The following is a 57,671-nucleotide window of genomic DNA, read 5'->3' as shown; positions in this document are numbered from 1 at the left end:
CGCCGCTGGTTGTACCTGTAAGAGTGCTCATGCCTGAATACGGCATGATGCCATCTTCAAGCGCTGGCAGGAACACGGCTTTGAATTCCAGTCCTTTTGATGCGTGCATGGACATTATCTGCACTTTTTCGCTTTTCTGACGCACAAGATCGAGTTCTGTCTGTAGGTTGATCCAGTTGAGCAATCCTGCCCAGCCTTTGTGCTCCTTGTAGTTGTGTACAAGCTGTTTAAAGGCTGTAGATTTCCAGAACAGGCGATCGAATGGAAGAATGTCCTCCATGTACACAGCAATGCCTTGAGGCCCTTTTGCGAGCACTTTGTCGGGGCATGTTATCTGCTCTTCGCCTTCTTTGCTGGAAATACCGACAAAACGACCTGCTGCCGCGAGAATGAGCTCGACACGAGGGTCTACCCAGAATGCTTCCTGTTCGGGCACGGAGCAAGGGATGCCAAGCCTGTTGAGTGTCTGGCTGATTACAGGAATGAGCGCTTTGAATCGCACGAGAACAGCTATGTCTCCTGGAGACAGCTCGCCACCAAGAAGCCGCTCTTGCTTGTTATCTTGCAGAGAATGACTTGTTTGCCCGAGAAGCCCTCGGACTTGTTCTGCGATCCATGAAGCCTCTGCCTCAGAAGTCGGCGCTTCAAACATGCGCACCTCTGCTTCTACTGCTTTTTTAGCTTCAATAGCTTGTGCCTCACGAGCTGGCTCCATGAGTGCGCTTGCGTAGTCTACAATCTGCTGCGAAGAACGATAGTTTTCGGAAAGTTGAATAGTATTCAGCGACGGAAGCTCTTGAGCTAAAAATTCTTTAACACCACCGTGCGCCCCTCTGAATCCATAAATAGATTGATCAGGATCACCGATGCCGAAAAAGCCCTGCCCATTCTGGTCATCCTGCGACACAAGCTCCCGTACGACTGCTAATTGCAGCGGGGATAAATCTTGAATTTCGTCAACAAGCACATGTGTCCATGGGCGCACAAATACGTTGTTACGTAAGGATTCAAGCCAGAACTCTAGGAGGTCTGTATAGTCTGAAAGATTCCAAGAATTTTTCAGCCCGCAATAGTTTGCATACGCAGTTTGCTGTTCAGCTGGGCATGGATCCATACGTTCACGGCAAAGTGAGATAACTTCCCACGCTTTTTTGCACTGCTGCTTGCTTGCTTCTGCATTGGCTTCTGCAAAGACCCGCTTGGAACTTTCTTCGGAAAGCAGGGTCGGGGCGTCTGAATATGAGTTTTGCCAATACTCAAACGCTAGACCATGCAGAGTATCCGCGCGCGGTATGGATAATTTGTTCTGAACGGAATCAGCAAGGCGCGTTGTAAGCTCTTGCGCGGCACGACGAGTAAAAGTCAGCGCAAGCACTTGGCGCGCTTTGACTCCGGAACCGAGTAAATGCTCTATGCGACCGATAAGGGTACGAGTCTTCCCCGTTCCCGGTCCCGCCATAACGAGTACAGGATCAGGTGCTGAAAAAATCGCCTTTTCCTGTGCATCATTGTACTTGATGCGCGCCGGCTCATCCTGACGTTGTTGAACGGCTGCTTCAAAAATCGGGGTAATAGAAGCTTTTTCTTCCGGTGTAAGCCCGCTCACTTTTTCCGGTACATCAATAAGCGATTTACCATGCTTAAACTCGTTACGTTCCTTTTGAGAGAACACACGAACCACGCCGTATTCGCCATCAAACCCCGGCTGACGCAAAACTTCACCTTTACGCATTCTTCCGACAGCTTCAGCAAGAATAGGGTGCACCTTCTTAATGTCCTCTTCAGGAACATCACGAAGAATATTCATTTCTGAACCAAGCTTCTGGATCGCTTCAGCGTACAAGGTCATAACTTTTTTTGTCTTAGGCCCCACGCCCAGCACTTCACCCATCATTTCCGGTAACGGAATTAACGAACTGAAATCGCCAGCTTTAGACGGCTGTTTCGGCGTGTCTCTGTCTGCAAGAGAAAGAATTCTGTGCAAAACCCCCACGGTTAGCGGCTTGCCGCATACAGGGCAAATTCCGTCACGGGTCAGTGTTTCGCGTGGTTCCATGACAACGTTGCATTTGCGATGACCGTCTAAATGGTATTTCCCCTCTTCCGGAAAAAATTCCATGGTGCCAAGAAACTTGTGACCAAGCCCTTCGCCACGCAAACTGCGATACATACCTTCAAAAGAGATATCGCCTGCAAAAAGGTTACATTCGCGGGCGAGCTTGTCGCCGGAATGAGCATCAGAGTTCGACACAAGAGCAAACCGATCAAGGGCGCTCCACAACCAGTTCATTTCAGGGTCAGAAGAAAGACCTGTTTCGAGTGCAAAAATTTCTGAGGCGTAATCGCCGTAACACTCTTCTATTGTGTCGAAGCCGGATTTTGAGCCGAAAAGGGAGAACCACGGCGTCCAGATATGAGCAGGGATAAGGAAGGCTAGCGGATGGGTTTCGAGCACGAGGTCGAGAATATCGCGTGAATCCATACCAAGGATAGGGCGGCCATCGGAAGTAATATTGCCGATTTCACCAAGACGTTTGCTAAATTTTCGAGCAGCTTCAAACGTAGGCATGTACACAAGGTTATGCACCTTACGAACCTTGCCGCCACGCTTGTAGATTGAACTGATTTCTCCCTGCAATGTGAACAGAGCACGACCGTTCATAGAAGTGTCTTCAAAACGAGGAATCTCTTTGCCAAGGTCTGTCGTATCTTTCAGCCGAAATAATCCACTCTGGCTGTCTTCAACAAGTTGATCTTCTAACTCGTCCAGCCATTCAGGATGTGTGCAATCGCCAGTTCCAAGGACATCTAGCCCCTTCACTTCCGCCCATGCTGCCAAATGGCGCGGCGTAAGCTTTTTACTGGTTGCGCGAGAGAATCGGGAATGAATATGCAAATCGGCGCGAAACTGTTTCATGGAGCAACTATCCTAGCTTTAAGCCGTTGACTGCGAACCGCAGACAGGAAAATAAACCCTTCCGTTCCATACCTGTACCAGAGGAATACTCCCTAGACAATTGCGCAAGCTACTCGTTTTTCAATGACTCTACGTCTTCATTTTATGCTTGTATTTAGATGCCGAAATATTTGCCTCCGGCGGCCTAAGAACCTTTCTGTAGAAAGGTTCTTAGGAATCTCCAAAGACTTTTACTTGCGAGGTTAGCCCGTTTTTTACTCAACCTCGCGGCTTATATACTACTACCTTTCAACTAATAAAAAAGGGCTGTCCTTCGTATGAAGGACAGCCCTTTTACTATTTAAGTCAGTGGAATAAAGCCGCGTGAAAAATATATCTACGGGCGTTCTTCGCATAATAAAAAGTTTGAAAGGCCTTTGACCGTTAACGAGTCTTCGAGTTTTACGGACGAAGAGAGTGTAACGGGTCTGGGGGAAAACTTTTCAAAGTTTTCAGCCCAGCCGCCGGAGGCAAAAGCCTTAAACAAAAAGCGTCGAAGACCAGCCAGAGGCTCGTCGAAGACAAAAGCCTTAGACTACAGCTTTCCTAAGAAATCTTTAAGACGAGGATGCTTAGGATTGGAGAAGAACTCGTCTGGAGCTTCTTCTTCCTGAATCACACCATCGGCGATAAAGATTACGCGATCAGCAACTTCGCGAGCGAAGCCCATTTCGTGGGTTACTACCACCATGGTCATGCCTTCGTCGGCGAGTTTTTTCATTACGTCGAGAACTTCACCTACGAGCTCTGGGTCAAGTGCGGAGGTTGGTTCATCAAAGAGAATAACTTTCGGGCTCATAGCCAGAGAGCGTGCGATTGCAACGCGCTGTTTCTGACCACCGGAAAGCTGATCTGGGTAGGATGTTGCTTTATCCGGAAGACCTACTTTATCGAGCAGGCTCAGTGCAATTTTATCCGCTTCTGCTTTGTCCATTTTACGAACTTTAATAAGTCCGATGGTAATGTTCTGCAGAACAGACAGGTGTGGGAACAGGTTAAACTGCTGGAACACCATACCTGCTTCGGAGCGCACGTAGTTGATATCAGTTTCTTTTGCATAGAGGTCAAAGCCGTCTACAACAATAGAACCTGAGGTAATTTCTTCGAGACGGTTGATACAGCGCAAAACTGTTGATTTACCGGAACCGGAAGGTCCGAGAATTACAACAACTTCGCCCTGTTTCACGCTAAGGTCTACGCCTTTAATAACTTCTATATCACCGTAACTTTTATATAAGTTACGGATTTCAATCATGCTTGATGTATCACTCATAGAATGCTCCTAGCGGCTACTGCGTGCCATCAATTTTTTTTCATACCAGCGTAGGGCTTTCGCAATGGAAAGGGTCATACACAGGTAAACGATCGCTACAGTCAGGTATACTTCAAACGAACGGAAGTTAACCGCAACAATCTCCTGACCGGAACGGGTAAGCTCTGCTACACCGATAACTGTGAGGAGTGAGGTATCTTTAAGCGAAATGATGAACTGGTTGCCCAGTGGTGGAATCATGCGGCGGAATGCCTGAGGCCAAATGATAGAGAGCATGGTCTGGTTATGGGTAAGCCCGATAGAGCGACCTGCTTCAAACTGCCCTGCATCAATAGACTGCACTGCGCCACGTACGATTTCAGCGATATATGCACCGGAGTTAACAGCAATGGTGATAACACCTGCTGTAATAGGATTAATACGAACTCCGGAAATGAGCGGTACACCAAAATACAGGAACAGAGCCTGTACAATCATCGGGGTACCACGAATAATTTCTATATAAATGCTCGAGAGGGAGCGATTGAATCTGTTCTGAGAAAGACGACCTAAGCCTGCAACTGTGCCGATGAGAAAACCGAACACAAGGCCAAGGAGAGTGATGTAAATAGTCAGTTCAACCCCTTCTGTAAGAAGCGGAAGAGTTTCTAACATCACTGATGGTTTAAACTGAAATGCCATAGAGAGTATCTGCCTTTAGGTACTTTTGCCAAAAAAACTCGGCGAATAAAATATACATAGGGATGGCACAACACCATCCCTATGTCTTAGGTACTATGAAAAAAGTGGGGAGCTGCTATTTAGCAGGTGCGTAGCCGAACCATTTCATGAACAGTTCGTTGTAGGTGCCGTCTGCTTTCATTTCTTTAAGCGCTTTGTTAACGCCGGAAACGAGCTTGGAATCTTTAGGGAATGCAATGCCGTAAGCCTGCCCCTGATAGATAGGACCAACAACTTTAACCATGCCCTGTCCTGCTTTAGCTTCAAAATCTTTAACAACTGGCATATCGAAGATAACTGCGTCGGCACCGCCGGTCATCAGTTCCATGAACATGTTGTCGTTGTTAGGGAAGAGTTTGATGTTCTTCTTAGGTACGTACTGCTGAGCAAGGTCAACAGAAGAAGTAGCAAGCTTAGTAGCAACAATCTTGTCTTTAAGATCGTTGATAGTCTTGATGTCGTTGTTATCGGAACGAACAAGAATAACGAGACCGGAATCGTAGTAGCCGTCAGAGAAGTCAACAACTTCTGCACGGGAAGGCTTAATGGTGATGCCTGCAACAGCAGCATCGATAGAACCAGCCTGAAGGCCAGGAATAATACCGTTAAAATCCATTGGCTGGAATTCGTAATCAAGGTTCATACGCTTTGCAACTTCTTTCCACATGTCGATATCAAAACCAACAAATTCGCCGTTCTGTTTGAACTCAAAAGGCTTAAAGTTGGTATCATGTGCAACAACCAATTTCTCAGCAAATGCTGCAGAAGATAAAGAAATAACAAGCAAAGCTGTCAATATAGCGATAAGACGTTTCATAAATGAACCCTCCGAAAAATGATTACGATAACTACTGAGTAAAATTCCTACTATTTCGTTTTTTCATTAAACCGTAGTTTAACGAAAATGTGTTCTCAAACCGAGAGAGTATTAGCAGATGGAATAAAAAAAATCAAACGAGCTACTTTTTTTTGCGTTTTTGTCAATTGTAAATTTAATTTTACAATCGGCAACATTTCGATTCAATAAATCCAAGGTACTAACTCGATCATTGTAAACACATGTATCTGTCTTTTTTTAACAAAAATGTTAGCTAAATGATAGGGATAAAAAAATCCGACCCCTTAATAAAGGGTCGGATGTCAAAAACTGTACATGGTTAGCCGTAAATTTACAGTACATCCTCAGGTGAAACGGAGAACATCTCGAAAGCTTCGCCCACAGCAGGACAAGTTATTTTGCCTTTGTATGTGTTCAATCCCAGCGCGAGTGCGCGGTCTGCACGCAAAGCATCAAGACCTTTGTTTGCAAGTTGGATGGCATATGGCAATGTCTGGTTGCTCAGAGCAAAGGTAGAAGTACGAGGCACAGCACCCGGCATGTTTGTAACACCATAGTGAACAACGCCGTGAAGATTAAATACAGGATCGTCATGAGTGGTTGGCTTAATAGTTTCACAGCAACCGCCCTGATCGATAGCAACGTCTACGATGACTGCGCCTTCCTGCATGGTTTCAACCATCTCTTCAGTTACCAGACTTGGAGCTTTTGCACCCGGAATGAGAACAGCACCGACGACAAGGTCAGCTTTTGCAACCCATTCACGAATATTTGGTTCAGTAGATGTAATGGTGCGAATGCGGTTACCGAACACATCATCAAGGTACTGTAGACGCTGGTGGCTGACATCAAGAATGGTTACATCGGCACCAAAGCCGATAGCCATTTTGGCAGCGTTAGTACCAACAATACCACCGCCTACAACAGTAACGCAGCCCGGTGCGACACCAGGGGTTCCGCCAAGTAAGACACCACGTCCGCCATTTGCTTTTTTAAGAAAGTTTGCACCTTCCTGTGTTGCCATACGTCCGGCAACTTCGGACATAGGCATCAAGAGGGGCAGGCAGCCATTTGCAAGCTGCACAGTTTCATATGCTACAGCGGTTGTGCCACCCTCAAGAAGGGCAGTCGTCAAATCACGTTCAGCTGCAAGGTGGAGATATGTGAAAAGAAGCAAACCGTCGCGAAGATACTGGTACTCAGAGGCTACAGGCTCTTTCACCTTAATAACCATTTCTGCGCCCCAAGCCTCTTCTGCGGTAACCATGGTTGCACCGGCAGCAATAAATTCATCATCAAATAATCCGCTTCCGCGACCTGCGTCTGTTTCCACAAGCACGGTATGACCTTGACGAACAAGTGTTGCTGCGCCGCCCGGAGTAAGAGCTACTCGATTTTCCAGAGTTTTAATCTCTTTAGGTACACCAATAATCATGACTTTCTCCTTGCAACATCCAGAGGCTTTGATCTTGTTACGCAGCGACGTATTACGATGCTACCCCTGACTGTAAACATTGAAACTGTGGTATAAATTCACGTTTGTAACGTGCGTCATTTGGGTTACCAATCCCTGTACAACTGCCACAGGTTTGCGACAAGAGAAAAACAACTTTTATTCATAAAACACCTTAAATTTACTGAACTTTGCGAAAACACGGACATGTATTGCAAAAACGCAACATGAATATTCTTTTCATGTTATTTTATGATGTTATTCGATTACACAAACAACTCAGAGTTTCGATGATTTCGAGCTTCATAAAAATCCACAGAAGTGCATAAACGATCAACCATGTTGCAACGTTGCGACAGTTGAGCATATTAGAAAAAATATTTAGATTTCTTGATCAAATTGGCAGTTTTTTCTTTAAAAATGCATGATAACACTATCTAACACCTTAATTGCATACTGTTTTTTACTATCCGAAACAAATGACGTATATAAACAAGGCATAGGGCGCACACCAAAGCAATATTGTAACAGACCATAAGAACCTGTTATGTAATACACAGTGCGGATGCTCCGACATTTACGGGAAATTGCCCCATTATTTATCCTGAGGGAATACCATGACCTTTTTGACCATTCTGATTCTTTTTTTCATCATCGGCACTTGGGGACTTGAAACGTGGGTGAGCAAGCTTAACCTACAGTCTCTGGAGCAGCCCATTCCTGCTGTATTTGAACATGCAGTGAACACACAGAAATATGAAAAATCTCAAGCGTACACTCGCCGAAACGAGAAACTTTCGTTTGTCTCCGGTTTTGTTAACGTCGTCTCCGTAGTGCTTTGCATGATGCTAGGCATTTTCAATATCTTTAATGAATGGGCAACAACCCTTGCTACTGGACAAATTGTACAAGGATTAGCATTTCTGGGCATTGTCTCTGTCGCTTCCATGGTTCTTTCGCTTCCGTTTTCCATCTACAAAACATTTGTGATTGAAGAAGAATACGGATTCAACCGCACCACGCCAAAGCTGTTCATCGCAGACCGTTTCAAAGGAATTCTGCTGGCCGTTGTTCTAGGTGCACCACTTGCTGCGGGTATTATCTGGTTTTTCCAGACATTTTCCACATTCGGCTGGCTCATCGCTTGGGGATTCTCTACCGCATTCATGTTTGCGGTGCAGTACGTTGCGCCAATCTGGATTATGCCGCTGTTCAATAAATTTACTCCGTTGGAAGACGGAGATTTACGACAGGCAATTGAAGATTTTGCACACAAAAACGGATTCAATATTTCCGGCATCTATATAATAGATGGTTCCAAACGTTCCAACAAAGCAAACGCCTTCTTCACAGGGTTCGGCAAACAGAAACGTATTGCTCTGTTCGATACGCTCGTAAAATCCATGAGCACGGATGAAATCGTCGGTGTTCTTGCCCACGAGATCGGCCATTGCAAGCTGAACCACATTAAACGCATGTTCCTCACCAGTATTGTGACAACAGGAATTACATTCTTCTGCCTGTCTTTGGTGCTTGGGTACGAACCTTTGTATACTGCATTTCACGTTGAAAACATGACGATTGCGGTCGGAATGGTACTTTTCAACTTCCTCTACACACCGCTTTCTCTTCTTATGACTATTTTTGCTTCGCATCAGTCCCGTAAATATGAATTTGAAGCTGATGCGTTTGCAGCCAGAACAACCGGTAATCCTTCTGCTCTGTCAGGTGCGCTCATTAAACTTTCTGTTAACAGCCTTTCAAACCTGACACCGCATCCTGCATACGTATTCCTGCACTATTCGCACCCGCCTGTTGTTGCACGAATTGACGCACTGGAAAAAGTGGCAGCATAATTTTCTACCAAGACATAAAAAACACGAAAGAGCACTCTGGTCATACAGATTCTTCAGTAACACCACTGATAGCTTTCACTCTTTCATATAACGCTCACAAAATAGCGGCACGGTTTAATGAACCGTGCCGCTATTTTTTACTTTTACACAATTTCTACACAACTCATTTTCTGAAAACGATGTACCATTTCCAATAACTAATGAGTTTCATAGTCTTTTTCTGTACTCTTTTTCTATTTTTTTTTTATGCATTACTAATCACCGCAACAAACAAAGCATGCATTCATTTTTCATCAGCGAACCTTCACGCAACTTCATCAATACTTTTCCTAGTAACAACGCTAGATATACGCCAGCACGTACTACAAACGCTTTCTGCGTAATCATCTAAAAATAAAAACTTATTTTTTACTTTTTTTGTAATTTTGCATTGACCTTCCCCTTAGGGGCATAGGTTAGGTTTACGTAAATTTGATTAAATTCGTAATCACAAGTCCCCGAAATCAAGTCTACTTACTGACGCCCCGTACTAAGTTGCGCGCATGAAGCCAATTGTCTGCTCCTGCACGCTTCAGAGTCAGTAAACAAGCACTGATATGTTGGCAGTTAAATCAATCACGTTTACGACTGTAACTTGTAATGGAGAAATGTATGAATTTGTTTCGATGTAGTAAAAAGGTAGCATGTACTTTTGTAGTGCTTGCAACCGCCCTGCTTATGGCTTCCAGCGTTTTCGCAGCTGCTCCTAAATATGTCTTCTATTTCATCGGAGATGGCATGGGCCCTGCGCAGCGCCAGTCTGCTCAGTATTTCTACAAGATTGAGACTCAGAACCCAGCTGCTAAACTGGTTATGAACTCTTTCCCTGTTTCTGCTCTGATTACTACCCACTCTGACAACACCATGATTACAGACTCCGCAGCTGGCGGCACCGCTTTAGCTACCGGTTTTAAAACTACCAACGGTGCTGTTTCTAAACTCCCTGACGGTACTAGCGTTAAAACCATTGCAGAAGCAGCACGTGACGCTGGTTACGCAGTTGGTATTGCAACTACTACCCGCATTACCCACGCTACTCCTGCAGCTTTCTCTGCTCACAATATGAGCCGCGGTAATGAAAACGAAATTGCTATCGACCAACTCGGTACCAACTTCGATTACCTTGCAGGTGGCGGCTTCCGTCATTTTGTTGCTAAAGGTAATGCTGAAGGCCTGAAATCTAAACGCAAAGACAAACGCGACCTCGTCGCTGAGTTCAAAGCTAAAGGCTACACTACTTTTATCGGCGACAATGCACGTGATACCTTCCGTGCATACCAGCCGAAGAAAGGCGACAAAGTCCTCGCACCTCTCGCATACAGCGCTCTGGGCATGGAAATCGATCGTCGTAACAGCTCTGATAAAGTAAACGCAATGCCTGCGCTTGCTGAGTTGACTGAAAAAGGTATCGAAGTTCTGGAAGCACAGGACAAACCATTCTTCATGATGGTTGAAGGCGGCCGTATTGACTACGCTGCTCACTGTAACGATGCTTCCGGTACCATCTACGACACTCTTGCTCTCGATGCTGCTATCGCCAAAGCTTTTGCTTTCTACAAAAAACACCCTGAAGAAACTCTGATCGTTGTTGCTGCTGACCACGAAACCGGTGGTATGGCTATGGGTATCAGCCTTGACTCTAAAGGCTACTTCCTCAAGCTGAACGAACTCATGAAAGTAAAAGTTTCCATCGAAGACACCCTTGCATACATCTATCCTGCAATGGTCAAAGAATTCCCGCAGGCTGCTAGCCGCCATCAGGAATACCTCAAATATGTTGCCGAAAACTTCGGCTTAACTGATCTGAACGGACGCGAACTCAAAAAACTTGAGTCTGCAATGGATATCGAAGACCGCAACCAGAAGCTCAGCTCAGCAGAGCAGACAACTTACGGCTATGCATACACCCCAACTATGATCGCAGTTGCGCACCTCGTTTCCGAACGCGCACGCATCAGCTGGACATCATACGTTCATACATCCAGCGTAATCGCGTTGTCTGCAATTGGCGTTCAGGCAGAAAACTTCGGTGGTTTCAAAGATAACACCGACATCCCTCGTACCATTGCTAACGCAATCGGCGTGAAGCTTTCTTCCTTCAAACTTGAATCTTCCAAAGCATTGCTTGGTTACACTTCCGGCCCTAACGAAAAGTACTCTAAAATCCCTTACGGTCACACTGAGAACGTAGCGGGTAAAAACTAAGCTGAAAAAAACACGTTGAAAACAAGTCTGTGAAGTGCGCCTATAGCCGTTAGAGCGCATCGTACAACACCGATTTGTCGTCAATCTATGGAGAGCAGGTTCGCCTGCTCTCCACTTTATATGCTGGAGAGATGTCATGTCGAAGCTCAAACTAGCGGTAGAAACAATACTCATCTTGGGGATTGCCTTTCTTTTGTTTTTCACCGGTCATAACTGGATGAAAGCAAAGACATCCGACAATGTGCATGAACTCTCCGGAACAGTTATTTCGGTAGATAACAGCGAAGTAATGCAAGCTGGAGCCGGTGCAGTAGGGATTCAGACAGCGCTCGTGGTGTTGGGAGAAGGAACATGGAAGGGGGAGCAGGTTTCAGCAATCAACCACCTTAACGGTCAGCTGGATATGGATGAAATATATTCCGCTGGAGACAAAATTTTACTCGCCATCCAAATAGACAACCAGCAAGTCACCTACGCCAAAGCAATCAACATGTACCGCCAGAACTGGGAGCTTGCTCTCTTTGCGCTATTTGCTGTTGCCCTTGTTCTCTATTCACAGTTTATCGGTCTCAAGGCGCTATTTTCTTTTGTGGCGTCACTTGGACTACTCTGGTGCTACTACATCCCGAACCTTCTTAACGGTGCAGATCCGCTTCCGCTAAGTTTAAGCGTTCTAGTTCTGCTCTCAATGGTCATCATCCTTACAGTTGCAGGGGTAACCCGCCACGGCGTTGCAGCCTTTCTCGGCACTGTGAGCGGACTTGGTGTAACACTCGGGCTGACACTCTTTTTCGGTGAAAAACTTCATCTGGGCGGCATGACCGCGCCATTCGCCCAAACATTACTCATGCAGGGCAACTTCGGTCTTAATCTACAGCATATTTTCTATTCAGCCGTCCTACTCGGCGCATCCGGCGCAGCCATGGATATTGCCATGGACGTCAGTGTTTCCATGAATGAAATTAAGATCAAACGTCCAGACATTGAAATGCGCGACCTCATCCAGTCCGGTTTCAACGTCGGGCGTATGGTCATCGGAACCATGGCAACAACTCTGCTACTTGCCTACTCAGGTGGCTACCTAACCATGCTCATGGTGTTTGTTTCGCAAGGAACAAGCTTTACCCGCATAGTAAACATGAAGCTGGTCGCAGCAGAAATTTTTAGAATCCTCATAGGAAGCATCGGGCTGCTCATGGTCGCACCAGTAACAGCGCTTATCGCTGGCATACTGCTCAGCGTATTTGTTGAAGAGAAACAACTTAATAAAGCTGAATTGTCGTCTCCGACGGGCAGGCGGGCTCCGCCCCCTGCACCCCCGCAAGGGGATATCTCCCCTTAACCCCTGTTAAGGGTGGGCTTTGTAAGAGTTTTTATCGAAAGAAAAATTTTTTAGAATAGTAAAAAAGAAGAGAACCCTAATAGGGGTCAAGGGGACGCGTCCCCTTGTGGGGGTGTAGGGGGTGAACCCCGCCTACTCGCCGAAGGCAAAAAAAACCACTGCTCGGAATACATAAATAAAAAAAGGCCGGAACTACGTTCCAGCCTTTTTTGTTTGTAAATCAAAATGACAGATAATCAATCATTCGTAAAAAAATTGAAATATATCATTTTAACGATTAAGCAATGAATTCGGATCATCAACAACGGTTTTTCCGATAGGTGCAAGGCAAATTACTGCAAGCTTGAGATGCTGGAAGCCGAACGGAATGCCAATTATGGTAATAAAGTTGAGCAGTGCGAAAAACAGATGCCCAAGTGCAAGCCAGAGGCCGCCGAAAATGAACCAGATAATGTTACCAACTAGTCCAAGACAGCCAGTTCCAATGTCGTGCTCACCGGTAACATCTACTCTGTTCACAACGTCTTTTCCGAATGGCCACAAGGTAAACATCCCGATCACAAAACAGGAACGCGCCCAGGGAATGCCGATAATGGAAATAATCATGATTAGTCCGGCAATAAACCATCCCAAAGCCATTCCTATTCCTCCAAGAAACAACCAGAGGACGTTCATAATAATTTTTAGCATTGTATTTCTCTGTTTTTTATTGATTCCGCTCCATAACAGAGCGACTTGTTTCACAAATTTGTCACTGTCTAATAGTAAAAACTGGAACTTTTTATATTAAATACGAATTAAGATAAAAAGCAAGTTTGTCCAGTTTACTCTATTTTTGGCCTTTGTATTCCAACAATACAAAAAAAAGTGCAGTATGGCGCCACTATTCTGTACATGAATTTAACTTTGTTTTTTGCTGCATATTATTGCAGCGCTAAGGAGTCCGACAATGGATATTCTCGACCTTATTAAAAGCAGAGATCCTAATGAGCGTGAATTTCATCAAGCGGTGACTGAAGTTGTAGATTCTATCAAGCCTGTCCTTGATCGTAACCCACATTACCGCAGCGCGAATATTCTTGAACGTATTGTTGAACCTGAACGCGTTATTATGTTCCGTGTTCCTTGGGTTGACGATGATAGTAACGTTCGGGTTAACCGCGGGTTCCGTATTGAAATGAACAGTGCCATCGGCCCGTACAAGGGCGGTTTACGTTTTCACCCTTCCGTAAACCTCGGTATTCTCAAGTTTCTCGCTTTTGAACAAGTTTTTAAAAACGCACTCACCAGCCTTCCTATGGGCGGCGGTAAAGGTGGTTCCGACTTTGACCCTAAAGGCAAAAGTAACATGGAAATCATGCGTTTTTGCCAGAGCTTTATGACAGAGCTCTCCCGTCATATCGGCCCTAACACTGACGTACCAGCAGGTGATATCGGCGTAGGCGCTCGTGAAATCGGCTTCATGTTTGGCCAGTACAAACGTATCCGTAACGAATTTACCGGCGTATTAACCGGTAAAGGGCTAGACTGGGGCGGAAGCCTTGTTCGTCCGGAAGCAACAGGCTACGGCGCAGTTTACTTTGCTGCTGAAATGCTTGCTGTTGATGGTCGTACCCTTAAAGACACACGCAGCCTTGTTTCCGGTTCCGGTAACGTTGCACAGTACTCAATGGAAAAACTCATTGAACTTGGCAGCATTCCAGTAACTTTCTCTGATTCCTCAGGCTACATTTACGATGAAAAAGGCGTGGATAAAGAAAAACTCGCATTCATCAAAGAACTCAAAAACGTACGTTTCGGCCGCGTAAGCGAATACGCTGAAGAGTACCCTGAAGCAGTGTACGTACCTGTTGATCCTACAGCAGACTTCAACCCGCTTTGGGACCACAAAGCAGATTGCGCATTCCCTTGTGCTACGCAGAATGAAATTAACGCAACCGATGCTGCTAATCTGGTAGCCAACGGCGTTAATGTTGTTTCTGAAGGTGCAAACATGCCGACCATGCCTGAAGGTATTGAGCTCTTTATTGCAGAAAAAATTATGTACGGCCCGGGTAAAGCAGCAAACGCCGGTGGCGTATCTGTTTCCGGTCTTGAAATGTCACAGAACTCCATGCGTCTTAGCTGGAGCCGTGAAGAAGTGGATGATCGTCTCCGCATGATCATGAAAAACATCCACAAACGTTGTCTGGATACCGCTGAATACTACGGCACCCCTCGTAACTACGTGAACGGTGCAAACATTGCCGGCTTTACCAAAGTTGCAGACGCCATGATTGATCAGGGTGTTGTGTAGCATCATTACAGACAATTCCGTGCCATGTGCGCGTGATATATAGATCCATAAAGGGCATACATGATTTCATGTGTGCCCTTTTTTTGTATAAATCGAAGGCTGTTACACTTTTCAGCCCCTGAGCAGGTTCATTCTTCAACCAAGCGATACGCCCTTTCACTGCGGTCATTCATTGCTCTAAGAGCTTGCAGGTGCTACAGATTAAAGGACGATACCTCTTTTTCGATGCAGCAGCGCAATATAACACGGCACTACTCTTTATTCATGTAGCGTCCAAATAGATACCGTGCTGACACTGCGGAGGTTCATTCTTCTCACAGAAAATCCCAAATCACCCACAAACGAGCGGGGCACTATGGCACTTTCTGATTTCTGTCACAGAATTACGGCTGAAAATAAATTTACTGTATATCACGATCTCATGCGCGTGAAAGTTAAGCACATCCTTCTCGTTTCTTCTCCGTACGATGCATGGGTTATGGAAGAAGACTGCAATCTTTCTGAACGCCTTGCGACCGAATACCGTGGCTTGAACTTAAGCTCGCCACCGCGTCTTACGTGGATTTCCGCGCCGGAAGAAATTCCAGCAACTCTGGAAGCGCGTCCGGTAGACATGGTCATACTTATGTCCGGACTTGCAGAGCCGGAACTTATCAATTTGAAACAACGTATCGATACTTTTGTTCCAGACCTGCCGGTTGTTGTACTCACGCACAGAGAAATTAAAGAGAGCGCACGCCTCAAGCGTAAAAATCTGGATCACTGCTTTTTCTGGACAGGTGATGCAGAGCTTTTAATGGCTATCGTCAAACTGACAGAGGACAAACTGAACCTCGAAGCGGACACGCAGGAAGCGGGCATCCGTAATATTATTCTTGTAGAAGATTCCCCAAGCTACATTTCATCCTTTCTTCCTATTCTTTACCGGGCATTGGTTCAGCAAGCACAATCCGTCATTCAGGAAGGGCTTAATCAGGAACACAGGCTGCTGGTCATGCGTGCACGACCAAAAATTCTTGTTGCTGAAACGTTTGAAGAAGCAATGGAGTACTTCCACAAATACGAACAATACGTGCTTGGTGTCATCTCTGACGTCCGTTATCCACGAAATGGAATGGTTGACCCGTCAGCAGGTGTTACGCTGCTGTCTCAGATTAAACAGGAGCGCAAAGATATTCCGCTTCTGCTCTCCAGCAGTGAATCAGTTAATAGATGGTTCGCACAGGAAATCCCCTGCGAATTTATAGATAAAAATTCACCTCTTTTGCTGGCAGAACTACACAGATTTGTCAGTGAGCATCTTGGCTTCGGCGATTTCATATTCCGCAGCAATAATGGAATGGAAATAGATCGTGCCCACACGATGTACCAACTCAAACTAAAGCTGGAACAAGTTCCGGATGATGTTTTTCTTACACACTGCTTGAACAACGATTTTTCCCGTTGGTTTTTTGCCCGTACAGAAACAGAGCTGGCCTGTGTCATGCGTCCTCTTACAGCGGCGGACTTCGGAAACAGCGTTGAAACAATGCGAACATTCGTTATCGATCAAATTCGCCTAAGACTCCACCAACGCCAGCGGGGCATTGTTGTAAGCTTTAAAGAAAACGACTTTGATCCAAAGACAGATTTCTTAAAAATTGGCGAAGGCTCCATCGGCGGCAAGGCGCGCAGTCTTGCCTTTATGTTCCGCCTTATTGAACAAAGCAGTTGGTTGAACAAAAAATACCCGAACATCGATATTGTTCCCCCCAAAGTATTAAGCATTGCCACTGAAGGATTTGATAGCTTTCTGCGCCTGAATGATCTTGGTTACTTGGCAGATGAAGATTTTAAAGACGAGGAAGTTGTAGAAATCTGTCTCAAGGCAAAACTTCCCGACTGGTTGCAAGGAAAGCTCAGAATTTTCTTAGAGAAAGTGGAAACACCACTTGCTGTACGATCTTCAAGTTTACTCGAAGATGCTCAGTATCAGGCGTATGCAGGCTTATACTCCACGGTTATGCTCACCAATACGCATCCAGACATTGAGGTACGTTACGCAGAGCTTTCAACAGCCGTGAAGAAAGTCTACGCATCGACGTTTTTTCAGTCTCCGAAGTCTTTTTCACGAAGAGTAAAGCTCCGTACTGATGAAGAAAAAATGGGTGTTATTATTCAGGAAGTTATCGGTAGGCGCTTTGACGACTATTTCTATCCGGCAATTTCCGGCGTAGCTCAGTCTAAAAACTTCTATCCGTTTGGCAGGATGAAAACAGACGACGGAATCGCGTCTATTGCTATGGGGCTTGGTAAAACCGTCATGGACGGCGGGCAGGTGTTCCGATTCTGCCCTAAATGTCCTCATGTTCAACCGCAAGCTGCCAATATGCAGGAGCTGCTTAAGAACTCACAAAGCACATTCTACAGCCTTTACATGGGAGATCCTGCCCTTGCGCCTAAGGCAAAAGAGCAAGAGGGCGCTCTAGTGCAACGCAGAATCTACAACGCAGAACCTAACGGGCCAATTTCATATCTTTCAAGCAGCTACCTGCCGCAAGAAGGAATTATTCGGGATACAGCTTCTATTCCAGGCAGTTCCAAAGTTCTGCTCTTTGCACAGGTGCTGAATCACGGACTCTTCCCGCTACCGGAAATGCTGAAGGATCTGCTTGAAATGGCTGAAGAGGCAATGGGCGGCCCCGTTGAGCTTGAATTCTGTGTGAATATGGACATGGACGGCTCCAATGCTGAGTTTGCCTTGCTTCAACTACGCCCAATGAGCTCACTGTCTGGGCTCTCCACAGTGAATATAACCAAACAAGAACTCGCTGCTTCCTTCTGTTATTCAAAACATGCGCTGGGTAATGCGGAAAGTAACGATGTATATGACATACTCTTTATTCATCCAGATGATTTTGATGTGGCAAAAACTATGGAGATTAAACAGGAACTTCTAGAATGCAATAAGCAAATGCTTCGCGATGAACGCAAATACATCCTTATCGGCCCCGGCCGTTGGGGAACATCCGACCGCTGGCTGGGTGTTCCGGTCACGTGGAACGATATTTCCGGCGTATCCGCCATTGTGGAAACTTTTACGGAGAACCTACGGGTTGAGCCGTCTCAGGGCTCGCATTTCTTCCATTGCATCACAACACTGGGCATTAACTACGTTATGGTAACCAACTCCAATGAGGAATTTATCCATTGGGAATGGCTGGCGAACATGCCGGTACACCACAAAGGGCAATTTATAACGCACATACGGTTTGAGTCTCCAATCACTATTAAAGTGGACGGTAGAACGGCAGAATGCGCAATGCTGAGACCAGCATCACAGGCACCCGATGTCCCGATCATATAGCAGTACTCTTCTTTCTAACTGTATTTGTTACTCTTTTACCGCAATGTTGCAAAAAAGAGACATTGTCGACTTTTAACCATTTTTCTCACCCCACTTTAGCCCTTGATATTAAAGGACTTCCTTCCAGTGTTTTATTTTTGCAACATCAAGTAAAAACTAAGCACTTGCTAGTGATGCTTTTTTGCAACCTATATGAGTGTGCACTATTATAACCCACCCTCGGCAAAGCCTTGGTATTGTGCCTTTTATAAAAAATAAGCTCTTTTTGATAAAGTTGGCATCACAGTTGCTATATAAAAAGTAGCTTATCAAAAAGCACATGTGGTATCCTCTAACACTGTGAAATTGTGAGTAACTGCCAACGCTCATTTCACATCCGGTACCAGTTTACCTAAACTTCCTTTTTCTATCTGGCTGCCCGCTGCGATTGCGCTTGAACGGCGGGAATAATGTCAGATAGCCTGAATGTTCCACGAATATTTCCTTGCAGAGGCTCTGTAATCATCATGATTACAGAGCCTCTCTTGGTTTTGCAGGTCATATCATCCAAACCTGTTCAATTTGACGATCAACGTTCTTTTTGAAACAGTGCCACACCCATGACAGACTTTTTCACTCCAGAGCTGGGATATCCTGCTCTATTCCTTCTCAGCTTCCTTGCTGCAACAGTACTTCCTCTCGGTTCCGAGTGGTTGCTTGTCGCCATGATTGCCGGTGCTTTTGATCCAACATCATCTGTACTTGTTGCGACTGCCGGAAATACACTCGGCGCATGTACCACCTATGCAATCGGCATCTGGGGCGGCGCGTATCTTATCCATCGAATTTTACGCATGGATGAAGCTTCACAAGCAAAAGCACATCACTACTACTCTAAATGGGGACAGTGGTCGCTGCTTCTTTCATGGCTGCCTGTCATTGGAGATCCTCTCTGCCTTGTCGGCGGCATCGCCCGTGTTCGCTTTTCCTTCTTTCTCCTGCTTGTCCTCATGGGAAAATTTTCCCGCTACGCCGTGCTCGCCTGGCTTACTTTGCAAGCAATCTAGTCACAAATCCGTATCGCCCCTCTTCACTTCATTATTCTTTCATCCTGACACGCGAAAATGTTCTCAGGTGATCATGAAAAGACTATACACCTGTGCTCCCTATGTTAGAATGAGCCAAACACCTTTTCACGTCATTAAATACATTTTACGCGCCGGAGGAAGGTATGCGGACAATCAAGCACATCCTTGTTGCTGTTGACCTTATGGAAGACAGCTCATTTATTGCAGCATATGCAAAACTTTTTGCGGAAAGACTTAATTCCAAAATAACTGTGGTCTATGCCACACCGCCATTAACCCAATATTTTGGACTCTACCTCCCGCAAGATACCATTGCAAAATTTCATGAAGAATCAGAACAGGGTGCAATACGTGAACTGAAGCAATTTGTTGAGAAGCATTTTGCTGGTATGGGCGCAGAACAACGCCTTGCCAATGGTCACCCACAGGACGTTGTCCTTGGTGTTGCCAAAGAAGGTGGCTTCGACCTTATTATTATGGGTACCCATAGCCGCAAAGGTATGGATAGAATAATGTTCGGCTCTGTCGCCAACCACGTAGTAAAACAGTCAGACATCCCAGTTCTTACGGTTAGACCGGATATGTAACCAGCTGTTTAAAATAATTAATTCCCCTATCGGCAAAAAACTTTGCCAATAGGGGAATTGTTGTACTATCAAAGGACTATAAGAAATTTTTGTTTTTTGTAGATTTCTGGTTGCATTAGAATCATTTTTGGTATTGATTACTATTAACGACAACGAAATCACGTCACACGGCTTGTTATCTCCCGACAATGCACACTATCGGGGCATAAACTATACAATGCATACAAGACGTATTTTCGAGTCGGTATGTAACTCATCCCCGATTTTTAAACATCCTTTGGAGGTCATTATGCGTACTATCAAAAATATCCTCGTTCCTGTTGATGTAATGGAAGACAATGACTTTTTTGTTGAATATGCAAAACTTATGGCAGAGAAACTTGATGCAAAAATTACTCTGCTATATGCCCGTCCGCCTCTGGATCGTTTCTATGATGTCTATCTTACCGATGACGTTGTAGAAAAACTTAAAGCAGATTCTAAACAGCGCGCCCTAAATGAACTTGAAAAACTTGCCGAAGACCAGTTGGCAAGCATGGACGTATCCATCAAACTACGCCGCGGTCAGCCTCAGGATTTGATTCTGGAAATGACCGATACAGATGACTACGACATGGTTATTATGGGAACACACTGCCGCAAGGGTGTTGAACGCGTACTTTTCGGCTCTGTTGCAAACCGGGTGGTGAAACACTCCAATACTCCTGTCCTAACTATCCATCCGGCTGAATGCAAAGGCTAGTGGCTTACCCCTTCTGCCACTAAAACTCAGCCAGCAGAACAGACATCGTACCTGAACAGACGGGTACCATATTCATTCTGCAGCTTCGTAGACGAAAAATGAAAAGCCCCTTCCTGACCGCTCATTCAGGTAGGGGCTTTTCTATTGCTTTTTGCTCAAATGTACCTTTTTACCTGTTAATATTATGAGGAAAAAAGTATTATCCGATACGTATACTGTACTCAGATTTGCATTATCAGCTTACATGCGAATACTGGCACTCAATGCTCATCTATTGGCAACTATGCACACGCACCCAGAAGAAGATCTTAAACGCATCACACAACACTCGTTAGAGAATATGCGTTTTTGATGTAACCCCTTACAAAAGGAACTCTTATGGGGCTTTGTCATCAAACAATAATTAAATTTTACACCTGAACACAAAAATAAGCGTATCGTATTTTTTTCGTTACCTAATTCTACAAGAAAGTGTTAAATAGGAGCAACAATCAGTTCTCTTTATTGGCGGAAATGCGATTTTGGGTTGCCAAAACAACATTTTTAGTATTGATTACCATTACTGAGTGACTGACAGGACAATGTGTGTGTCCTGTTAAAAATATTCAACATTTTTGCGAAACCTTGGCGTCCGTTACCTGCTCTGACAGGACGTAGCCGAAGGGGGTTAATGTATGGACGTAGTAATGCTGTCCAGAATTCAGTTTGCAGTAACTGTATTCTTCCATTTTATTTTCGTACCGTTAACGCTTGGACTGTCTGTACTGCTTGCCATCATGGAAACCATGTATGTGCGCACCGGTAATGAGATGTACAAGCGCATGGTTAAGTTCTGGGGTAAACTGTTTATCATCAACTTCACCCTTGGAGTTGTTACAGGTATTACTCTTGAATTCCAGTTCGGTACGAACTGGTCACGCTACTCTGAGTACGTAGGTGATATTTTCGGCTCCTTGCTCGCCATTGAAGCGAGTACCTCTTTCTTCCTGGAATCTACCTTTATTGCTGTATGGTTCTTTGGTTGGAAAAAAGTCTCCAAGAAAGTTCACCTTATGTGTATCTGGCTTGTTGCGCTCGCTTCCAACATGTCCGCTTTCTGGATTATCATGGCGAACGCGTTCATGCAGAATCCAATCGGCTTCAAAATGGTTAACGGCAAACCACAGCTTGATGATTTTATTGCTGTTATCACAAACCCTTACGGATTCGGCGAATTTGCCCACACCGTAGCCTCTTCATGGATGGTTGGCGGTCTTTTCGTAATCGGTATTTCCGCATGGCATCTTGTTCGCAAAAACGAAGTGGAATTATTCAAAAGCTCTTTCAAAATGGCTTCTGTATTCTTCCTCATCTTCTCTTTGGCGACAGCAGCAGCTGGTCACCATCAGGGACAGATTGCAGCTAAATACCAGCCTGCAAAACTGGCTGCTATGGAATCCCACTGGGAAACCAGCTCCAACGTTCCTATGTACCTGTTGACTTGGCCTAACGCTGACAACACCGGTAACATGATTCAGGCTCTGCCAATTCCTGATGCCCTGTCTATTCTTGCATACAACAATCCGAATGCAGAAGTTATCGGCCTGAACGATATTCCTAAAGAAGATCGTCCACCGGTTCTGCCTGTTTTCATCAGCTTCCGCTTGATGGTCGGTTTAGGTTCCTTCTTCCCGATTCTTGGTATCGCCTTGTTCTTCTGGCGCAAGAAAATTGAAGAAAAAACGCTTGTTCTTAAAGTACTTCCTTGGCTTATCCCGCTTCCATACATCGGCATCATGCTCGGTTGGGCTGTAACTGAAGTTGGTCGTCAGCCTTGGATTGTATATAAAATGCTTCGAACCTCGGATGCGGCTTCGCCTATTGAAGCCTCAATGGTTGTCTGGTCTATTGTTGCCTTTACCGTGATTTATACATTCCTTGGTGTGCTGGATATCTACCTGCTAAGGAAATACGCAATAAAAGGCCCTAAATAGACTGGCAGGACAAATCCTACGCAATCAATAGAGAGGTTTTTATATGACTCTTGAACTTATTTGGTTTTTATTATGGGGAGTCCTCTGGGCCGTCTACTTCGTATTAGACGGGTACGATCTGGGACTCGGAACCATATTCCCGTTCTTTGCTAAAAGTGAGCGCGAGAAGCGTGTTCTGTATAATGCAGTGGCACCTTTCTGGGATGGTAACGAAGTATGGCTGATTGCAGCTGGTGGTATCACCTTTGCTGCATTCCCGAGAGCATACGCCATCATGTTCAGCGCACTTTACGCACCGCTTCTCATTATCCTGTTTGCACTCATCATGCGTGCAGCAAGTTTTGAGTTCCGTAACAAAGTCGATTCCGACGGTTGGCGTAAAATGTGGGACGTATTCCAGTTCCTCGGTAACTTTATACCAGCTCTGCTTTTCGGTGTAGCTTTTGCCAACATCTTCCAGGGCATTCCTTTCGATGCAGACGGCGTATACTTCGGCAGCATTCCTAAACTGCTCAACGTCTACGGCCTCATCGGTGGTGTGTTCTTTGTAATCAACTTTGCAATGCACGGCTCAATGTGGCTTTCCATGAAATCAGATGGTGAAATCCACGACCGCGCTGTTCTCTATGCAAAAAGATTATGGCCGTTCACTGTAGCTCTGGCTGTTGCATTCCTCGCAGCTACCGGCTTCTACACTGATCTGTTCGCAAACTACCAGAAAAACGGCATGTTGCTTGTTGTTCCTGCAATCGGCGTAACTGCGCTGCTTATGGTTCGCATCTTCCTTGCCGGTGGTCGCAACCACCTCGCATGGATCAGCAACGCTATCTCCATCTTCTTTGTGATCATGTTCGGTATCATCGGCATGTTCCCGAAACTGCTGCCTTCCAGTCTTGATCCGGCAGCATCTGTAACAATATTCAACGGTGCATCCAGTACCCTCACCCTGCAGATCATGCTCGGCGTTGTGGCTGTGATTATCCCGCTTGTTCTTCTCTACCAACTCTGGGCTGTAAAACTGCTCATGCACGTTGTAGATGACGAAGTGCTTGATTCTGACGAATCCTACTAGCACTAAGTAAAACGCATTTAAAAAGGCTGCTCTTCATACGAAGAGCAGCCTTTTTTAGTTGGGTATTTTTTTTGCCTCCGGCGGCCTAAGAACCTTTCTGTAGAAAGGTTCTTAGGAATCTCCAAAGACTTTTACCTGCGAGATTAGCATGTTTTTTATGCAACCTCGCGGCTTATGCTTCATTACCTTTCGTAATGCTCCACCTTAAATTTTGTTACGCGTAAATGGGTAATCAATGTGCAATAGGTAATTAAAAAAGGGCTGTCCTATTTATGTAGGACAGCCCTTTTTTCACTATTCAAGTCAGTGGAATTAAGCCGCGTGAAAAATTTTTCAACGGGCTTTCTTCGCATAATAAAAGTTTTTGGAGATTTTTAAGAACCTTTTGCAAAGCGGTAGCCGTTCTCAAAGAATGAGAGATTACGGATAGCGACAGTGAAACAGGTTCTTAAAGCCCCGCTGGCAAGCGCCGTCGGAGACATCTCATTGAAAGGTACGAAACTTAGTTCTTACCACAGCATTTTTTGTATTTTTTGCCAGAACCACAAGGGCAAGCTTCGTTACGGCCCACTTTTGGAGCTTCGCGACGGAATGTGTCGTGATTCTGAACCATACCTTCTACGTAGTACCAGTCGTCGCCTTCTTTACGGAAGAAGCTGTGCTCGTGCATTTCCTGCGGTACGCCGCCGAGTTTGTAGTTAGCAACAAACTCAACTTCGCCGGTAATATCGTTTTCGCCACCATCTTTGGTGCCGAGGATATCAAGACCTGTCCAAGAAATCTTTTCAGACCATTCTTTAATTTCTTCTACGGAAAGATCACCACGCATATCTGGGTGAATGGAAGTACCGAGGTATTCGTAGCTACCAATTGCGTGTGCGGTGTAACGGGAGCGCATAAGTGCTTCCGCAGTAGGAGCGTGCGCTTTACCAGTAATAATAGGCTCACAACACGCAGAAAACTCAAGATCGGAACCGCAAGAACATTTTGACATGACTTCTTCCTCTATATCTATTTAAAATTTTTAGTATATTTGCATTTGTAATATGTAAAAAAAACATGTCTGCAACAAGTAACCATGTATTCTGAAGCAAGATAACGCATGTGCAGAGTCGTCAGCTACAGTTTTCAAGATAGTTACAGCATGTTGCTGAGTGGGTACAACATTCAAAATAGTCTGGCAAGGTAACTATACTTAACTAGAATAATTAACATCTTATAATAGCATCTATACTTGATTGCTGTGATATTTCCACGCAAGTACTCTTTAGAGCTTCTATATCCAATGTATAGAGGCCAAACTATACGGCGCACCCAACCCCTTTAATCATTATGGGACGATTGCATCATGCCAGAAGAGGCTCATTATCAAGAACGCCGGGCAATGCCACGTTACACCCACCCGTTTACTGCATCCATAGCTGAGTTTGTCTTCCCTATGTCCTGCCAGCCGTCTTTTAAGGCAGAATGTATAGACATAACCTCCAAGGGCGCGATGCTAGAGGTGGACTCGATAATTCCAAAAGGAAGCGTACAACAAGTAAGCATTGAGCTCCCCGGATTCGAGAAAAAACTGCTGAAGAACAATCTTCTTACGTGCAATATGCCGTATCAAATTCGCGTTGTCTCGCGAGTAATCTGGACAACTGTCAAAAATGACATCTCAGTTATTGGTATTGAGTTTTTAAACATGAATAAAAGTGCAGAGCAGGCTCTTGGTCGATACTTGAAAGACAAGCGCACATAAACCGTCTCACACCTATCTATACACACTAGCGTTCACACTGCTTACAACGCGCTGCTTACACAAATTGATATCAAATAAAGGTCATACAAAACTGTATGGCCTTTATCTTTGATAACGTATGCATTTTCTCATTGATGATGCAAAATGACATCAATTTATCGTTTTTTTCAAAAAAATAACTCCACAAAGAAACTCCAGCAGTGCACAGCCCCCGTGCATTCCCAACAAATTCTGTTTTTCCGTATGTACAAACTTACTCAATGTTCATTGACACACACAGGCTGTTTACGCATATTTGTAATGATTCAGCTACTTTGTTTATGTTTACTTCGTCCCTGCTGTGCAGGAATAACAAAGGACACAGTCATGGCAGAACCATCTCGTACTACTCGTAAAAAAACGGAAATGCAGTCTCTTCTTTCAGAATCGTTTAAGAAAAAAATTCAGCACGTTCCTATTCAGGAAGAAGTGCAGAACGATATTCAAAGAGTTATGCTGGCGCTTGGATATGCGATTGCGCTTACCCCGACAGGCAGCACTGCTTTTACGCTTCAAACACAGTACAAAGGGCTTGATGTTCGCGTTTGGGTTATGAATGAACATCAAAACGGATGCCCAAGTTCACTTCTGGAAACTGTCTGGGTTGGTTATTATACCCACGGTGACCAGCGTGAAATGGTGGAAGATTTCGAATACCCTCGCCTTATGGATTATCTGCAAGAGATTCATCCAGAAATATTCGATTCATAAAAAGCTGCATTCTACCACTGTAGAATGGGACAACTTCAGGTTACAAAATGATGGCGTCAATTTATCTAAGTTGACGCCATATTTTCCTGCGGCTATGCTAACAAATCGTACAAAATTTCAAGGAGCCGCATTTCAATGCTCGATCTCAAACTTTTACAGAAAAATCCGCAAGTTGTAGCTGACGCTTTGGCTAAGCGAAACTCTTCTATTAACGTTGAAGAATTCACTACTATTGATAAGCGTCGCAGAGAATTGCTTGTAGAGCTTGAGTCTCTTAAAAGCGAACGCAACAAAGCATCCGGTGAAGTAGCTAAGATGAAACGCGCAGGCGAAGATGCATCTGAGTTTATTTCCCGCCTCGGTTCACTGTCCGATAAAATCAAAGAGCTTGATGCTGAAACGGATACTATCATAACCGAAATGAACGAATGGCTTATTGCTGTTCCTAATATACCACACGAAAGTGTTCCTGTTGGCGTAAGCGAAGACGAAAACGTTGAGCTGCACAAATGGGGCACAAAGCCGACCATGTCCTTCACTCCTAAAGAACATTGGGAGATTGCAGAGACTATGGGCGGCCTTGATTTTGAGCGCGCTGCTAAACTTACCGGCTCCCGCTTTGCAGTATTATGGGGCTGGGCTGCTCGCTTAGAACGCGCTCTTATCAACCTGTTCCTCGACATGCAGACAATTGAACACGGCTACACTGAAGTGTTCCCGCCTGCTATCGTTAACAGCGCTACCATGACTGGCACTGGCCAGTTACCAAAATTTGAAGAAGATCTTTTCCGTTTAAGTCATAAAGACTACTACCTCATCCCGACTGCTGAAGTGCCTTTGACTAACATGCACGCGGGTGAAATGCTGGAAGAAAGCGACCTGCCACGTGCATATACTGCGCAGACTCAGTGTTTCCGTTCTGAAGCCGGTAGTTATGGTAAAGACACCAAAGGCCTTTTCCGTATGCACCAGTTCACAAAAGTTGAAATGGTTCGTTACGCAAACCCAGACACTTCTTACGAAGATCTGGAAAAAATGCGTCAGCATGCAGAAAACATCCTTCAGCGCCTTGGTCTGCACTACCGTGTAATCACCTTGTGTACTGGCGACACTGGCTTCTCTGCTGCAAAAACCTACGACATCGAAGTATGGTTACCGGGTCAGGATAAGTACCGTGAGGTTTCTTCCTGCTCCAACTGTGAAGATTTTCAGGCTCGCCGTGCAAACCTCAAGTTCAAACGCAAAGGCGCTAAAAAACCTGAGTTTGTGCACACATTGAACGGTTCTGGACTACCTACCGGCCGTACAATGATCGCGATTATCGAGAACTATCAGCAAGAAGATGGTTCCATTGTAATCCCTGAAGCATTACGTCCTTACATGGGTGGTATCGAAATAATCACCCCTGATATGGCGACTAAATAAAAAAATCACTTTTTTTCGAAAAAGTATTTGACAATCTGAGTGCTCAACTATAGAACTGCACTCCTCAAACGGGTCGTTAACTCAGTTGGTAGAGTATCTGCCTTTTAAGCAGAGAGTCACTGGTTCGAGCCCAGTACGACCCACCATAGAATTTAAAGACCGGAATTTCGGTTCCGGTCTAATTTATTCGCCCCCGTTTGAGTCAGGCACATCGTAGTTAAATTTTTTCTTAGAAAAACATTTGACATGAGGACGCGAAGCCTATAAAAACTTTTTCCTCAAGAGGGTCGTTAACTCAGTTGGTAGAGTATCTGCCTTTTAAGCAGAGAGTCACTGGTTCGAGCCCAGTACGACCCACCATGAATACATAAGCCGTATTTGCTAAAGCGAATACGGCTTTTTTCAGTGCAAGAGGTGAGACCTATAGCTCGTTAAGAAAATGTATCTTTTCTTAAAAAAGTGTTTGACAAGATTACACGGAGTCTATAATTCACATCTCCGAACGGGTCGTTAACTCAGTTGGTAGAGTATCTGCCTTTTAAGCAGAGAGTCACTGGTTCGAGCCCAGTACGACCCACCATGCATATATAAGCCGTATTCGCGAAAGCAAATACGGCTTTTTTTGCGCCTGCTGTTCAAGATTCACAAGCCAAGAGAACCAACACTTCTGACTCTTATTAACCGCCCCCTTGCCTGCAACACTTGTCAATTCCTGCTTTGCCTCCGCGTCCTGCCCCCTGTTACACTGTCGCTATCCGTAATCTCTCATTCTTCAAAAAACCAACTGCCGCTTTGAAAAAGAGCCTCTCAAAAAGCTGCTGACATTTTCACCACTCTTAACGGCGGGTTGAATCAGTTCTTTTTGCAACCTCACGGCTTATGCCCATTACCTTTCATTGAAATATAAAAAGGCTACCCTTCATATGAAGGACAGCCTTTTTTGCTACTCAAGCCAGTCGAATAAAGCCGCGTGAGAACATTAGCTACGGGCTTACTTCGCATAATAAAAGTTTTTGGAGATTTTTAAGAACCTTTTGCAAAGCGGTAGCCGTTCTCAAAAAATGAGAGATTACGGATAGCGACAGTGAAACAGGTTCTTGAAGTCCCGCTGACAAGCGCCGCCAGAGGCATCTACCCTCCAGCTAAAACAAGATTACTTACCCTGTTCTGCAAAAGCTTTCTTTATAGACTCTGTAAACGGAGGGCGCAGCACGCCTACTTCGGTTACGATACCGGCGATCAACTCGTTTGGAGTCGGGTCGAACGCAAAGTTGAACACTGGCACATCGTTCGGTGTAATCTGCGTTTCACCTACATGAGTAACCTCACGCGGCGTACGATCTTCAATCGGTGTGGAATCACCGTCCGGCATGTTTCTGTCAATGGTGGACAACGGCGCTGCCACATAGAAAGGAATATTGTGCGCTTTTGCAAGGAGGGCAACTGAATAGGTGCCAATCTTGTTCACAGCATCACCGTTTGCGGCAACACGGTCTGCACCTACAACCACCTTGTTTACCATGCCGCGACGCATGAGAAGGCCGCAAGCATTGTCACATGCAACAGAAACCGGAATACCGTCTTCTTTCAACTCATAGGCTGTTAAACGAGCCCCTTGAAGGAACGGACGGGTTTCGTTCGCAATGACTGAAATATCTTTCTTACCAGCGTCTACAGCACCACGAACAACACCGAGCGCTGTACCGTACCCAGCAGTTGCAAGAGCCCCTGCGTTGCAATGGGTCATAATGGTGTCACCGTCATCAATGACGGTTGCGCCATGCACACCGATGAGCTTACAAATTTCAATATCTTCTTTGTGGATAACCTTTGCTTCTTCAAGCCAAAGCTCCATGAGTGCCTCAAGAGTTTCTGCTTGTGAAGATACCCATAATGCTTTCATGCGTTCCACACCCCAGCGTAAATTCACGGCTGTTGGTCGTGCTTCTGCAATCTCTTCGAGCTTAACTTCGAGCTCTTTTTTCCAATTCTCGTTACCTGCAACTTCTTTTGCCGCAATCCAGCAACCGTATGCTGCTGTAACACCGATTGCAGGCGCTCCGCGTACAACCATTGTCTGCAATGCATAGATAATATTTCCTACAGTATGGCAGTAGTAATCTTCTTCACACGCTGGCAGATACCGTTGGTCGAGCAACACAAGAGCTGAGTCTTCATCAGAAAAACGAATATGACGTTCCATTAAATACTCTCTATGGGGTTTAGAAAACGCCTCAACACGCCGATAAAAGAATTGGGGGGCAGGATACTGATAAACCGAGAATCTTCCGGTTTACCATACCTGCTAAAAACTTCTCTACACTGAAAAATTCTATTTTTTCGAGCAGAAAGCATTGAGAAACGTATTCTGTGAGTAAAAATTGTGCCTCAACAGATACCCTGTTGGCCGTATCTGGGCAAGGCGTCACGCGGGGTTGCTCAGCAGGACACTTCAGGCTATGAGGTGGGTTAGAGAGGGTTGGAATTAAAGATGATAGCAAAGTTACGAGGTTAATATGAGAGCACTCACCAGTTTGGTCCTCTCTTTGTTCCTGCCTATTACATGCCTTGTGGGAACGTTCTTTATCGTAATGAATCAGCACTTCATTCCGCAATCAGTTCTTCCAATTATGCCTGCTTTACCGTTTGTTCTTGCCATTAGCGGCGCTGCTATGGCTTGGCAATTTAAACGAAGCAGAGCCGTTTTTCTTTTGCTGCTGATAGCACTTTGCTGCTGGTTTATTACCCTATATCTTCCCGGTATGAGCAGTACCGGCATGCGCTTGCGTCTGGCCTACGGCCTTTCTGCGCTGCTGTTACCTATAAATCTGGTTATCTTCGCCTATTGTGAAGATCGAGGCGTTCTTACGTTGTGGGGCTCCATTTCGGGAGCATTCATCGTTCTTCAGGCTGCAATGGTTGCCGCCATGCTTGCGCCTGCACAACAAAGCGGACTTATCGCATGGCTTCAGGAACGCGTACTGCTTTTAGATCGCATTGACGTTCTCCCTGTATGGGCAAGCAATTGGACGTTTATTCCACAAATAGTGCTCATTGTTACCGGCACCGTATTGTTCCTTCTGCTCATATTTATGAGTCTTAATAAAGGTAAGCGAGACAGCACATACGTAACGCTTATTACAAGCTGCATTGCCGTTATTGCGGGCTATCACTATGTGGCGACTCCCAACGCAAGTTCTCTGTTCTTCATGGCAGCAGCGCTCATCATTACGCTTTCCTTATTTCAAGATTCATACTTCATGGCGTACGTGGACGAACTGACAGATCTGCCATCGCGCAGAGCTTTGAATGCAGATTTTAAAAAACTCGGCAGAAAATACGCGTTGGCGATGGTAGACATCGACCACTTCAAAAAATTTAACGATACCTACGGGCACGACATCGGTGATGATGTTTTGCGCATGGTTGCCGGGCATCTTTCAAGAGTTTCCGGTGGCGGCAGGGCATACCGTTACGGTGGCGAAGAGTTCACCATTATCTTTCCAAAAGGTATCGCAGCAGAAGTTCACTCACATCTTGATGAATTACGCCAACGAATTGCCACAACAGATTTCCATATCCGTAGCGGCAAGCGTGCACCTAAAAAACGTAATACTCGCAAGGGCTCTGTAAACGTCACAATATCCATTGGGATCGCCGAACGCACAGACGGGTCACAATCTCCTATGGAAGTAATAAAACTCGCAGACAAGGCCCTCTACAAAGCCAAAGGAGCCGGACGAAATATCGTTAAGCTTGCTTCAACGCCGCGAAACAACAAATCGAAAGACAAACCGTCGCGGCCAGACGCTAAACGCAACGTCCGTACCTAATATTTATTATTTCTTATTCATTATCTTGATGCCTTCGGCGACGGGGCTCACCCCGAGGGCACTTGTTCCCGTAATACTCGCGGACTCGTTAACGGTTGACTGGCGCTGCCCTCGACCCGCAAGAGGACGTCCTCTTGACTACGAATTAGCGACAAAGCTTGTTTTTCAGCTGCCAGTTTCGGCTTTACGGTCTCTTTCCAAAACAACAAAACGTCAGTTCTTTTATGAACTGACGTTTTTATTTTTTTAAAAAACCTTCGAGTGCTGTTTTCCTCATACTCTATCCATTTGTATTTTCCCCACGCCTATTCTTTTGCCTTTTACTTCATCCAACTTTCCACCAAAAACATTTCTCTATTCTTTTCTAGAAACGTCTCCCTTAACAAAAGATCTAGCCCGCCAAAGTTTTCACTCCCGCACTCTTTTCCTCTTCTTCACACTCCTCCCCAATCACATCTCCTAAACAATCTAAACAGGCGTGGTGTTCTCGTCATATTGATGACGGCGCTGTTTCGCCCACGGAGGAGACATTGGGGCTGTGTTCATATCTTGGAAAGTATGCTCCGGAATCAATAAGATGAGAACTCTACGACTGCATTTTTACCACTTGTTCCGTAGTTCCTTCCACCAATTGTCTTTCTTATTTTTCTTTGACACTCCCCTCCATACCTCACCCAAAACTTAATTCCACTTTCCCCTTTTCTTCACATTCTTCCCCACTCACATATCCTTAACAATCTAAGCAGGTGTGATGTTTTCATCATATTAATGACGGCACTGTTTCGCCCACGGAGGAGACATTGAGGCTGTGTTCATATCTTGGCAAGTGTGCTCCGAAATCAATAGGGTGAGAACTCTACGCATGCATTTTTACCACCTACTTCGAATACAAAACAATCCACTCCCTGACTTCGCAAGGGGTCATGGTCTCACAAACAAAAAAAAGCGGCTTATCCATTGAAGGATAAGCCGCCTTTAAAATTAACTCTGCCACTCGTTAATACATGTTCTCTGTTCGACTATACGAAAAATGAACTGTAATACTACGAATACAGTTCATCATTATTTACGCAAGAAGATTGAGAATGCAAGTACCTACAGCAATACCGAATGCTGGTGGGTCAACGTGTGAGTCGCCGTGGTTCCAGAAGAGACGAGCGCCCAATTCCTGAAGAAGAGCACCAGCTACTGCTGCTGCTACACAAACTCCAAGGTTTCCGAAGTTAACCCATGCGATACCGGCAAGAATAGCCTGGCAATGCCATACTGGCACGCGCTGAACTGTATCAGTACCAAGCTGTAATGAGATGAGGGTAATTGCAGCAATAGCCCAACCGATTACAACCTGTGCGGTTACGGTAGCGCCGGATGTAATACCAGCAGCTTCTGCATAGTTACCGATTGCCATTGCAGTACCACCGGATACGAGTCCGATACCAATAGCAAACATGATCATGCGGGAGAACGGCAACATCCAAGGTACCCATGACAAGTTGGTGTCATCGGTGCCGAAAAGGCCGAATTTTTTGATTGATTCAGAACTACCAAACGGGCTCTGACGAAGGAACATAGCGCGAGATACGAATGCGCTGATAAGAACTGTAATTGCGATGGTGTCTTGTCCTTTCATGAAAGAAGCAAGCCAGAAGTTACAAAGGTAACCAAATACGGCGAATACGCCACCAACGAATAATACGTCCCAAGAAGTAGGCATTAATGATGCGAGAATATCCTTAGCTCCACCTGTAGGATGATTCTTGCGAACGCCTTGTGCATAGTTAGCAGCAGCAACACCAGCTGCGAAGCCACCAACGTGTGGGCCGAATACAGGACCGAATCCGATTACGGAAAACATAAAGTCTCCGCCGCCAGCAAGGGCGATCAGACAGCCTGTAAAAACGAACATACCACAAAGCACGAAGGACAGCAGCCCGCCAAGAGCGCCGCCCAGTATTCCTCCACCAAAACAGACTAGTAACGTCGTTAAGCTTAACGGTTCCATTCTGCCTCCACTTTTTGTGCTCTCCTTCACAGCGTATGTAGCTAATTCCCCATTATGTGGCAGGTGGGGTATTATATGTACATGTAACTAGGCCGATAAGAAGGATTACATAGTATAAATGAGATAACGATTTGTCGTATATACTAGTATACTAAATAAAATGCTACTCAAATCCATAACGTTTTAGCTTATTATGCAGAGTAGCCCGCGTAATACCTAATCTTCTGGCGGTCTTGCTCTTGTTATACTCGCACTCTTCCAGAGTCGCGAGAATGGCTTTGCGCTCTAGCTCATCAAGAGACATTCCTGTCAATACAGTAGCTTGTGCTGGCTGCACAGGTGCTTCGTTTTCCTTTGCGGATAACGACAACGGCAATTCACGGGTGGAGATATACTCCCCCATAGTCATGATGACAGCGCGTTCAATAACATTTTCTAATTCACGAACATTTCCGGGCCATGCGTACCGGATGAGAGTATCCATTGCCTGTGGAGCAAGTCCCTTAATGCTTTTGCGGTTCTTGTTTGAATATTTTTTCATGAAAAATTCTGCGAGAAGCGGAATGTCACTCGGACGTTCACATAATGCTGGCACCCGAAGCGCAATAACATTGAGGCGATAATAGAGATCTTCTCTAAAATTACCGTTTTCTACTTCTTCTGGAAGATTGCGGTTTGTGGCTGTGATGACACGTACGTCTACCTTTTCTACCGTGTCACTGCCTACGCGCTGCACTTCGCCCTGTTGCAGAGCTCGAAGCAGCTTCGGTTGCAGAGAAACAGGAATTTCACCCACTTCATCAAGAAAAAGCGTACCGCCGTCAGCCTGAACAAATCGCCCTTCACGTCGTCTGTCTGCGCCGGTAAATGCACCGCGCTCATGCCCAAACAATTCAGATTCAAGCAAGTTTTCACTCAATGCTGCACAGTTGATGGCCACAAAGCTCTTTTCTGCGCGACTGCTTGCGCTGTGGATAGCGTTCGCAACGAGTTCCTTACCTGTTCCTGATTCACCGGCAATGAGTACAGATGCGTCTGAAGGGGCAATGGTAGCAATTATCTTACGAAGTTCTTTAATGACATCGCTATTGCCGATCATCCCCATATTGCTCGGCTCAAGAATGCTTCTCAACTCTTTGTTTTCGGAAGCAAGACGAGTGTGATCGAGCATGCGCTCCAGCGTAAGCTTAAGCACATCAAAATCCAGCGGCTTTGTCAGATAATCGTACGCACCAATTTTCAATGCTTTTACCGCAGTATCTACAGATGAAAATGCCGTCATAATTAGAATCGGGATAGAGGGATTGTACTCCTTGATAAGCTCAAGGGCAGTAATACCGTCCATTTTCACCATTCGAATATCCATCAAAATAGAATCGTACGATTGATTACGAACCATTTCGACAGCGACTTCACCATCGTCGGCTTCTGCCACATCGTAGCCCCAGCCTTTAATAATGATTTTAAGCATGGAACGATGCGCTAAATCATCATCTACTATCAATACTTGCGCGCTCATTAGGCGTTTTCTCCTACCGGTGACACTGGAATTTCAATAATAAACTGGGCACCGGCACCTTCCTGTGATTCCACACGAATCGTGCCGCCATGTGCTTCTATAATTTTGAGAACAATAGACAGACCAAGCCCTGTCCCCTGACTCTTCGTTGTGTAATATGGTTCAAAAATGCGGATAGCATCCTCTTTGCTGATACCTTTACCTGTATCGGAAACAGTCAATGTTACCAGATCTTCCGTGTGGGAAAGGTTCATGGCAAGAGTTCCGCCTTCCGGCATCGCTTCAAGACTGTTGAGGCATATATTCAGTACGGCCTGAGAAAGCCTGTCTGGATCAACAGATAAATGCGGCAACGTTTCGTCGTTTTTCATATCCAGAACCACATTGTGTGATGCGGCATCCTGTTTGATTAACCCGAAACAATGTTTGATCAACGCATTCAGATCAGTCTCACTACGACGCAAGTCAGATGGCCGTGAAAGACTAATAAGATCAGTAATAACGCGGTTAAGGCGTTCTACCTCATGCACCATAATATTAGCTGCTTCCCTGTCTTCAGAGCCTTCATCAAAACGACTGCCGAAGTAGGTTGCATAACCTTTAATAGAACTTAGTGGATTACGGATTTCATGAGCAACACCGGCTGCAAGGGAACCGACCGCTGCCAATTTTTCCTTACGGCGCACTTCTGCTTCAAGCCTGCGCACTTCGCGAAGATCGCGCAGCAAATAAACGTATCCGATGGAAGTACCGTCATCCAGCGTGACAGCAGAGCCACTTACGCCGATCGGGATAACTTCCCCGCGCTCGCCAAGGCATTCTACTTCTACTTCAGAAAGCTCTTCGCCGCCGGTAAGCTCTACAAGACGCGCCACGCATTCCGGTAACGCTTCAGAAGGGGATTTGCCCACCACGTTACTGTCAGTAAGATTTAATTGCTCCAAAGCAACATCATTAAGCATAGCAATGCGACCGCCACCATCAGTAACAAGCAAGCCGTCCGGCAAGTTGAACATAACTTCGTTAGCCAATGCTTCGGAAGTTTGCATACGTCTGCGAGATTGACGTGCCTTCTGCGCCCATGACAACGCGAGGAATCCGGCAAGACCTATAAGAAGTATGAACACAGCATTTACCATGGCGTGCTCTCTGTTAATCTTTTGCGCAGTCGCAAAGGTCTTTTCATCCAATCCTATATAAATAACCGGAGCAGGGCCTTTGGGAGGGAAAAGCTTACGCCTGAACGTGTGTTCTTCTTTTGAACAACCAAGTTCTTGCCTGTGCATTCTTTTTGCCATCCGCCCCATAGAACCGGGCATCATGTCTGCTCTCCCGTCTATCGGGGCAAACGGTCTAAAATCTCTGTAGACAACAAACGCCTTTTCTTTGCCTTGTTCCATAATACGCCAAGAAACATGTCTGCTGGGTCGTAATTCGTCGAGCTGCTTCGGACTGAATGCACGGGAACCAACAGCATTAGGGTTGCTATGAGCAATAATGTTGCCGTTAGCATCCGTTGCCATAAGAAACAGGATATCAGACTGGGTGGACATTTCTTCAAGTAATGTCTGAAGCCTGAGCGCACCCATATTATGACGGAAATCTGTACGGGTTCCGGCTTCAAGAGCAGTAATGATGGAAGCACCCTTTTCTTCATAGAATGTTTCCAACTGCCGATTCTCCTGCTCAATGCCTCGAATGGTCAAAAAAGTAATTACCGTGCCGAGGATAATTATCCCCCCGATAAGCAACCATAGTGAGGTAGCAAATTGAGATCGTACTATTTTTTTCTTCCGGAGAGTGGTCTCTTTCATATCAGCCCTGTGTATTCTTTTTTATCAGTGTAAAAAAAATGGACAATCAGCACAAAGTATTCTGTATGTTTTTTTTACACCTATATTTTGACTCATGTTTCGCCAAAAAATTTTATTCGCATAAGTATCTAATTTAAAACAACCTTATAGCAAGTTTGAAAACTTGGCACACGGGTTGCTCTAGTAGAACTAGCAAAACGCGAACCATTACTTGATTCTTGAACATAGGAGTTTATTATGCGGTTTAAAGCATTCAGATTATTAGTTGCAACAGCGTGTGTCATGGCAGTGGCAACCGTAGCATTGGCAGCAGGTCCAAACTGGACTGACCTTACCGAAGCACAGCAACAGAAGTACATGACCCTGCATGACGACTTCATTAAGAACACTACTCCGCTCCGCGATGCAATGTGGGCCAAAAAAGTAGAACTTAATGCACTTATGAATAACCAGAACGTTGATGCGAACAAAGTAGCCAGCGTTGTTACTGAAATGAATAAAATGCGTGCAGATATGCGTGCACAGCGTGCTGAATTTGCAGCAACTGTAAAAAAAGAAATTGGAATTGAACCGTTACGCAACCCGCACCGTGGGGACAACATGGGCTACAATTGCCCTGGATTCAATGGAAACAAAGGTAATCACGGTGGTGGACACGGCATGAATCGCGGCCACGGCGGCGGACATGGTATGAACAATTGCGGCAACATGCCGATGCAGATGCAAACCCCAATGCAGGCACCTGCACAGCAGTAATAAACTAAACATTCCTTATACACACTCCGCAATAACGTCATAACTCGTGGCAGCGAGTCCTTCACCTCGCATGACGCATTGCAACTCAGCTTTCTCTTACCCTGAAGGGTAATATGAATATAAAGGGTAATTGGTACCCTTTCTCCCCCCAGATGGAAGAGCCCTGTACAACTCCTCAAGTACAGGGCTTTTTCTGTTTTTATGTCCACAATTCTCTATCATATACCCTTGCCCCTAATCATTGAGACGAACCTGTTCAATAGTACAATACTAGGTAGCTATGCACTTTTGGACACTCTTGGGGGACCTATGCGACAGACTACTATTCTCTGGATAGCAGTTATTACACTGCTGCCAATACTCTCCGCACTTGCCATGCAGTACGATGCACGCAGAAACTCCGGTACCATCTTTAAGGAGCAAGCGGAGCAAAGAGAAGTCACGTTTATTCTCAATACCGCAGACCCCAAAAAAGCAGAAACCACATTCAAACTCGCCCGCGATTTATACAATAAGGGCGTTCGAACTACGGTGATTCTGGAAGGATCAGGCGTAACACTTGTACGTATTCCATACGCCAAGCAAATTGGATATGATGGTGAAATTGCGGTCTGCCCACGATGTATGGCTACTTTTGGTATTCGTAAAGACGAACTTCCTGAAGGTGCATACCTAGCTCCCGATGACAAAATATTCACCATTCATGCGGGCGATGCCATGCGTCCAAGCTTTGAATAAAGAGCGCGCGATGCGAATATTCACCCCAATGACCATAGCCTTCAGTGTGTGGATACTATTCACAACCTTGCTTTGTGCTGAAGTTTCTCCCGTCTACTCAGCAACACCGTTACCCATGAAATATTATTCACCATCAGCGCGTACGCCTTATCCCCACATGACTTTTGTCATTCCCGCAGCGAACAAGCTGAGACAAGCAATTCGAACAGTAACACTCGCTAATAAACGCCAGAAAGCCGGAATCGACACGGTTATCCTGTTCGAAGATACCGCGGTGACGCTTCCTGCTGTTCGAGGCATCCCGTTTGGAGTCATGACGACATATCATGGAGAAAACGTATGCGCACCACTGCACACAATGCCTAAATGTCCCAAGCGGGTTACGGACGATATTTCGCCGATTATTCCTGAAATTATGATTCCCGATGCAAAAAAAATTTACCTGCCTCTCTTAAACAAACTTCTTTTAGAACATGCACAACTTGGCGGAAAAATAGTGGTGTGCCCTTGCTGTGAAAGGAATCTTCCTAAGGGAATCCAATTCCTGCCAAAAGAAATTGCGCCAGAAAAGCTCCGTAAACTCGAAAAACAACTGAAAACAACTGAAGGGAATTACTAGGGTTGTATCAAAGCGATGTCCCTGCATTGTGATCAAAGAAATTTGAGAAAAAAAAGTAGGAGACTACGGGATGCCGTAAATAAACGTTCCTGCAAAAAGACATGTGTGAAGACGAAATAATAAACAAGAAAGGCTGTGCCGCACATACAAAATGCTAAAAAGCGGTGCGTTACAGCATGAAATGAGGATTCAGAGGGAAACTCTGAGAGTTTGGGGAGCTGATGGCTCACAGAAATAGAGCCATGCAATATCGTTACGGATTATTCTTCGTTAAAGCCAAATAAGCTACCGCGACAAATAACTTTGTTACCAAATTTATTTCGCACAGCATCCAGCGTTTCATCAAGCTGCTGTTGTTTTTTTGTGGCACGAACAACTCCCGCACAGTTATGCTGCATATGATCGAGCATATTCAACTGTTCAACGCCGGTATTGTTGTAATTGGAAAGCCCAAGCCCGATTAATCGAACAGGCCTAGCCAATTCAATGGTATCTAGAAGATCTGCCGCCACCTGATAAATAACGTCTGTCGTATTGGTAGGGTCAGGTAACGTTTTGCTGCGGGTAAGGGACTGGAAATCACTGTATTTAACTTTCAACGTAATCGTACGTCCTTTAAGGCCGTGTTTGCGCTGATTTTGTCCCACACGGTCTGCATGACGCATAAGCCATTTTTTCAACAATGCTTTATCAAACGTGTCTTTATGCAACGTATTTTCTGCACTTTCTGACTTCGCTTCTACAGAAGTTTCAACGGCTCTTTCGTCGATACCATTGGAGCGCTCCCAAAGCGATATGCCGCTTTTCCCGAATCGACGCTCCCAGAATTCAACGGAATATTCCAAGACTTGGCCGCAGGAGCTCACTCCCAACTCATCAAGCTTTCCGACAAATTTTTTACCTACACCGGGAATTTTACGCACAGGTAGTTCGTTCAAAAAAGCAGGAACATCCTTTTCAAAAATAGCGTACAACCCATTGGGCTTATTGTAATCAGAAGCAATTTTGGCAAGAAATTTTACAGGTGCAATACCGATAGAGCAGGTTAATCCTACTGTATCAAAAATTTTCTGCTTCATTTCATGCGCCATTTCAAGCGGCGGGCCGAAAATATGCTCAACACCTGTGGCATCGACATAAGCTTCATCAATTGAAGCTTTTTCAATGACTGGTGAATACGCGTGGAGCACTGACATTACTTTACGGGAAAGCTCTAAATACCGTTCCCGTGAGTTGCCTGTATATATTCCATACGGGCATAACTTACGTGCCTGAACAATAGGCATTGCAGAGTGCACACCAAATTTTCGAGCTTCGTACGAAGCAGCGCATACAACACCACGATCACCTGAACCACCCACAATGACAGGTTTCCCTCTCCATTCCGGATTATCCAGTTGCTCTACAGAAGCAAAAAAAGCGTCCATATCAAGGTGCATAATGCAGCGTTTCATCTCTATCATATAACAGAATGAGACTAGAGACAGAAGCCCCATCATGCCGCAACGCTTATTCGTACGCCTTATTCATAATAATCAATGCAATACAAGAACATAGAACAAATGTATTTTTTCTCTTTTCTTTTTGAAAAAGTTAGCATACTCTCTGACGGTTTAAACAATGCCCCATAGCGTGGGGCTTTTCTGTGTCCAATCTATGAACCTCCCTAACTATAGGGAATTAGGTGTGCATATGGCTCTAACAGCTTCCTGCTTTGGTATCATACCCGCCCGGTACGACTCCTCGCGTTTCCCCGGCAAACCGCTTGCCCTCATCGAAGGCAAGCCTATGTTCTGGCATGTATATCAACGTGCCTGTTCATGTCCGGAATTCGACAAGGTAGTACTGGCGACTGACGACGAACGTATTGCGAGCATCGCGCGCGAGCTGGATGTCGAATACGTAATGACCCGCAACGACCACCCGAGTGGTACGGACAGGGTTTACGAAGCTGCATGTCTGCTTGGTGCTGGTGAAGATTCTGTTATAGTAAATATACAGGGTGATGAACCTGCGCTGAATCCGATTATGCTCACCGAATTAGTTACTCCGTTCTTAACAGACGGCAACGTACAGGTGTCGACGCTTGCGCACCACATCACTGCTGAAGAAGCAGCCAGTCCGGACAAGGTTAAAATTGTTCAGGCTGCAAATGGTGATGCGCTGTATTTTTCCCGAGCGCTTGTACCATTTGCAAGAGACGGTGAAGAAACCGACGGGTATCTTGGGCATATCGGATTGTACGCATTCCGTTTTGGAGTTTTAAAGCAGTTCACAAAGTGGGAGCAGTCCAGCTTGGAGCGTATAGAACGACTTGAGCAACTGCGCCTTTTAGAGAATAATGTTCCTATCAGAGTGGTATGCACGGAACATAAGACACACGGTGTGGATCGTCCTGAAGATATAGACGTAATTTTAAAACTTTTACGGGAGAATTCCTGATGAAAGCCATTTTGGCACTTGAAGACGGCTTTGTACTTGAGGGTCGCTCATTCACCGGACCTGGTGAAACTGGCGGAGAGGTTATCTTCAACACTGGTATGACCGGGTATCAGGAAATTTTGACTGACCCTTCCTACGCCGGACAGATGGTATGTATGACATACCCGCTTATTGGTAACTACGGCGTAACCGAAGAAGATATTGAGTCAGGCGGAGTTCACGCTGCAGCACTTATTGTCAAAGAATGCTGTAAAGTTCCTTCCAACTGGCGTTCGGTAGCATCTCTGCCGGATTATCTTAAACGTTGTGGCGTTCTTGGTATTGAGGGAATCGATACAAGAGCACTTACAAGCCACATTCGTAAGAACGGCGCAATGCGTGCAATCATTTCTACACAAGAACTTAATGTAGAAAAGCTTGTAGAAAAAGCAAAAGCGCTTCCTTCTATGGAAGGACTCAATCTTGTAAAAGACGTTGCACCAACTGATGTATACCGATGGGACGGCGTTCGACCTCAGAATGTTCGCCTTGTAGACGGTGTTTACAACTGGACCGGCAAAGGTCCTAAGGTTGTTGTGTACGACTTTGGCATTAAATGGAATATTTTACGACTATTACATGAACAGGGACTTGACTTACTAGTTGTTCCTCCGTCATTTACAGCAGAGCAGGTTGCATTAACTGGTGCCGATGCAGTATTTTTATCAAACGGTCCTGGCGACCCTGCTACTCTTAAAGACGAAATTGTCGAAATCACTAAGCTTTGCGATATGATGCCTGTTGGCGGTATTTGCCTCGGACATCAGCTACTTGGACACGCATTAGGTGGCACAACTTCCAAGCTTAAATTTGGACATCACGGCTGTAACCATCCTGTTAAAGATTTGACAACAGGGCGCATTGAAATTTCTTCGCAGAACCACGGCTTCTGTGTTGAACTGGATAGTGATGATGTAGAAATTACGCATCTTAACCTCAACGATAATACTGTTGAGGGCATTGCACATAAAATTAAGAAAGTTATTTCTGTGCAGCACCATCCAGAAGCTTGTCCGGGACCTAATGACAGTCACTACTTCTTCAAAAGATTCAGTGACATGATCAAAGAGAATCTCGATAAGTAGTTTCATCGTGCTTCCAAAAGGGGATTTGGATGTCTGCTGAACTGACTAGAGCTCGTACCCAGCTAAGCAACGTTCGCACGTACTTAAAGCAAGAAAAAATTCAAATGGCTGCTCAGGCATTGCATGACGGAATAATCGCTTATTTAAAGCATCCGTTAATGAAGGCTGAGAAGCAGGAATTTTTGCAACTGCTTGAAGACAGTACAATGTACTTGGCGGCAGCTCCTAAGCTGAAAGAAGTTTTTCCTATCGCACTTATCTTCAAAGAAGGTGAGGAGCGTCAGCTTGTTGAAACGCTGAAAGAATTGCTTACTGAGCTTCAAAAAAACGTAACTGACGAAGCTCAATTAATGCTGGAAGCGCTGGAAAAGCAAAAACAAGCAGAGCTGGAAAAAGGCCAATTGTGCCTTGATACAGAGCAAAACGAGAAAGCTACCGCAATCTTTAACTCATTGCTCTCTAAATTCTCAGAAGACGCAGACCTTAAAAGTGATATTGCAGAACGCTATCTTCGTGCTGGTATGTACAACGAAGCGTTCACTCAGCTTGCTGAGGCAATTGAACTATCTCCGGAGAACATCCGTTACTACAACAGTATCGGCATGGCACTACGGAAAATGGGTAAGTTCGACGTAGCAGAGAAATACTTTGCTAAAGCCGTAAAGGTAGCCGGACAAGACCCGCATCTCTTCTTTAACCTTGGCCGAGTCTATGTTGACTGGGAAAAGTGGGATAAATGTGCAAAGTCAGCGCTCATGGCGCTGAAACTTGATCCCGAATTTAAAGAAGCAGAAAAAATGCTCGCATTCGCAAAAAAGCGTCTTGCATAACCCCTTGAGCATTACGTTTTGAATAATGGCCTAAGTGCGCCTACGTGTTGAACAGCTAACTATTTACTGAAACAGCATAATTTGCCTCTTAGTTCATATTCAATGCACCCCGCCTTATCAGCAGACCAAGAGCAGGTAGTGAAAACTACCTGCTCTTTTTTTTCGTCATTATTTTTATCTCCACTCACAAACCCCCTTTCTTTTATTGACTTTTCATAAAAATTAGAAAAAACAGCACCTACAAGACAATGTTTGATTTTCGAGATATTTGACTTTGTGCAAAAAAACACAATGTTGCAATAAAAATAATATTTCATCATAAATTCAAACCATTATGCTTTTAAAAAGCACGTGAAAAAAATCGCTACCTCACTGTTTTATTCAGTTTTTTTCAACTTTATGCTTCCACGGAAAAGCATTCATTAACGTCGATAAACTTGAAATTCAGTGGGTTATTTCGATTCATTTCTTTGCTCTGGGTGATTGACATATTTTTCACATTCTTTTACCCAAAAAGTACGGAACAACATTTGATTAGAGGTCAACGTAAGTTATGCGAGGAAAAAATGCTGAAAAACGTTACTAGACTTTTCACGATGCTGACCCTTTGGGTTGGCGCAGCAGTGTTTGCATCTCCTATGGGTGCATTTGCTACTGAAGCGGCTACTGCCAGCGCTCCGGCGGGTGGTAACCATGTATGGTGGTTCTGGCCACTTATATTATTAGTTTTCTGTTTTGTACTTGGTGTAATCGCGGTTTTGGCTGGCGTTGGTGGTGGCGTACTGTACGTACCACTCGTGTCTGGCTTCTTCCCGTTTCACATTGACTTTGTGCGTGGTGCAGGCCTTATGGTTGCGCTTGCAGGTGCCCTTGCTGCGGGACCTGGTCTTTTAAAGCGTAACTTAGCGAGCCTTCGCCTTGCCCTGCCTATGGCGCTTATTGCATCCGCCTGTGCGGTGGGTGGTGCTGTGCTTGGTTTATACCTTTCACAACTCGACCCGCGCTACGTACAGACTGCACTCGGTGCGACCATTATGGGTATCTCCATTCTTTTACTCTGCTCCAAGAACTCAGAATACCCAATCGTCACCAAACAGGATGCTATCAGCCACGCTCTCGGGATTGAAGGTCTCTATCAGGACCAAGCAACAGGTAAAGAATTTGAATGGAAAACTCACCGCACCTTCACCGGTCTTCTGCTGTTCGTCGTAATCGGCGTTATGGCAGGTATGTTCGGCCTCGGTGCTGGTTGGGCTAACATCCCTGTTCTCAACCTTCTCATGGGCGCTCCACTGAAAGTTTCTGTAGCAACATCTAAATTCTTACTCTCCATCACAGATACCTCTGCTGCATGGGTGTACATGAACCAGGGTGCTGTTATTCCACTGATCGCTATCCCTTCCATTATCGGCCTGATGCTCGGCTCTCTCGTTGGCGTACGCCTCCTTGCAGTAGCAAAAGCATCTTTCATCCGTTACATGGTTATCGGCGTTCTCTTCTTTGCTGGTTTCAAGGCGCTCGACAAAGGCCTTGGACTCGGTATTATGGGTTAATGGAGGTAAGTCATGACAAAACAAATGAACGTGTGCGTAACTCCACCAGAACAAATGCGCTATGCAGTAATTCTGGAACGCGGTGCCTATCTTGGTATCCTGATCATGGTGATTACCTATTTACTCTATGCATTTGGTATTACAACACCACATGTGCCGATTGAAACTGTAATCAACAACTGGCACCTCGGTGTTCATGATTACCTTCAAGTTACCAACAGCCCAAGTGGCTGGGACTGGCTAGTCCTTATTGGTACTGGCGATTACCTTAACTACATCGGAATCGTGTTGCTCGCAGTGATGACTATCGTCTGCTACGCAACACTTATTATACCTTACTTCCGCTGTGGCGATCACATCTATCTTGCTATCGTCGTAGCTGAAATCTTAGTGCTTCTCTTCGCAGCCTCCGGTATCGTTGGAGGGGGCGGGCACTAACGCTCAGCACCAAATGATAATAAATGAAGCCCTTGATCACATGATCGAGGGCTTTTTTTTGCGGTAATTTTTATTTCTTCTTCTTTTTTATTTTTTTATTTTTGTTGCCTTCGGCGAGGGGGCCCTGCCCTCCACCCGCAAGGGGGAGCCCCCCTTGACCGGCAATTATATGAACCCTTTATTTGTAAGAGTTTCGAGCTGATCAACTAAATTCAGAATTCGGACCCATTGCTCATCCGAAATGTGGTACGCAGGGTGGTACATTACAATCTGATTATTTTTTACAACTATTTTAAATTCAGCTAATTATGCTGCGATCTGAATCCCTCCCTTGATTTCGAAAAAATACAAAACCGAACATCCAAAAGACCCTGCTTAATAAGCAGGGTCTTTAATGTGTCCAGCTGTGTAGGGTCTTACAGCTAGGAGTAGGGAGAATGTGGCGTAGAGAGTTGAGGTGCAATCACTTTGGCAATTAATAAGAAAATTATCTGAGCACTTCAGTGAGTATAAATTGTAGCCATCTGGTGTGATATCATTCTCGGCAAGTTATGAGTATTGATATACGTTAAGCACGCTGCTTGCCGAAACTTGAGCAAGCATTTTTTTGATTTGTTGTGAACATAATATCCCAATTTGGGATATCTATAAACACAACATACCCTTCCCTCTATCTACGTGGAGGATAATGTGGTGAAATCAATATATTCTGTGGAATATAAAGCTGTTATTGATGCGCTTGTGGCAGAGCGTAAACATGCTGGGATAACTCAATCTCAACTGGCCAATAAATTAGGCAAGCCTCAGTCTTTTGTTTCAAAGATCGAGAGCAGAGAGCGACGCCTCGATATCATTGAGTTTTTTCATATTTGCAGGGCTATGGGTAAAGATGGCGTTGAAGTTCTGCGTTCTGCTGGGATTTGCTAAACTGCTGCTGAGTGCTTGATTGTTATTTTTGTGTTCTGTCGGTCGAACTTTATTGAGTTATATAAATCCTGTCATCTTGGTGGCAGGATTTTTTGTTTTAAAGAGGCAACGTTCGAATTGCAGGCAAGTCCTTACCTTATCCTTCACCACGAGCTTGGCGACCATTTTAGCAAGTTCGGGTCAACTCTTTGTGGTTATTTTCAGCGCGGTTTCTCCCACGGATGAAGAATAAAAAAGGGTTACTTGCTTGGTACAAGTAGCCCTGAAAATCAGCACAAAGAGTTGCCCCGTGCTCGCGGTCAATTCAATTCAATTCAATTCAATTCACGCAAATCCAGTAAATCCTAGTAAATTACAATACAATTTTTACCTATTCATCGTACCCAACAAACCATTCGTTACGGTGTATACGCCAACATTTTCGGAATGCCTCTGCATAAGATCGACAGTTTGCGGATGACAGGTAAAGAGGAATACCTGATTGTGCGCTGCTAATTCAGCAATTGTTTCTGCTGTGCTTGCGGCTCTTGTTGGATCAAAGTTTACCATAATGTCATCCATGATGACGGGTAATGGCTCATTTTGCCCGGAATGACTTAGGATATGCCCAAGACGTAACGATAAATAAAGCTGCTCCACGGTTCCGCGACTTAATTCTTCCGGCTCACGGCGTGTTCCATCTTCTGCCAGTGCAAAAATATTTTCTTCACCAAGCGGCTTGAATACACCACTGTAGGCACCTTTTGTAATTGTCTTGAAGAACGTTCCGGCCTGTTTAACCACTTCTGGCTGCTGTTCACGTTCAAACCGCTCACGGGCACGGGATAAAAGATGTTCAGCGATACGGAATCGTGCCCATTCTTTTGCTAACCCGTTCGCCTCTTCTTTAAGCTCTTCACTTTGAGTTCGTTGACGCGCTTGCTCTTCAGTTGAAGTCAATTTTTCTTGTTCAACTTTAGATTGAATAAGCTTCTGACGCAGCTCTTCTTGCTCTTGCTCTTTTTCTTGAATGGTTGCGGATAACTCAGATGCTTTTACTGCAAGCTCCTGTTCGCTCTGCTGACCTATTCGCGCTGTAAGCTGTTCTATGTCACCATCTTCACTGGCAGCTGTGAGAGAAGCTTTGAGAGCGTTAAATGCAGATACGATTTCTTGCTGCTGTACGTAGAGCGTATATTTGGTTCTGAAAGATTCTTCATCCGTGGCACTTGCGGCTGTAAATAACGTATGAATTTCTTCTTCAAGTTTCACTAAGGAATCACGAAGAATTTTTGCGGACTCAATATCTTTATGCAGCGCTTCGGACAAACTTTTACCGGCAGCTTGTGCAGCTTGAGATTCTGTCAAAATACGAAGTAACTTATCTTGCGTCGCACTGCGCTTAATACTGCGATCAAAAGCATATTCTGGCTCTATTCCGGCTACCGCACAAAGGGAGTCCTGCTGTTTTGAAAAAGCTTCAAGAACCCCATGTAGAGAGGCTTTGCGAGCCTTAAGGTCGGAAAGGTGACTGATATTAGATTTGGCGTCTTTAATAAGCTGTAAGGTTTCTGGAATGTGCTGAACTCGTAACGTTGACGATAAGTCACGCTGTAAAAGCCATTGTTCCACCTTTACATTGACTGTCGTTAGAACCTCGTCAGCCTCTTTATCAATGCGGCTTCCTTTTTCGAACTGCTCCAACGCTTCATCATGCTGTTTTTGAGCAAGAGTCAGCTTTTCCTGCAACGCATCACATGCCATTAAGCCACGCTGCATATCTTCGAATAAATCTTCCGCCTGAAGCAGGCATTCTTCGGTTGCAGCCGGTTGTGGAAACAGTAATGGAGCTTCATTCATAACCGCAAAAATATCTTCTTGCTGGGCTGTTTGCTTCTTTTTCCGCTGGACATTTGCCAGCACAAAACCCGCAATTGCCAACGCAAGTATGGCGACACCGCAATACAAAGTGTATGGCGGAACTGGAACAAATTGTGGAAGAGCGGCTATACCCGAACCTACAACACCTACGGATGTCGCCATCATAAGTGCTGAGTTGTTTGAACCTGTTTCCGCAGCAAGTACCATTGGTAATCTAGTGCGAACAGTTCGTAAAATTTCTTTATTTTTCTGTAGATCAACTGGTGCGGAATTTTGCTCAGTATTCAGAGCGGCAAAACGCATTACATCGGCATTTTGCTCAAATTCATATGTACGCTGCTCAACATTGCGCCGCGCGTCATCAAGAACTCCGGCAAGACGTGATGCTTCGTTCTGAGCAAGATTTGAAGCCTGCTTTGCAGAGTCTATCTGATCTTCTAGCTGCGCGACTTCTCGTCGAGTATTGTCTGACAAATCAAATGCCACTACTCGTTCAGCATTCCAGTCACTACCAAGCTGCTCGAAAGTTTCTGTAAGATCGCGTTCGAGAGTTTTCTGCTCCAGCCCCAGCTGTTCCAATTCACTCTTCTTCCCCGCCACCACAGCTTTTTCTTCGCTTAATGCACGTACAACATCCTGCTGTTCCACAAGCTCGGCATTAACCTGTGCCTGCTTTTCTACAATATCTCGCTTTGTGGCTTCAATACTGCTTTTGAGCTTGGATAACTGCTCCCGCTTTTCTTGCACACTTTCATTACGGCTATCGAACCGGGATAACCCTTCAGACGGAAATTCAATAAGCGGCTGAACAGCCTCAAGTGCTGCTTTCTTTTCTTTGTATTCGGTTAAAATACTCCACAGGCGAATATCCACATTTACGGTTCCGGCTTCGATGCCTAATTCGCGCAAAATAGCGGTTCGTTCTGCAAGCTTTTCTTCAAGTTCAGAAATTTTTTGTGAAACTGTTAAGTACGCTGCAACGCTGTCATCGCTAGCATTCATGTCTTTACGAAGCTGTTCAAGCTCTTTGAGATTTTTATTCAATGGTAGAACTTTGCCACCTTTTTTGAATAATGCCTCTCGCTTTGCGGCAAGATGCTTCATCACATCTGTGTACGAGGCGCCGCCACCATGAACAGTTCCGTACAAGGCATTACGCACAGCATCACCTGTTAACGCGTCTTTGCTCTGTAATTCTGTAAGAGAAAAACCATACACGTTTGTGTACAAGTCACGCGAAACATTACCGAGCAATGCCTGCAAGGCAGATTCATCCATTTGACTGCCATCAGCACCAGTGATGCCTACACGCTTTGGCTTAAAAGAACGTTCAAGACGGAGTGCACCAAATTTTTGTGTATCAAGCCCCAGAACACCGGCATGATTACCGCCGCGCAGCGGCTCATGGTGCGAAATATTTTTCCCTTTTCGCGGCAGCCCGAAGAGCATGTATCGTAAAAACGACAAACAGGTTGATTTCCCCGCTTCGTTATTTCCAAGAAAAACGTTCACACCGGAAGAAAATCCAGAAAGATCTTGTTCAGAAAAAACACCAAAGCCATTTATATGAAGGTCAGTAATCCGCATTATTCTGCCTCCAACAAATCAAGGCATACATATTGTGCTTCTGTGGCAAGCTGGATCAGCTCATCATCAGAAAGAATGGTTAAATGGCGCTTGCTAGTGGGGGAACCGAACAATTCACTTACTGAATCACGAAGTTCTGTCACACCGTCTTCGCTCGTCAATTGATCTGCAACAGTCAGCGCCTCACCAAGTAAATCTGGTCGGCTGCGCATCGCTTCAATATCCACATCCGGCTTACACGCCAGTTCAATATCTTTCAGCCAGACAAACGGACTATGTTCCATCTGCCCTTCACGAATGCGCTCTGCAAGTTCTTTTACTGCGCCGTTCTTTCGTAATTCACCATCAAGGACGCTGCGGCCTTCCAGTACTAGACGTACAATCACGCCCTTACACCCTTCAGGCAATTGTTGAGAAATTTCATCAAGACGAGATTCTACAACTTCTTCAAGCGCATCAAATTGTTCAACAGCAGAAATATCCACCGCTTCAATTTTCCACTGGATTCCACCAAGAGTATGGTGTCGGCTAGAAACTTGCCCATCCGCCACATCAACAAGCAAACAGCCACGCTCGCCTTGTTCATTAATATGCAGACCCTGAATATTTCCAGAATAAGCAACAAGCGGTTCACGACTCACAATCTGCTGCTCATGGATATGTCCAAGCGCCCAATACTCAATGCCTGACTTAGCGAAATCTGCCACGCTTGCCGGAGCATACTGTTCAGAAGCAGCAACAGAATCCACAGTGCAATGCAGCACCGCCACCTGAAAAACATTGTCCTCGGTACGCGCATACAGTCTTGCAAGTTTTCTACGCTCGTTATGTTTTCCATGGCTCATGCCATGCACAACCGTAACAAGCTCCCCATGTTCATTTTCAACACGCACTTTCTCGACAGCTTCAGTACCGAAGATATGAACATTATCCGGAAAGCTGAAAGATTTTTCTGTTTCAAGCAACGGGTCATGGTTGCCGTGAACAATAAAAACTCGCACTCCTGCATCGCGCATACGTTTACACGCATCAAGCAAGGCAAACCGTGCCTTCAAGCTCTGATCTTCCTGATTATAAATATCACCAGCAAGAACAACAAAAAGTGGACGTTCATTGCACGCAAGCTGCGTCAAACGCTCCAATGCCTCAAAAGTAGCAGAGCGCAGAACACTCGCCACCTGTGGTGAAACGTGAGCAACGCCCTTAAAGGCTGCATCCAGATGCAAATCTGCTGCGTGGATAAAAGAAAATGTCGGTTTCATGGATAGCGACCTTTTTGGTCTTTTGCGAACATGCGGTGCTTTTTTTTTGGGAGTTTTTTGCCTCCGGCGGCTTAAGAACCCTTTTGAAAAAGGGCTTCTTAAGAATCTCCTAAAACTTTTCTTCGCGAGTTCAGCACGTTTTTTATTATTTTTTCGCGGCTAGTAACCACTACCTTGGGACTTTTAAGGAGTGGGGGTGCAAAAGATTTATTAAATATATAAAATTTACTTTTAAAAATCTGATTGGAAAAAGATACGGTGAAAAAAATATATTTCTTCGCTATTTTTTTAAGCCAGTAAATTTAAATTTTATCGATAAGTTCATTTCCAACATCGAAAGGGCGTTCCCATGTTGGTAAACAAATAAATTTCTCTGTAGGCAAAACAATTCGCCATGCATGCAGAAGCATTCCCTGCGGATTCGGGGAACCGTTGTATTTGATATCCCCGATAATAGGATGATTTCTACTGGAAAGCTGTACGCGGATCTGATGCGTACGTCCTGTTTGTAATGATATATGCAGCAAAGATTTTTTATCCGTTACGAGTAGAGGGGTAACAGTACAAAGTGAATCTTTGCCATCACCGGTCTCAATGCGTTCTTTGCCATCTTCCTGCGTCTGTTTGCTCAGCTGATCATGAAGCTGCACTGTTTCGGAATGTTCCCAACGACCTTCAACCCATGCAAGGTAATGCTTACCCAGCGCATGTTCGTTACGGAAAAGTTCATGCAATTCCTGCAAGCGGGTATAGCTAGTCGCAACCAGCAACAGGCCGGATGTATTTTTATCTAATCGATGAGCAGGCGTCGGACAAAAAGGGGCATCTGCGTATTTTAATTTCAAGCGTGTAGTGACAGCGTCAGTATGACCTGTTCCCGGTTGAACCGGTAAACCCGCTGGCTTGTGCAAAACAAGCAACCCATCAGCTTCACCGACAATCGTTAGCTCAATATTTTTTTGTGCAGAACTCAGTTCCTCTTTTCTATGATCAGAAGAGGGCGATGACTCATCAATAGTATAGGGCGGAATCCGCACCATATCGTCCAGCTCCAATCGAACAAAAGGCTTCACTCGTCCTTTATTTACACGCACCTGTCCAGTTCTGATCCAGCGCATAATCGCGCTTTTAGGAACATCTTTATCAACTCTGCGTTGCAAAAACTGCAACAATTTCTGACCGGCTTCCTCCGGCGTTACCGTAACAAACTCAACCTGTCCCATGTAGATCCTTTCTTAGCTCCGACAAATTATCTCTGAAGGGCTGCGATGCGTGTTTGTCTCCGACGGATAAGCGGACGCACCCCAAGGGCACTTGTTCCCGTACCGCTCGCAGACGCGCTAACGGTTGACTAGCGCCGGCTCCTGTACCTCCGCAAAGGGACACTGTCCCCTTGCCCCCTTTTAGGGCTGACAAAAATTCGTGTTCACGCAAAACATTCGAATATTCAAATTTTGTATCCCGCAGTTGTACTGCAACATATTTCAATTGGCTACTACGGAGACATTATCTACAAAGTGTTCATAACTCCTATTAGTGGAAAATGTTCGTAACTTTTACATCTCACTTTTTTTAAAGAGAAATCAAACAACATTTTACGAACATTTATCTTTGTACATAACTTGTTCCTAACAACTAAAGAGAAGGTTCATCACAAAATCCAAACAACTAAGTATTCCCCCTACGATAATAAAAAGGGAGATCACTCCTATAAAAAAAGCCCCGTAAAAGGGGTTAAGGGGACAGTGTCCCCTTGCGGGGGTACAGGGGGCGGAGCCCGCCTGTCCGCCGGAGGCAGTAAAGTAAAAATACTCAAAAGTCCCCGACAAAGCAGGCTACAAACAATAATCGTAAGAATTATTTTTATGATTTTTTTTAGCCTTCTGGTCTATTTCGACCATAACACCCGCAGAATGCCTTGAAACGGGGGAAGATAGCCTATGACTCACGTTGTCGAAAAAAACAGGCTCAGAACGGCGATTGCTTGGCTTACCCTTTGTTTTTTGATATATAACTAAGGTTACGTTGCCTGATTTTATATACATAAAATTACGCGGCAAATTTTGCTAATAACCAACCAGAAGTAGTATATTTATTTTGCTGAAAAACGGGCTGAGAAATTTCCTCGAGCAGCAGTATCCTGAAAAGGATCTGCGTAACTGGTTCGACCCCCTCACGATACACTATGGTGATGTAGAAAAAAGTGTATCTGTAGCCTTTCCTCATGGTTCACTACACACGGAAAAGCTGCTCTGGAACAGGCTGTACGGGATTACATTAGTCCTGAAGTGGTTGTGTTGTATGACACTCCTCTTTCGGACCCTACACCTGTTACAACGACACAAGCAGCGCCTACATCAGGTGCAGCTGTGCAAGAGCAAACAGCACCGGTAATTAGTCGTACAATGCTCAATAATCAGTTCACATTCGATACGTTTTTGCACAACGCCAAGAATGTGTTTCCTGTTGCGAGTGCTAAGGAAGTGGCCAAAGCGGATATTTCCCCAAAATATAATCCGCTAGTTATTGCAGGCCCTTCCGGAAGCGGAAAAACCCATCTTTTGCGTGCTATTGCACACTCAATCATCGAACATCGCGGAGAAAATTCAATGTTCTTAGGGAACGTTGAAGATCTTGCTGCGTTGTATCAGGACGGCAGCCCCGGCGCCCGATTCGAGATGCGCAAAAATATTGTTCAGAAAGATTTTTTCTTGCTGGATGATTTGCAACGCTTGGAAGAGTTTCCAATTCTACAAGAAGAGTTGATAGCGCTCTTTGACGCATTCCATGACAATAATAAGCAGATGGTATTCTGTTGTACGGATGGATTGACTGCACATGACTTTTTGCTGCCCACCTTGCGCTCCCGTCTGGAGTGGGGGCTGCTGGCTCAACTGAAGCCGCAGGATATGGACATCAGAATAAAATATGCCACCAACCATCTGAAAGATAATCAAATAAAGCTGACAAATGATCAGATCATTCTACTCTGCCAGCGCTTTGATAACTTTAGATTGTTACAGGGTGTGCTGCTTAAATTGGCGGCATTTAAAGACCTTATGCACACTGAAGTATCTGAATATGAATTTAATCAGATTATCGAACACACGGATAATACGAAATCCAATCCGCTTACCTCTGACATTATTATAGGGGTGGTAGCAGAACACTACATGCTACAGACGAAAGATTTGTTGAGTGAAAAACGACATCAGAAAATCGTACTAGCCAGACAAGTTGCCATGTACCTGACCCGTACACTGCTTGGTTCTTCGTATCCTGCACTTGGCAGAATGTTCGGCGGAAAAGACCATTCTACAGTTATCTATGCATTTAATAAAATTAAGAAATTTATAGTTACGAACAAAGATACGAAACTTTTAATAAACGAGCTGAAGGAAAAGTGCTTAACTGCCACGAAATAAAAAACACTCCTTCAGTTACGCGCACCCGGTTACTAACGGGTGAATTAAAGTGACACAGAAAATTTATGCAAAATCAATCACTTATCACAGTTAATAACATAGTGACACCCCCTACAACAATAACAAGGAGATCATATGTATTTAAAAGTATTTAAAGAAGACGTCATTGACGGTCTCCTGAAAGCTGCGAATATCATTCCTGCCAAGACGGGAGCAGCCTACTTACGTTCCATCTGGCTTAGAGCCGAAGGCGGTACACTGCAGATTTTTTCCACTGATTCAAATATTGAATTCAGCGGTAACTATACAGCAGAGGTAACAGAGGAAGGACTGGCTGGAGTTCAAGGCAGAGCATTTGTTGATCTGGTTAAGAAAATGCCTACAGGCGAAATCACTCTTCGTCTTGAAGAAGACAGCAAGAACCTTCTTATTGAACAGGGAAGAAAGCGTTACAAGCTTCCTGTAAACGAAGCGACTTGGTTTCAGAACTTCTCAGATTTCCCTGAAGCAAATTCAGTTTACTGGTCAGGAGACTTCCTTCAGGAAGTAATCGATAAAATTTCTTTTTGTATTTCTGATGAAGACACCATGGAAGCGATCGCTTGTCTTTCCATCAAACCAAAGGAAGACCAATACATTGAAGCCTGCGGTCTTAACGGACACCAGTTCTCAATGCAGCGTTTCCTTAATGATGAACTACATGCACTGCTTCCAGAAGACGGTATTCTTTTACAGAAGAAATATCTGAACGAACTTAAAAAATGGCTCGGTGGCGACGAAATCGAGTTGAATATTGATAATAAACGTCTCTTCTTCCGTACTGGCGATAAGCGTGAGGTTTTCACTATTCCTCTGTCTTACTACCAGTATCCTGATTACAATTCATTCTTATCCCGTCTGGGTTGTGATGATGTGACCAAGCTTTCTGTTGATCGTAAACTTATGATCGACGCACTTGACCGTCTCCTCATTTTCAACACAGACAACAATCGCTGCACCTACTTCACCTTTAACGGCAGTGAAGTGGAGCTTGCATCTCAGGGACAGGAAGTAGGCATAGCAAAAGAATACGTGGACGCAGAAGTTTCTGGTGATATAGAAAAAATCGCGTTCCCGACACGTAATCTGATCGAAATCCTCAATCACTACCAATCCGAAAAGTTGACCTTTATCCTTACCGGTACAGAAGGCCCATGTGGTTTACGCGGTAGTGACGATCCTGAATACACAGTGATTATTATGCCAATGAAGATTGTAGAAGAGACTTACTACAGCGAGGAAGAAGTTTAATGACTAATAAGAGTCAGTATACTGCGGACAGTATTCAAATTCTTGAGGGACTTTCCGCGGTTCGTAAACGTCCTGCGATGTATATCGGCAGCACGGACGTTCGCGGTTTACATCATCTCGTATATGAAGTTGTTGATAACTCCATTGATGAAGCCATGGCAGGATTTTGTGACAAGGTCACAGTAAAGATCCATCTTGATAACAGCGTAACTGTTCAAGATAACGGCCGTGGTATTCCTGTTGATATGCACCCGAAGGAAAAACGTCCTGCAGTAGAAGTTGTTATGACTGTTCTGCACGCAGGCGGTAAATTTGATAACGACGCATACAAAGTATCCGGCGGCCTGCACGGCGTTGGTGTTTCTTGTGTAAACGCGTTGTCAGAATACCTTGAAGTCATCATCGACAGAGATGGTTCCCGCTACAAGCAGCGCTACGAGCGTGGTGTACCTGTTACCGGCGTTGATGAGATCGGTAATTCAAGACGCCGTGGTACAACCATCCGTTTCCGTCCTGACGAAGAAATTTTTGAGACCAATCAGTTTGTTTTTGAAACGCTTAAAAAACGTTTTGAAGAACTCGCGTACTTGAACTCCGGTCTTGAGATTGCGTTTAGCGATGAACGTTCCGGTGAATCTTCTGTTTTCAAAGCAGAAGGCGGCATTAAGCAGTTTGTTAAAGATATGAATACCGGCGAGGGTGGAATGCATTCCATCATCTACGGTAACGGTAATGGTACCGGAGCTCATAAAAATATCTTTGTTGAGTACGCATTGCAGTACAATGCCAGCTACAAAGAAAACTTACTGACTTTTTGTAACAACATCCGCACTAAAGAGGGTGGTACTCACCTTCAGGGCTTTAAAACAGCACTTACCCGCGCAATCAATGCCTACATTCAGGCAGCAGATTTACCGCGTAAGTACAAAGTAAAGCTTTCCGGTGATGATGTTCGTGAAGGTCTTACCGGCGTTATCAGCGCAAAAATTCCTCAGCCGCAGTTTGAAGGCCAGACAAAAACAAAACTTGGTAACAGTGAAGTTGCCGGTATTGTGTCTACCCTCGTGTACGAACAGCTGATGACTTATTTTGAAGAAAACCCGAAAGACGCACGTACAGTAATTGAAAAAGCTGTTGATGCGGCTCGTGCTCGTGATGCTGCGCGTAAAGCAAAAGACCTTGTGCGCCGTAAAGGTGCTCTCGGCGATAACTCACTGCCGGGTAAACTTGCTGACTGCCAGTCTAAAAAGCCGGAAGAGTCCGAACTCTACATCGTGGAAGGTGACTCTGCGGGTGGTTCTGCGAAACAGGGTCGTGACCCTAACTCGCAGGCTATTCTGCCTCTTCGTGGTAAAATCTTGAACGTTGAAAAAACACGTTTCGACAAGATGCTCGCGAACAAAGAGATTAAGGCGATGATTACCGCAATGGGTGCAGGTATCGGTGAAGAAGATACTGATTACGATAAACTCCGCTATCATAAGATCGTTATTATGACAGATGCGGACGTGGACGGCGCGCACATTCGTACGCTGCTGCTCACTTTCTTCTTCCGTCAGTACCGCGAACTTATTAGCCGTGGTCACCTCTACATTGCACAGCCTCCATTGTACCGTGCACATGCATCCCGTTTTGAGCGTTTCATTAAAGATGATGAAGAGCTCACAACGTTCCTTCTCGAACGCGTAGTTAAAGACCTCGTTATTGTAGGCGCTAATGGCGTAGAATTCGCCGGTGAGGACCTTAAAGGACTTTTAGCTACCGTGCGTTCCATTAAAGGAAAAATGCGTGAGGTAGAGAATGTGGGCGTTAAAGATGATCTTTTCCGTGCCTTCCTTGATCACGATAAGCGTCTCTTCCCTGAAAACTTCGAAGAAGAAAAGCTTAACGGACTTGGCACTCTGCTCGAAGAGCGTGGCTATTCCGTAGCTATCGAGAAAGAAGAGGACGAGATTGATTCCCGTA

The 57,671-nt window shown here is 45.0% G+C and carries 41 protein-coding genes and 3 tRNA genes (2 of these 44 running past the window's edge); 29 read left to right on the top strand and 15 right to left on the bottom strand.

The window, feature by feature from the left end:
* From ACZ5V1_RS14955 to ald, 5 genes are all read right to left on the bottom strand, one after another.
* Positions 1-2,917: the 5' portion of a UvrD-helicase domain-containing protein gene (locus tag ACZ5V1_RS14955; protein ID WP_464389513.1), read on the bottom strand. Its footprint begins 227 nt before the window's first position; only the first 2,917 of its 3,144 coding nucleotides appear in the window; its start codon is at positions 2,915-2,917; its stop codon lies off the left edge, out of view.
* Positions 2,918-3,491: 574 nt separating this feature from the next.
* On the bottom strand, positions 3,492-4,229 hold the full coding sequence (locus tag ACZ5V1_RS14950; RefSeq protein WP_464389512.1) for an amino acid ABC transporter ATP-binding protein: 738 nt from the start codon (positions 4,227-4,229) through the stop codon (positions 3,492-3,494).
* Between the two features lie 9 nt (positions 4,230-4,238).
* On the bottom strand, positions 4,239-4,910 hold the full coding sequence (locus ACZ5V1_RS14945; protein WP_464389511.1) for an amino acid ABC transporter permease: 672 nt from the start codon (positions 4,908-4,910) through the stop codon (positions 4,239-4,241).
* 115 nt (positions 4,911-5,025) lie between these two features.
* On the bottom strand, positions 5,026-5,766 hold the full coding sequence (gene glnH, locus ACZ5V1_RS14940; RefSeq protein ID WP_464389510.1) for a glutamine ABC transporter substrate-binding protein GlnH: 741 nt from the start codon (positions 5,764-5,766) through the stop codon (positions 5,026-5,028).
* Between the two features lie 352 nt (positions 5,767-6,118).
* Positions 6,119-7,222, bottom strand: coding sequence for an alanine dehydrogenase (ald, locus tag ACZ5V1_RS14935; protein WP_464389509.1), 1,104 nt, complete (start codon positions 7,220-7,222; stop codon positions 6,119-6,121).
* Between the two features lie 635 nt (positions 7,223-7,857).
* On the opposite strand from ald, the gene ACZ5V1_RS14930 reads away from it, so the two are divergent.
* The 3 genes from ACZ5V1_RS14930 to ACZ5V1_RS14920 all read left to right on the top strand — a co-directional run bounded on the left by ACZ5V1_RS14930 (position 7,858) and on the right by ACZ5V1_RS14920 (position 12,682).
* On the top strand, positions 7,858-9,096 hold the full coding sequence (locus ACZ5V1_RS14930) for a M48 family metallopeptidase (RefSeq protein WP_464389508.1): 1,239 nt from the start codon (positions 7,858-7,860) through the stop codon (positions 9,094-9,096).
* Positions 9,097-9,747: 651 nt separating this feature from the next.
* On the top strand, positions 9,748-11,340 hold the full coding sequence (locus tag ACZ5V1_RS14925) for an alkaline phosphatase (RefSeq protein WP_464389507.1): 1,593 nt from the start codon (positions 9,748-9,750) through the stop codon (positions 11,338-11,340).
* Positions 11,341-11,476: 136 nt separating this feature from the next.
* A complete protein-coding gene (locus ACZ5V1_RS14920; RefSeq protein WP_464389506.1) occupies positions 11,477-12,682 on the top strand; it encodes a YibE/F family protein in 1,206 nt (401 codons plus the stop codon).
* Between the two features lie 270 nt (positions 12,683-12,952).
* On the opposite strand, the gene ACZ5V1_RS14915 is transcribed toward ACZ5V1_RS14920, so the two are convergent.
* Positions 12,953-13,372 carry a YccF domain-containing protein gene (locus ACZ5V1_RS14915; protein WP_464389505.1) on the bottom strand — a complete coding sequence of 140 codons (420 nt, stop codon included), beginning with the start codon at positions 13,370-13,372 and terminating at the stop codon, positions 12,953-12,955.
* 259 nt (positions 13,373-13,631) lie between these two features.
* On the opposite strand from ACZ5V1_RS14915, the gene gdhA reads away from it, so the two are divergent.
* The 7 genes from gdhA (at position 13,632) to cydB (ending at position 23,765) form a co-directional block, all read left to right on the top strand.
* Positions 13,632-14,978 (top strand): NADP-specific glutamate dehydrogenase, encoded by a 1,347-nt coding sequence (gdhA, locus tag ACZ5V1_RS14910; protein WP_464389504.1) that lies wholly within the window; start codon positions 13,632-13,634, stop codon positions 14,976-14,978.
* A gap of 355 nt (positions 14,979-15,333) precedes the next feature.
* Positions 15,334-18,324 (top strand): PEP/pyruvate-binding domain-containing protein, encoded by a 2,991-nt coding sequence (locus ACZ5V1_RS14905; RefSeq protein WP_464389503.1) that lies wholly within the window; start codon positions 15,334-15,336, stop codon positions 18,322-18,324.
* Between the two features lie 599 nt (positions 18,325-18,923).
* Positions 18,924-19,370 carry a YqaA family protein gene (locus ACZ5V1_RS14900; RefSeq protein ID WP_464389502.1) on the top strand — a complete coding sequence of 149 codons (447 nt, stop codon included), beginning with the start codon at positions 18,924-18,926 and terminating at the stop codon, positions 19,368-19,370.
* Positions 19,371-19,534: 164 nt separating this feature from the next.
* Positions 19,535-19,978 carry a universal stress protein gene (locus ACZ5V1_RS14895; RefSeq protein ID WP_464389501.1) on the top strand — a complete coding sequence of 148 codons (444 nt, stop codon included), beginning with the start codon at positions 19,535-19,537 and terminating at the stop codon, positions 19,976-19,978.
* A gap of 289 nt (positions 19,979-20,267) precedes the next feature.
* Positions 20,268-20,720, top strand: coding sequence for a universal stress protein (locus tag ACZ5V1_RS14890; RefSeq protein WP_464389500.1), 453 nt, complete (start codon positions 20,268-20,270; stop codon positions 20,718-20,720).
* A gap of 674 nt (positions 20,721-21,394) precedes the next feature.
* The gene (locus tag ACZ5V1_RS14885; protein ID WP_464389499.1) at positions 21,395-22,693 is read left to right on the top strand and encodes a cytochrome ubiquinol oxidase subunit I; all 1,299 of its coding nucleotides are present in this window, start codon (positions 21,395-21,397) and stop codon (positions 22,691-22,693) included.
* A gap of 43 nt (positions 22,694-22,736) precedes the next feature.
* Positions 22,737-23,765: a cytochrome d ubiquinol oxidase subunit II gene (cydB, locus tag ACZ5V1_RS14880; protein ID WP_464389498.1), complete on the top strand. Its 1,029-nt coding sequence runs from the start codon at positions 22,737-22,739 to the stop codon at positions 23,763-23,765.
* 502 nt (positions 23,766-24,267) lie between these two features.
* Here cydB and ACZ5V1_RS14875 read toward each other — a convergent pair.
* A complete protein-coding gene (locus tag ACZ5V1_RS14875) occupies positions 24,268-24,759 on the bottom strand; it encodes a YchJ family metal-binding protein (RefSeq protein WP_464389497.1) in 492 nt (163 codons plus the stop codon).
* Between the two features lie 354 nt (positions 24,760-25,113).
* On the opposite strand from ACZ5V1_RS14875, the gene ACZ5V1_RS14870 reads away from it, so the two are divergent.
* The 6 genes from ACZ5V1_RS14870 (at position 25,114) to ACZ5V1_RS14845 (ending at position 28,267) form a co-directional block, all read left to right on the top strand.
* Positions 25,114-25,512 (top strand): PilZ domain-containing protein, encoded by a 399-nt coding sequence (locus ACZ5V1_RS14870; protein ID WP_464389496.1) that lies wholly within the window; start codon positions 25,114-25,116, stop codon positions 25,510-25,512.
* 366 nt (positions 25,513-25,878) lie between these two features.
* Positions 25,879-26,262: a hypothetical protein gene (locus tag ACZ5V1_RS14865; RefSeq protein ID WP_464389495.1), complete on the top strand. Its 384-nt coding sequence runs from the start codon at positions 25,879-25,881 to the stop codon at positions 26,260-26,262.
* 135 nt (positions 26,263-26,397) lie between these two features.
* Complete coding sequence (gene serS, locus ACZ5V1_RS14860; RefSeq protein WP_464389494.1) at positions 26,398-27,687, top strand: serine--tRNA ligase; 1,290 nt, start codon at positions 26,398-26,400, stop codon at positions 27,685-27,687.
* 70 nt (positions 27,688-27,757) lie between these two features.
* Positions 27,758-27,833, top strand: a tRNA-Lys gene (locus ACZ5V1_RS14855).
* Positions 27,834-27,971: 138 nt separating this feature from the next.
* A tRNA-Lys gene (locus ACZ5V1_RS14850) sits at positions 27,972-28,047 on the top strand.
* Between the two features lie 144 nt (positions 28,048-28,191).
* A tRNA-Lys gene (locus ACZ5V1_RS14845) sits at positions 28,192-28,267 on the top strand.
* Positions 28,268-28,840: 573 nt separating this feature from the next.
* On the opposite strand, the gene mtnA is transcribed toward ACZ5V1_RS14845, so the two are convergent.
* Positions 28,841-29,890, bottom strand: a complete 1,050-nt coding sequence (mtnA, locus tag ACZ5V1_RS14840; protein ID WP_464389493.1) for an S-methyl-5-thioribose-1-phosphate isomerase — start codon at positions 29,888-29,890, stop codon at positions 28,841-28,843.
* A gap of 313 nt (positions 29,891-30,203) precedes the next feature.
* Here mtnA and ACZ5V1_RS14835 point away from each other — a divergent pair, with 313 nt between their 5' ends.
* Complete coding sequence (locus ACZ5V1_RS14835) at positions 30,204-31,520, top strand: GGDEF domain-containing protein (RefSeq protein ID WP_464389492.1); 1,317 nt, start codon at positions 30,204-30,206, stop codon at positions 31,518-31,520.
* Between the two features lie 1,066 nt (positions 31,521-32,586).
* Here the strand turns inward: ACZ5V1_RS14835 and ACZ5V1_RS14830 are convergent.
* The 3 genes from ACZ5V1_RS14830 to ACZ5V1_RS14820 form a co-directional block, all read right to left on the bottom strand.
* Positions 32,587-33,522: a DUF7973 family transport facilitator gene (locus ACZ5V1_RS14830; protein ID WP_160716234.1), complete on the bottom strand. Its 936-nt coding sequence runs from the start codon at positions 33,520-33,522 to the stop codon at positions 32,587-32,589.
* A 163-nt stretch (positions 33,523-33,685) separates the two neighbouring features.
* Positions 33,686-35,041, bottom strand: coding sequence for a sigma-54-dependent transcriptional regulator (locus ACZ5V1_RS14825; protein WP_464389491.1), 1,356 nt, complete (start codon positions 35,039-35,041; stop codon positions 33,686-33,688).
* The gene (locus ACZ5V1_RS14820) at positions 35,041-36,855 is read right to left on the bottom strand and encodes an ATP-binding protein (RefSeq protein ID WP_464389490.1); all 1,815 of its coding nucleotides are present in this window, start codon (positions 36,853-36,855) and stop codon (positions 35,041-35,043) included. The genes ACZ5V1_RS14825 and ACZ5V1_RS14820 overlap by 1 nt, the downstream gene beginning before the upstream one ends.
* A gap of 237 nt (positions 36,856-37,092) precedes the next feature.
* Between ACZ5V1_RS14820 and ACZ5V1_RS14815 the strand changes: the two genes are divergently transcribed.
* The 3 genes from ACZ5V1_RS14815 (at position 37,093) to ACZ5V1_RS14805 (ending at position 38,968) form a co-directional block, all read left to right on the top strand.
* Positions 37,093-37,611: a Spy/CpxP family protein refolding chaperone gene (locus ACZ5V1_RS14815; protein ID WP_464389489.1), complete on the top strand. Its 519-nt coding sequence runs from the start codon at positions 37,093-37,095 to the stop codon at positions 37,609-37,611.
* Positions 37,612-37,920: 309 nt separating this feature from the next.
* Entirely contained in the window at positions 37,921-38,349 is a 429-nt protein-coding gene (locus ACZ5V1_RS14810; RefSeq protein WP_464389488.1) for a hypothetical protein, read from the top strand.
* Between the two features lie 10 nt (positions 38,350-38,359).
* Entirely contained in the window at positions 38,360-38,968 is a 609-nt protein-coding gene (locus ACZ5V1_RS14805; RefSeq protein WP_464389487.1) for a hypothetical protein, read from the top strand.
* A 260-nt stretch (positions 38,969-39,228) separates the two neighbouring features.
* Here the strand turns inward: ACZ5V1_RS14805 and ACZ5V1_RS14800 are convergent, their stop codons facing one another.
* Positions 39,229-40,422, bottom strand: coding sequence for a DNA polymerase IV (locus ACZ5V1_RS14800; RefSeq protein WP_464389486.1), 1,194 nt, complete (start codon positions 40,420-40,422; stop codon positions 39,229-39,231).
* A 238-nt stretch (positions 40,423-40,660) separates the two neighbouring features.
* Between ACZ5V1_RS14800 and kdsB the strand changes: the two genes are divergently transcribed.
* The 6 genes from kdsB to ACZ5V1_RS14770 all read left to right on the top strand — a co-directional run bounded on the left by kdsB (position 40,661) and on the right by ACZ5V1_RS14770 (position 46,282).
* Positions 40,661-41,410, top strand: a complete 750-nt coding sequence (gene kdsB / locus ACZ5V1_RS14795; protein WP_464389485.1) for a 3-deoxy-manno-octulosonate cytidylyltransferase — start codon at positions 40,661-40,663, stop codon at positions 41,408-41,410.
* Positions 41,410-42,534 (top strand): glutamine-hydrolyzing carbamoyl-phosphate synthase small subunit, encoded by a 1,125-nt coding sequence (gene carA / locus ACZ5V1_RS14790; RefSeq protein WP_464389484.1) that lies wholly within the window; start codon positions 41,410-41,412, stop codon positions 42,532-42,534. Before kdsB ends, carA begins: the two co-directional genes overlap by 1 nt.
* Positions 42,535-42,563: 29 nt before the next feature.
* A complete protein-coding gene (locus tag ACZ5V1_RS14785) occupies positions 42,564-43,364 on the top strand; it encodes a tetratricopeptide repeat protein (protein ID WP_464389483.1) in 801 nt (266 codons plus the stop codon).
* Between the two features lie 566 nt (positions 43,365-43,930).
* Positions 43,931-44,917 (top strand): sulfite exporter TauE/SafE family protein, encoded by a 987-nt coding sequence (locus ACZ5V1_RS14780; protein ID WP_464389482.1) that lies wholly within the window; start codon positions 43,931-43,933, stop codon positions 44,915-44,917.
* A 12-nt stretch (positions 44,918-44,929) separates the two neighbouring features.
* A complete protein-coding gene (locus ACZ5V1_RS14775) occupies positions 44,930-45,355 on the top strand; it encodes a DUF1634 domain-containing protein (protein WP_464389481.1) in 426 nt (141 codons plus the stop codon).
* Positions 45,356-46,045: 690 nt separating this feature from the next.
* Positions 46,046-46,282 (top strand): helix-turn-helix domain-containing protein, encoded by a 237-nt coding sequence (locus ACZ5V1_RS14770; RefSeq protein ID WP_464389480.1) that lies wholly within the window; start codon positions 46,046-46,048, stop codon positions 46,280-46,282.
* A 366-nt stretch (positions 46,283-46,648) separates the two neighbouring features.
* Here ACZ5V1_RS14770 and ACZ5V1_RS14765 read toward each other — a convergent pair whose 3' ends face one another.
* The 3 genes from ACZ5V1_RS14765 to ACZ5V1_RS14755 form a co-directional block, all read right to left on the bottom strand.
* Positions 46,649-49,729 (bottom strand): ATP-binding protein, encoded by a 3,081-nt coding sequence (locus tag ACZ5V1_RS14765; protein WP_464389479.1) that lies wholly within the window; start codon positions 49,727-49,729, stop codon positions 46,649-46,651.
* Positions 49,729-50,991 carry a metallophosphoesterase family protein gene (locus tag ACZ5V1_RS14760; protein ID WP_464389478.1) on the bottom strand — a complete coding sequence of 421 codons (1,263 nt, stop codon included), beginning with the start codon at positions 50,989-50,991 and terminating at the stop codon, positions 49,729-49,731. The genes ACZ5V1_RS14765 and ACZ5V1_RS14760 overlap by 1 nt, the downstream gene beginning before the upstream one ends.
* A gap of 302 nt (positions 50,992-51,293) precedes the next feature.
* Positions 51,294-52,214, bottom strand: coding sequence for a pseudouridine synthase family protein (locus ACZ5V1_RS14755; protein ID WP_464389477.1), 921 nt, complete (start codon positions 52,212-52,214; stop codon positions 51,294-51,296).
* A 1,146-nt stretch (positions 52,215-53,360) separates the two neighbouring features.
* Between ACZ5V1_RS14755 and ACZ5V1_RS14750 the strand changes: the two genes are divergently transcribed.
* From ACZ5V1_RS14750 to gyrB, 3 genes are all read left to right on the top strand, one after another.
* Complete coding sequence (locus ACZ5V1_RS14750) at positions 53,361-54,416, top strand: DnaA/Hda family protein (protein ID WP_464389476.1); 1,056 nt, start codon at positions 53,361-53,363, stop codon at positions 54,414-54,416.
* A gap of 135 nt (positions 54,417-54,551) precedes the next feature.
* Entirely contained in the window at positions 54,552-55,706 is a 1,155-nt protein-coding gene (gene dnaN / locus ACZ5V1_RS14745) for a DNA polymerase III subunit beta (protein WP_464384634.1), read from the top strand.
* Positions 55,706-57,671 carry the 5' portion of a DNA topoisomerase (ATP-hydrolyzing) subunit B gene (gene gyrB, locus ACZ5V1_RS14740; protein WP_464389475.1) on the top strand. It continues 431 nt past the right edge of the window, so 1,966 of the gene's 2,397 nt are visible here — the first part of the coding sequence; the start codon lies at positions 55,706-55,708; its stop codon lies beyond the right edge, outside the window. Before dnaN ends, gyrB begins: the two co-directional genes overlap by 1 nt.

Source organism: Halodesulfovibrio oceani subsp. galateae, from assembly GCF_055397225.1.
Note: the sequence above shows the minus strand (reverse complement) of the source record. Positions and strands in the feature narration are given on the sequence as shown.

What these genes read in the sequence shown, in the direction of transcription:
- ACZ5V1_RS14950 (WP_464389512.1), bottom strand. Translation starts at nt 4,229, where the DNA reads ATGAGTGATACATCAAGCATGATTGAAATCCGTAACTTATATAAAAGT.
- ACZ5V1_RS14945 (WP_464389511.1), bottom strand. Translation starts at nt 4,910, where the DNA reads ATGGCATTTCAGTTTAAACCATCAGTGATGTTAGAAACTCTTCCGCTT.
- glnH (WP_464389510.1), bottom strand. Translation starts at nt 5,766, where the DNA reads ATGAAACGTCTTATCGCTATATTGACAGCTTTGCTTGTTATTTCTTTA.
- ald (WP_464389509.1), bottom strand. Translation starts at nt 7,222, where the DNA reads ATGATTATTGGTGTACCTAAAGAGATTAAAACTCTGGAAAATCGAGTA.
- ACZ5V1_RS14930 (WP_464389508.1), top strand. Translation starts at nt 7,858, where the DNA reads ATGACCTTTTTGACCATTCTGATTCTTTTTTTCATCATCGGCACTTGG.
- ACZ5V1_RS14925 (WP_464389507.1), top strand. Translation starts at nt 9,748, where the DNA reads ATGAATTTGTTTCGATGTAGTAAAAAGGTAGCATGTACTTTTGTAGTG.
- ACZ5V1_RS14920 (WP_464389506.1), top strand. Translation starts at nt 11,477, where the DNA reads ATGTCGAAGCTCAAACTAGCGGTAGAAACAATACTCATCTTGGGGATT.
- ACZ5V1_RS14915 (WP_464389505.1), bottom strand. Translation starts at nt 13,372, where the DNA reads ATGCTAAAAATTATTATGAACGTCCTCTGGTTGTTTCTTGGAGGAATA.
- gdhA (WP_464389504.1), top strand. Translation starts at nt 13,632, where the DNA reads ATGGATATTCTCGACCTTATTAAAAGCAGAGATCCTAATGAGCGTGAA.
- ACZ5V1_RS14905 (WP_464389503.1), top strand. Translation starts at nt 15,334, where the DNA reads ATGGCACTTTCTGATTTCTGTCACAGAATTACGGCTGAAAATAAATTT.
- ACZ5V1_RS14900 (WP_464389502.1), top strand. Translation starts at nt 18,924, where the DNA reads ATGACAGACTTTTTCACTCCAGAGCTGGGATATCCTGCTCTATTCCTT.
- ACZ5V1_RS14895 (WP_464389501.1), top strand. Translation starts at nt 19,535, where the DNA reads ATGCGGACAATCAAGCACATCCTTGTTGCTGTTGACCTTATGGAAGAC.
- ACZ5V1_RS14890 (WP_464389500.1), top strand. Translation starts at nt 20,268, where the DNA reads ATGCGTACTATCAAAAATATCCTCGTTCCTGTTGATGTAATGGAAGAC.
- ACZ5V1_RS14885 (WP_464389499.1), top strand. Translation starts at nt 21,395, where the DNA reads ATGGACGTAGTAATGCTGTCCAGAATTCAGTTTGCAGTAACTGTATTC.
- cydB (WP_464389498.1), top strand. Translation starts at nt 22,737, where the DNA reads ATGACTCTTGAACTTATTTGGTTTTTATTATGGGGAGTCCTCTGGGCC.
- ACZ5V1_RS14875 (WP_464389497.1), bottom strand. Translation starts at nt 24,759, where the DNA reads ATGTCAAAATGTTCTTGCGGTTCCGATCTTGAGTTTTCTGCGTGTTGT.
- ACZ5V1_RS14870 (WP_464389496.1), top strand. Translation starts at nt 25,114, where the DNA reads ATGCCAGAAGAGGCTCATTATCAAGAACGCCGGGCAATGCCACGTTAC.
- ACZ5V1_RS14865 (WP_464389495.1), top strand. Translation starts at nt 25,879, where the DNA reads ATGGCAGAACCATCTCGTACTACTCGTAAAAAAACGGAAATGCAGTCT.
- serS (WP_464389494.1), top strand. Translation starts at nt 26,398, where the DNA reads ATGCTCGATCTCAAACTTTTACAGAAAAATCCGCAAGTTGTAGCTGAC.
- mtnA (WP_464389493.1), bottom strand. Translation starts at nt 29,890, where the DNA reads ATGGAACGTCATATTCGTTTTTCTGATGAAGACTCAGCTCTTGTGTTG.
- ACZ5V1_RS14835 (WP_464389492.1), top strand. Translation starts at nt 30,204, where the DNA reads ATGAGAGCACTCACCAGTTTGGTCCTCTCTTTGTTCCTGCCTATTACA.
- ACZ5V1_RS14830 (WP_160716234.1), bottom strand. Translation starts at nt 33,522, where the DNA reads ATGGAACCGTTAAGCTTAACGACGTTACTAGTCTGTTTTGGTGGAGGA.
- ACZ5V1_RS14825 (WP_464389491.1), bottom strand. Translation starts at nt 35,041, where the DNA reads ATGAGCGCGCAAGTATTGATAGTAGATGATGATTTAGCGCATCGTTCC.
- ACZ5V1_RS14820 (WP_464389490.1), bottom strand. Translation starts at nt 36,855, where the DNA reads ATGAAAGAGACCACTCTCCGGAAGAAAAAAATAGTACGATCTCAATTT.
- ACZ5V1_RS14815 (WP_464389489.1), top strand. Translation starts at nt 37,093, where the DNA reads ATGCGGTTTAAAGCATTCAGATTATTAGTTGCAACAGCGTGTGTCATG.
- ACZ5V1_RS14810 (WP_464389488.1), top strand. Translation starts at nt 37,921, where the DNA reads ATGCGACAGACTACTATTCTCTGGATAGCAGTTATTACACTGCTGCCA.
- ACZ5V1_RS14805 (WP_464389487.1), top strand. Translation starts at nt 38,360, where the DNA reads ATGCGAATATTCACCCCAATGACCATAGCCTTCAGTGTGTGGATACTA.
- ACZ5V1_RS14800 (WP_464389486.1), bottom strand. Translation starts at nt 40,422, where the DNA reads ATGAAACGCTGCATTATGCACCTTGATATGGACGCTTTTTTTGCTTCT.
- kdsB (WP_464389485.1), top strand. Translation starts at nt 40,661, where the DNA reads ATGGCTCTAACAGCTTCCTGCTTTGGTATCATACCCGCCCGGTACGAC.
- carA (WP_464389484.1), top strand. Translation starts at nt 41,410, where the DNA reads ATGAAAGCCATTTTGGCACTTGAAGACGGCTTTGTACTTGAGGGTCGC.
- ACZ5V1_RS14785 (WP_464389483.1), top strand. Translation starts at nt 42,564, where the DNA reads ATGTCTGCTGAACTGACTAGAGCTCGTACCCAGCTAAGCAACGTTCGC.
- ACZ5V1_RS14780 (WP_464389482.1), top strand. Translation starts at nt 43,931, where the DNA reads ATGCTGAAAAACGTTACTAGACTTTTCACGATGCTGACCCTTTGGGTT.
- ACZ5V1_RS14775 (WP_464389481.1), top strand. Translation starts at nt 44,930, where the DNA reads ATGACAAAACAAATGAACGTGTGCGTAACTCCACCAGAACAAATGCGC.
- ACZ5V1_RS14765 (WP_464389479.1), bottom strand. Translation starts at nt 49,729, where the DNA reads ATGCGGATTACTGACCTTCATATAAATGGCTTTGGTGTTTTTTCTGAA.
- ACZ5V1_RS14760 (WP_464389478.1), bottom strand. Translation starts at nt 50,991, where the DNA reads ATGAAACCGACATTTTCTTTTATCCACGCAGCAGATTTGCATCTGGAT.
- ACZ5V1_RS14755 (WP_464389477.1), bottom strand. Translation starts at nt 52,214, where the DNA reads ATGGGACAGGTTGAGTTTGTTACGGTAACGCCGGAGGAAGCCGGTCAG.
- dnaN (WP_464384634.1), top strand. Translation starts at nt 54,552, where the DNA reads ATGTATTTAAAAGTATTTAAAGAAGACGTCATTGACGGTCTCCTGAAA.